We start from the raw sequence: 46,121 nt of genomic DNA, 5'->3' as shown, positions 1-46,121 counted from the left end.
TGACAGGATCATCGGTACGTTCATTGAGCGTGAGCATTACCTGGTGTGAGGCTAATAACCCCATTGAATACAAGACCGATTTCCCCACAGATTGAAAGGCTTCAGCACTTCCAGTGAATAAATATGCGATAATAATAAATATATTTATCTTTCTCATTGGTATCCTCTATCCTGTTAATTTTTATAAATTTTGAGTTTATGTCGCATTAATACGTCGTTAGATAACATGCTATTTGTAAGTTTAGCCAGGTGAAGTGTAATGATGGATTGAATAAATCAAAAGTGACAAAAAGATAATATTAATGATATTTCACATTAATAAAAAATAATAAAATGTCACTAACTGGATTTAAAAAGTAAGCCCCACGGGGCATGGCTAATAATCTATGGTCATTTCCATTTTTGCAACCATGATATTGGGGTCTGTTACAATAATAGAAAGACTCGTAGCTCAGGCAGAAATAACCTGAGCCAACATTGACTTATTAGCCGCTGTTTTACCCACCTCGGTTTAGAGGGAAATAGCCAGTAGAAAGGCCATCACAATAATCAGCGCGACGAACGCCAGTGACGGTTTTTGTAACAAGGATTGCAATGATTGCGGCAATGCGGCAATCAGCGGGTTAATCAATGGCTGAAGGGGTTTTTGATCTTCGGCTGAACGCTGAACCGCGTTAGCCCGGTCTAATCTGGCGGTAAACAGGACATTGATAATGTCATTCAACTGCGCCTGTGTCAGTGGCGTAGTGGGACTGGCCTGAAAGCGATTATGACTGTAATCAATTAATAACTGTTGTTCCTGCGCATCGGCGGGCTGCTTCAGTGCGGTTTGCAGGTTAACTAAGGTCGGCGCAGTTTGCTGGCTGAGGGCCACTTTGGTCTGTAAAAACTGGCTGAGGATCTGGAAATGACGTGCTGGTAGCGGGTCATTACTTCTCACCCCCACCATATCAAACAGCGCTTGCCAGATTTTGGCTGGATGCTCGCCGGTTGTTGCACTCAGTTTCGCTACCAATGATTGAATATTCTGATGCTCCGCAGGCAGTAATGGCCGGTCAGTTATCGTTGTGAGTTGTGGTTGTGGAATATTCAGGGTGCCGGATTGCAATAACACCAACACTTGTTGTAACTCCGAATGGCTCAACTGGCTTAATACCGTATGACCAAATTGCTGGCGGATAAAATCACTGACCGCCTGTCGGTTATTGCCCAAGGGCAACAGCTCAGTCAGTTGTTGGCGCAACTGATGATTGGCGTGATTCTCTTGTACCTGCGACAGGCGGGTTTGCAGCAATTGCTCTGCTGGCTGGAAATGGCGGGCCAGTAAATCACCGGTGCTGCTAAGGGATAAATCATGACGCAGGGCGGCCCATATCTCGGCTGATTTAATCGGGCTGAGGGCCATGATCCGCACAATCAGCTTTTCCAGCGCCGTGCGTTGCACCGGAGTGAGTGCTTTATCGTCCACTTGGCCCTGATGGGGCATCTTGGTCGGCGCAACATTGCGATCACTGGCAATGGGGACACCTGGGCCGTTCAAAGGTTGCATATAACCCGTCCTTCGCTGTGGGGCGATACTGTGGAAGATCCATAGGTAGCCCGGAGGTAGACGCAGGCTACGGCTATAATACCTGTAAATGTGGATGACCCATACCGTCAGATTATATTTTTTTGGTTAAATGTCTTTGTAATTAAATGTCACTTTGACTGATTGTTTAGGTTCAAAGATTGATAATCTTGATTATGCCGCTAAGATGGGCGCTCAACCTTGAATGGGATTGATTTAACCATTCCAGAGATAACTAACACGGGTCATGGTTAAGCACTGCTAATGATTAAATACGGATAATGTTGAAACGACAACGCGCTGCCAAGTGGTTCCTCTGTCTGGCTTGCCTGGTCATACTGGTTTGTATGACACAACGCATCGCCAGCTTGCACGCGTTAGAAAAAAATCTTCTCCTGACATCATCACTGGTTGCTGTCGATTCAAATGAAGCCCCGACACCTTGTGAGCTAAGTGCTAAATCCCTGTTGGCGTCACCGCCCGTTCTGTTCGAATTGGCTATTTTCTCTCTGGGCCTATTACTTCTGCTGTTGGTACCAGTTATACCTGCCCGCATGAGATTCCCACCGCCCAGAGTCATATCACCCAGTGGTTTGAGGGTGCATCTACGATTATGTATTTTCCGGGAATAAAACCAGCAACCTTTTATGTTGCTGTGATTAATCTATTTTTGGAGAAAGATAATGTTCAATTTAAGCAAGGCAGCCTGGTTCTGTCTGCTGCTATGGATGCCGGCCCTTTGGGCGGCAGATAGCGGCTGGCTGGTCAGTCCGCAAAATGACCATGCCAAGGTTCGGATCCGTGCCGAACCTGCTGCTGGTGAAACTCGCATGTTACTTAGCGTTCAGCTTGAAAAAGGCTGGAAAACCTATTGGCGCTCGCCGGGGGAAGGGGGCATTGCGCCCACTATCGCGTGGAACTCGCCCCTTGACGCGGTGAAATGGTACTGGCCGGTGCCGCAACGCTTTGATGTATCGGGGATTTCTACTCAGGGGTATCATGAGCAAGTGGTGCTGCCGATAGTGATTTCCGCTAAGACATCCAAGACACTGAGTGGGACACTCACCCTGTCTACCTGTAGCAATGTCTGTATTTTGACTGACTACCCCTTTAGCGTTGATCTTTCCGCCCCCGTAAGTGCCGAAAACCAGCAGCAATTCGAACACGATTTTGCGCAGGCGATGGGGCAGATACCGATTGCCAATGCGCTGACCCAACAGATCCAGGCCGGTTTTAGTCAAGGTGAAGTGCAAATCCTCGCCCAGCGTGATGAAGGTTGGCAACAGCCAGAGCTGTTCTTCGATACGCTGGAAGATGTGGATCTCGGTAAGCCGATAGTGACAGTGCAGGGCAATCAGCTATTGGTACAGGTTCCGGCGACCGATGGCTGGGGCGAGGGGACGGGGGATCTGCGTGGTAAGCCGCTGACCATGGTGATTACCGATGCCGGTTTAGCGCAACAGGTTACTGTGACTATCGGGCCAGCACTCAGTTTACCGACGTCACCCACCCCCTTCTGGTCATGGATACTGATGGCGTTGGCAGGGGGGCTTATCCTTAACCTGATGCCTTGTGTGTTGCCGGTATTGGCGATGAAACTGGGGTCAATTCTTCAAACGGAACATCAAACCCGCCGTCAGGTTCGTTGGCAGTTTCTGGCCTCTTCTGCCGGGATAATTACCTCATTTTGGTTGCTGGCATTGCTGATGACCGCCTTGCGTTTAGGTAACCATGCCCTTGGTTGGGGGATTCAGTTCCAAAACCCATGGTTTATTGGGTTTATGGTGCTGGTCACCGCGCTCTTTACCGCCAACTTGTTCGGCCTGTTCGAGATTCGACTCTCTTCGTCGTTAAATACCCGCATTGCTGCGCCTCGCCTTGAGACGTCCGGTAGGCGGGGTATGGCTGGCCATTTTGGGCAGGGCGCACTAGCCACCTTACTGGCAACCCCTTGCTCCGCTCCTTTTCTGGGGACCGCAGTGGCTTTTGCCTTGGCCGCTCCCCTACCTGCGTTATGGGGCATATTTACCGCCCTCGGGGTCGGTATGAGCCTGCCGTGGTTGGCGGTTGCCACATGGCCCAAATTGGCACTGTGTCTGCCGCGCCCCGGTCGCTGGATGAATCATCTGCGAATAGGTATGGGCGTGCTGATGCTGGCGTCCAGTATGTGGTTACTGAGCTTGATGGTCAGTCATATTGGTCTGCAAATGGTCGTGATGATGGCCGGAGTTCTGTTGCTGGCGCTGTTACTGGCCATTGGCTGGCGTTATGGTGTGTGCGTTGCGGCAATTGTCAGTCTACTTTGCGTATTGGTTGTTGGTGGCTTGTTGGCAGGTAAATCGCTGCTGGCAGGTTCGCTGACCGCTGATGTGTGGCGTAAACCCCTGCATGACAATATCCAGTGGCAGCCATTAACGGAATCCGCCATTAAGAAAGCCTTGGTCGAGCATAAAAGGGTGTTTGTTGATGTTACTGCTGATTGGTGTGTGACCTGCAAAGTCAACAAGATACACGTGTTAATGCGTGATGATGTACAGCAGGCCCTGCAAGCACCCGATGTGGTGGCGTTGCGCGGTGACTGGACGCGTCCTTCCGCTGAAATTACCGAATTCTTACGTGAGCGCGGCAGTGTCGCAATCCCGTTCAATCAGATTTATGGGCCACAGCAGCCACAGGGCGTTGTACTTTCTCCCTTGCTGGATCGTGATGTTTTATTAAAAGTGTTGGCCGATGCTAAAGGAAATAAAGAATGAAAATTTTAATGGTTTTGTTATTCGCGCTGATCTCCACGCCACTGTGGGCGGCGGCGGCTCCCTTCACCCCAGAGCAGGAAGTCCGTATTAAAGAGCTGATCGGTGAAACCCTGATAGCTAACCCAGATATTTTAGAACAATCGGTTAATGCCTGGCAGCAGCAAGCCAATGATGCGCAGGGGCAGCAACTGGGTCAGTTTATCGCAGCCAATAAGCAAGCTCTGTATCAGGACCCCGGTAGCCCACGGTTCGGTGCGGTAACCCCTGTTCTGACCTTGGTTTCATTCACCGATTACAACTGCCCGTTCTGCAAAACATTTGATCCGTTGCTGGAAAAGATAGTGAAGGAATACCCGCAGGTTGCGGTGGTAATAAAACCGTTGCCGTTTAAAGGTGAAAGCTCGGTGACCAGCGCCCGACTGGCATTGACTTTGTGGCAACAACATCCGGATCAGTTCCTGGCATTTCATCAGCGTTTGATGACGAAAAAGGGGAGCCACGATGCCGACAGTATTGCTGCGGCCCAGAAAAAAACCGGCGTCACGCCAGTGGAACCGAGCGATCAAAGCCTGAATGTGTTGCGTACTAATCTGAAACTGGCCGATCAGTTGGGTATTCAGGGCACGCCTGCCACCTTGATTGGTGATCAAATGATACCGGGCGCGATTTCCTACCAGCAACTGGAGGAGATAGTGAAACAGCAACTGGCGCAGGCGGGTAAATGAGCCGCATAAAGCGTTGGGGCAAAGAACTGGTTGTTTTATTGCTGCTGGTGGCGGTGGTCTCACTGGGAATGGATTGGTTGCGTAGCCCACAGGCACCGGTTGATTGGCCGGATACCCCATTGCAAACTTTGGCGGGGAAGACGGTTTCCTTGCAGGAAATGAGCCAGGGCAAGCCGTTGCTTGTCTATTTCTGGGCGACATGGTGTGGGGTGTGCAAATTTACCAGCCCCAGCGTCAATCAGTTGGTAGAAGAGGGCGAGAATGTGCTGACAGTGGCGCTGCGTTCAGGGGATGCTCCGCAGGTTGAGCGTTGGCTGAACAAAAAAGGCTACCAACTGCCAGTGATTAACGACCCGCAAGGCCAGTTATCCGCCCAGTGGCAAATTAATGTCACGCCGACGGTGGTGATCCTCTATCAAGGAAAAATGGTGCAACACACCAGCGGATGGACCAGCTATTGGGGCATGAAACTGCGCCTGTGGCTGGCATCATTCTGATATAACACGGTTTATAGTAAAGTCCATGGTGCATTTTTTATGTGTCAGCGCGGAATAAAAGAGGAGTCCTGCGGTAGCGGCGTAGGTAGAATGTATGCCGCTACCTTATTTTTACTGTGCCGTCGCTTTTCGTAACGGTATGCGTAGCCGTTGAGCCAAGACCACTCCAGCCAGCGTAATGCCACCACCAATCAGATGATAACTATGTAACTGTTCATGGAGGAATGTCACAGCAATAATCGCAGTAAACACCGGCGTCAGGTTCATAAATATCGATGCCGTGTTAGCACCCAACTTCATTACGCCGTGGATCCACAAGTATGGCGCAATAATAGAAGCCGGAATACCGGCAAATAATACCAATGGGATATTCTGCGCGGTTAACTGGACATCCTGAGCTAACAGAAAATTAGGCAGTAATAACACCACACCAAAGGCGATTTGCATATAAAGGGATTGCCAGTTAGGTAACTGAATCGCCCAGCGTTTGGTCAATACACCATATAAGGCATAGGACGCCGATGCGCCGAACATCATCAGTTCACCTTTACCGATACCTTGTTGCAATAGTTGTACCGGGTTACCCGCACTGACCAGCCACACTAACCCGCCTAATGACAGCACGCTGCCCAGTGCAATCCCGACCGTGGGTGCTACCCGTAGCACGACAATACTGATAAGAACGGTTAGCAATGGAATTAACGAGCTAAGAATCCCCATAAACAAGGCGCTGACACTGTGGGCGGCGTAATAAGCCAGGCTTTGGTACAGCACCATGCCAAGCAGACCCAATATCATCAACTTCCACCAATAGACGCGTATCGCCTGCCAGTTACGGATAACACCCAGCAGTAAAAATGGCGTTAATGTCAGTAATGCCAGCAACCAGCGATAAAAAGAAATAGCGGCCGGATCAATAGCGGTGGCGGATATCTTGCTGACAACGGCATTGATCGACCAAATAATCACCGCAAATAAAGGAAATAACACATTCATGCTAATAATTCTCATCTAAATACTTATGTGATGTAGTCTACAGTTGTCTGATTTATTCTATATACTGATAATCAGACAATAATTGCTGTGATTAGGACAATCTCGGCGGAAAGCCTCATTTTCATCGGAGATGACTCGCTATGGCAGAACCCTCTTTTCCCGTGGTTGTCACTACTGTGCCGCAGAGTTTGTCTTTTCGCTGTGAGGCATTCAATGCCAATACTGAATTCCTGCCACATAGCCACCCTTACGGGCAGTTGATCTGTGTAACGTCAGGGGTGGTGGCAATGAGTATCGTTGGGCAACGCTTTCTGGCACCGCCTGAGTTCAGTGTCTGGATACCCGCCGGAATTGAGCATTCCAGTCATAACCGCAAGCCGATGCAATTTCGTGCCATTGATATCGCCCTGGAGCTTTGTGATGAGTTACCTGACACTGCTTGTCTGATGAATGTCAGCCCTATTTTTAATGCCATTGTGGAAGATTGTTTTGCCCGTGGTTTATTGATACCGGAAAGCGATCAAGATATGCGATTAGCCCTGGTACTGATTGATCAACTCAAGGTGTCACCGGTACAGCGCACTTATCTACCCACCTCGCAGGATAAACTGCTCTCGCCTATTCTGGCAGCGTTAGAACGCTGCCCATCGGATAATACATCGCTGTCACTGTGGGCCAAACGGGTCTATACCACCGAACGGACTTTATCGCGCCGTTGCCAGCAGGAGTTGGGGATGTCATTTAGCGAATGGCGGCAGCGGTTGCGTTTTTTACATGCTATCTCATTGTTAGAACAGGGTAAAACGGTACAAAATGTGGCGTTGGATGTGGGGTACAGTTCAGCATCAGCCTTTATTGCCATGTTCCAACACATTTCAGGGACGACACCGGAGCGTTTCCGGCGCAACAATCCCCGTCATCCTTGAAGCCGCAGGGGTGTTGGCTACGCTCACGCACCCGAATCACTGACTTGAGTCAGCTCATCGGGATTTATTCGCTTGCCGCCTACCTGCAGCTCCAATGATTTTGGGGACACCTGTCATCCTTCATCCTTGAAGCCGCAGGGGTGTTTCCCGGCTCTTTGGGTATATACTAAGTCCCCTGTTTTTCATCCATAGGCAGCAAGCTGTCGGAGAACAAAGTGAAAATTCTGGTTGATGAGAATATGCCCTATGCGGAAGCATTATTCCGGCGTTTAGGCAATGTACAGGCCGTGCCGGGGCGGCCAATCCCCCATAATGCACTGGCTGACGCAGACGCGCTGATGGTGCGCTCGGTAACCAAAGTAAATGAAGCATTGCTGCAAGGTACCTCGATTAGCTTTGTTGGTACGGCAACTGCCGGTACCGACCATGTTGACGACCACTGGTTGAAGCAGCAAGGTATTGGTTTCTCCGCTGCCCCCGGTTGTAATGCGATCGCCGTGGTTGAGTATGTCTTTTCTGCTTTGATGCTGCTGGCCGAGCGTGACGGCTTCCAGTTAGGTGATAAAACCGTTGGCATCGTCGGGGTCGGTAATGTGGGTGCGCGGCTGAATGCCCGTCTGCAAGCACTGGGCATTCGCACATTATTATGCGATCCACCGCGTGCCGATCGTGGTGATAACGACACTTTCTGGCCACTGGAGAAACTGGTGCGCGAGGCGGATGTCCTGACCTTCCATACTCCGCTGAATAAAACCGGAGCCTACCAAAGCCTGCACATGGCTAATGATGAATTACTGGCGGCGCTGCCCGAGGGGCGTATTCTGATTAATGCTTGCCGTGGCGCGGTAGTGGATAACGCGGCATTGCTTCGTGCGCTGGAGAAAGGTAAAAAGCTCAGTGTGGTTTTGGATGTATGGGAACCTGAACCGGAGCTGTCTTTACCTCTGTTGAGCCGAGTCGATATCGGGACTCCGCATATCGCCGGATATACGCTCGAAGGTAAAGCACGTGGTACCACTCAAGTCTTTGAAGCCTTCACTCAGCACTTGGGCCAGCCGCAGTCGGTAGAATTAGCCTCTTTACTGCCAGTACCGGAATTCAGCCACTTGCGGCTGAATGGCGAACTGGATGAAGGCAAATTAAAACGATTGATGCACTTAGTGTATGATGTGCGCCGCGATGATGCGCCGCTGCGCCGTGTTGCGGGCCTGCCGGGTGAGTTTGACCGCCTGCGTAAGCACTATCAGGAACGGCGTGAATGGTCGTCACTTTGTGTGCAATGTGACGATGCAGCAAGTGCCGAGTTGTTGCAGAAATTAGGGTTTGGCACTCAATTGCTATAACTCCATGATATTAATCATCAGGCGGTGTTTTATCGCCTTTTTATCTTTGTATGAATCATAGTGGAGAAAACCAACATGTCTGACGGCTGGAATATTGCTCTGTTAGGAGCAACGGGCGCAGTAGGTGACGCTTTACTGGAACTGTTAAATGAGCGCCAGTTCCCGGTTGGTGAATTGTATCCGCTGGCCAGCGAACGCGGTGCCGGTGCGACGGTACGTTTTAACGGTAAAAGTTTGCTGGTTGAAAATGCCGCTGAATTTGACTGGTCCCAAGTGCAATTAGCTTTCTTCGTCGCCGGCCGTGAAGCCTCGGAGCAATACGCAGAAGAAGCGGCTAACTCGGGGTGTATAGTGATTGATAGCAGTGGCTTTTTCGCAATGGAAATGGATGTGCCGCTGGTGGTGCCAAGTGTGAATCCTCAAGTGCTGGCAGAGTATCGCAATCGCAATATTGTCGCGGTCGCCGATAGCCTGACCAGCCAGTTGTTAACCGCGATTAAACCGCTGACTGAACAGGCCGGTTTATCCCGTCTGCATGTCACCGCGCTGATTTCCGCCTCTGCCCACGGCAAAGCGGCTGTGGATGATCTCGCTGGTCAAAGTGCCAAACTACTGAATGGTATTCCGGCCGAACCGAGCATTTTCGCCAAGCAACTGGCATTTAACGTCTTGCCACTGCTGGCTGATGAAGAGGGCAGTGTGCGTGAAGAACGTCGCCTGGTTGATCAGGTGCGCAAAGTATTACAAGACGAAGGTCTGCCTATCTCAGTGACTTGCATTCAGTCGCCGGTATTTTATGGTCAGGCACAAATCGTTCATCTGGAAGCCTTGCGTCCAATCTCCGCTGAAGAAGCGCGTGGTGAACTGGAAAATTGTGAAGATATTCAATTGTCTGAAGAAGATGATTATCCGACTCAGGTCAGTGATGCCTCTGGCAGTGAAGTTCTGAGCATTGGTTGTATCCGCAACGACTATGGTATTCCCGAAGTGTTGCAGTTCTGGTCTGTAGCCGACAATATTCGCTTTGGCGGCGCATTAATGGCCATTGAAACGGCGGAGCGCCTGTTGCAGGAGCAACTTTACTGATGTCCGAATTTGAGTTGGCTCAGCAAGATAAACCGGCAGTAGTGACAACTGCCGGGAGCAAAATTGCGCTGGGTATTGAATATAACGGCAGCCATTATTTTGGCTGGCAACGACAGTCGGACGTCATCAGCGTGCAGACTTGCCTGGAGGCAGCGCTGTCGAACGTTGCCAATGAGCCTATCAGCGTACTCTGTGCCGGGCGGACTGACGCGGGCGTGCACGCCACAGGGCAGGTGGTGCATTTTGTCACCACGGCGGAGCGCAAAGCTGCCGCCTGGACGATGGGTGTCAACAGCCATTTGCCTTCAGATATTGCCGTGCGCTGGATAAAAACGGTTGATGATGATTTTCACGCCCGTTTCAGCGCTACGGCCCGCCGCTATCGCTATATTATTTTTAACCATCGCTATCGTCCTGCGGTATTGGCGCAAGGGGTGACCCATTGTTATCTACCGCTGGATGCCGAAAAAATGGAACAGGCCGCGCAATGTTTACTCGGCGAGCACGATTTTACCTCGTTCCGTGCAGTACAATGCCAATCCCGTAGCCCGTGGCGAAATGTAAAACATGTCAAAGTGACCCGACATGGTGCGTATATTGTGGTAGATATCAAGGCTAACGCTTTTGTTCATCATATGGTGCGTAATATTGTCGGTAGCCTGATAGAGATTGGCTGTGGCAATCAAGATGTCACTTGGATGGCAAAGTTGCTGGCACTGAAAGACCGAGCACGTGCAGCGGCAACCGCAAAAGCAGAAGGGTTATATTTAGTCTCCGTCGACTATCCTGAACACTTTGATTTACCCAAAGTGCCGATGGGGCCACTTTTTTTGGCGGATGACTGATTGCTCTAAATTGATGGGGGATGGGTCGCCTTGGGTTAAGGGATCGCTAAGGGAGTTCAGCTAATCTCACTCAATTAAAGATTAGGCATGTTTAACACTCGAGAGTATTTATGGAATTTATACGTTTCGTTATTGATTTTATTTTGCATATTGATGTTCATCTGGCTGAGTTGGTGGCGCAATATGGAATTTGGGTTTATGGCATTTTATTCCTGATTTTATTCTGCGAAACAGGTTTGGTGGTAACACCGTTCCTGCCAGGGGATTCTTTGCTGTTCGTGGCCGGCGCACTGGCATCATTGCCATCGAATGATCTTAATGTGCACATCATGGTTGCCCTGATGATTAGCGCCGCCATTCTGGGGGATGCCATTAACTACACTATTGGTCGAGTGTTCGGTGAAAAGCTATTCAGTAATCCGGATTCTAAAATTTTCCGCCGCAGTTATTTGGACAAAACGCATCAGTTCTACGAAAAACATGGCGGTAAAGCGATTGTTTTGGCACGATTTGTGCCAATAATCCGTACTTTTGCGCCATTCGTCGCCGGAATGGGTAAAATGTCTTACCGGCACTTTGCGGCTTATAACGTGATTGGGGCATTGGTATGGGTATTGTTATTCACCTATGCTGGTTACTTGTTTGGTAACGTGCCAATTGTGCAGAACAATCTGAAATTGCTGATTGTCGCCATTATTGTGCTGTCAATCTTACCGGGTGTATTCGAAATTTGGCGGCATCGGCGCGCGCAATCACGGCAGAAAAATCAGTAAAAATGTTACCTAAGCCGAGGGTTCGACCAGTTTTTTATCTACACTGTCGAGCCAATATGGTTTAATGAGTGACATTTATGGTCTGTTCCTGCAGGCAACCCAGGCTCCAGTGCCTTAGTCACGCTGTACTGGCGTGTATCTCAGGCATTTTTTGTTGGGTCGTTTTCAGGAAGATGGTTAAAGCATGAATAGCGGACTGGCAACGGCCAGGTTCAAACAGAAAGGTCATCGATGAGCTGGATTGAACGAATTCTTAACAAAAGCAATATCACACAAACCCGTAAAGCGAGTATTCCTGAAGGGGTGTGGACGAAATGCGACAGTTGCGGTCAGGTACTTTATCGTGCCGAGTTAGAGCGCAATCTGGAAGTTTGTCCTAAGTGTGATCACCATATGCGTATGTCAGCCCGTGCACGGTTACATATGCTACTGGATGCAGGCAGTGAAGTTGAATTGGGTAGCGAACTGGAACCGAAGGATATTCTGAAGTTCAGGGATTCCAAAAAGTATAAAGATCGTATTTCTGCCGCACAAAAAGATACTGGCGAAAAAGATGCTTTGGTTGCCATGAAAGGAACCTTGCAGGGCATGCCTATTACTGCTGTTGCATTTGAATTTGCCTTTATGGGCGGTTCTATGGCGTCAGTGGTTGGTGCTCGCTTTGTTCGTGCAGTTGAACAGGCGCTGGAAGACAATTGCCCGTTGGTGTGTTTCTCCTCCAGTGGCGGTGCCCGTATGCAGGAAGCATTGATGTCGCTGATGCAGATGGCTAAAACCAGTGCTGCTTTGGCTAAAATGCAAGAGCGCGGTTTACCGTATATTTCTGTGCTGACGGACCCTACCATGGGGGGCGTTTCCGCCAGTTTGGCCATGTTGGGTGATATTAATATTGCTGAGCCAAAAGCCTTGATCGGTTTTGCCGGCCCACGGGTTATTGAACAAACCGTTCGAGAAAAGTTGCCGCCGGGTTTCCAGCGCAGTGAGTTCTTGATTGAAAAAGGCGCGATCGACATGATCGTCCGCCGCCCGATCCTGCGTCAGACCATTGCCAGCATCTTGTCTAAATTAACTCATCAACCGCAACCCATTGTGGTTGATGGTAAAGTCGATGCTGCTGCGACGGATAGTCAGGCAGAAGCCTGATTATCCCAACGGGCACTACCCTGATAAGGTGGTGCCCGGTTATTCCTGCGGTTTCTAGTACAAAGGATATAAAGGCCAGTGGTGGGACTCATGGACAATCATCAAATTCCCCAAGCCACGTCGCCTTTGGCTGCGTGGCTTGACTATCTAGAGCGTTTGCATTCTCAGCCAATCGAGTTGGGTCTGGAACGTGTTAAACAGGTTGCTGAACGACTGGATCTGCTTAAACCTGCCCCAAAAGTGTTTACCGTTGCCGGAACCAATGGCAAAGGAACCACCTGTTGCACCCTGGAATCAATTTTACTTGCGGCGGGTCTGCGGGTCGGGGTTTACAGCTCACCTCACCTTTTGCGTTACACCGAGCGAGTCCGTATTCAGGGGCAAGAACTGCCTGAGGCGGAACATAGCCACTCTTTCGCCCAAATTGAAGCCGGGCGCGGTGGTATCTCACTGACTTACTTCGAGTTCGGGACTTTATCGGCGCTGCAATTATTTAAGCAGGCTAAGCTTGATGTGGTGATCCTGGAGGTTGGGTTGGGCGGGCGATTGGATGCGACCAATATTGTTGATTCTGACGTCGCAGCCATTACCAGTATTGCGATAGATCACACTGACTGGCTGGGGTTTGACCGTGAAAGCATTGGGCGCGAAAAAGCCGGCGTATTCCGTAAGGCTAAACCTGCGGTAGTGGGTGAACCGGATATGCCGCAGTCCATTGCCGAGGTGGCAGCAAAACTTGATGCGCAACTGTATCAGCGCGATATTGCGTGGTATTTCAGTCAGCAGGAACCATTTGATCAACAAAAAAGCAGCTGGGACTGGCAATGTGGTGACCATCAGTGGGCTAATCTGCCATTACCGAATGTGCCACTGGCTAATGCTGCTACCGCATTGGCGGTATTGCATTATTCCGGTTTGCCAGTGAGCGAAGAGGCTATTCGCCAGGGCTTGCAGGCAGCCAGTTTGCCGGGGCGTTTTCAAATAGTCAGTGAACAACCATTGCTGATTTTGGATGTCGCCCACAACCCGCACGCGGCTCGTTATCTTACCGACAGGCTGGCCCGATTGCCGAAACAGGGTAAAGTCCGGGCGGTGGTCGGGATGTTATCAGATAAAGATATTGGTGGTACGTTGGCGTGTTTATCCGAACAGGTTGATGAATGGTACTGCGCGCCGCTGGAAGGGCCGCGTGGAGCCACTGCGGCGCAATTAGCTGAACATCTGACGCTATCTCGCCAGTTTAGCGATGTAGAAGCTGCCTGGCGTCAGGCTATGCGGGATGCCGAACCACAGGATGTGGTCATTGTCTGTGGCTCTTTCCATACTGTTGCTCATGTGATGGCAGCATTGAATCTGTGACAGCGTCGAATTTATCAAGGCTTTGAATTGGGGAGTGCGAGTGGCAAGTAAGTTCCAGAACCGTTTAGTCGGGACCATAATTCTGGTGGCATTGGGCGTGATTGTGCTGCCGGGGCTACTGGATGGTAAAAAGAAGCATTATGAGGATGAATTTGCAGCTATCCCACTGGTGCCAAAACCAGGCGATAGTCAGGAGATTGATGCAGTTCCTCCAATCGGTCAGCCTCTGCCTATAGCACCACCGGAAGGCGCGGCACAAGCCGTGGAAATCCCCAAAGACGATTCTGTCTCTCAGGCTGCTAATGATGCCGGTAACCTTCGGTCGGAACCGACTATCGTGGCACCGCCACCAATACAAAATAAGCCGGTTGAAGCGAAACCGGTTGAGAAAAAACCGGTCGAAGCTAAACCGATCCCGGTAGAGAAAAAACCGCAGGAAGTGAAAGCCAAACCTGAGGTTAAACCTGAGGTTCAGCCACAGAAACCGGCAATAATAGAAGAAAAAGCCCCGGTGGGGCAGGCTTATGTTGTCCAACTGGGGGCGCTAAAAAATACCGCTAAAGTGAATGAAATAGTTGCGATGCTGCGCCTGTCAGGTCATCGGGCATTTACGGTGCCTGCAACGCCGGTTCAGGGCCAGTTAACCAGGGTGTTTGTCGGGCCGGATGCGTCAAAGCAAAAACTACAAGCCGTGTTGCCGGAGCTTAATTCATTAAGCGGCCTAGAAGGGCGGATTATACCCTATAATACGGCGCGTTAAAGTTTAAGACCAAAAGTTAAGAGGTCAGGGCGTACGGGGTTTTTGAGCTAAGTTTGTGCGGCGATTGTTGTTTTTAAAATTGCCGCACTTTAATTTGTTACGGGTAAGAATTCCCCTACGCAAACGTTTTCTTTTTCTGTTAGAATTCGCCGCGAACAAGATGCAGCGGCGATTTCGTTATTGGAACCGTCATGGTCTGGATTGATTACGTCATTATAGGGATTATCGGATTTTCTGCATTGGTCAGCTTAATCCGAGGTTTTGTCCGTGAAGCATTGTCACTTGTAACATGGGGATGTGCGTTTTTTGTTGCCAGTCATTTTTACACTTACCTTGCGGTCTATTTCACCCGTTTTGAGGATGAAGTGGTTCGCAACGGGATTGCTATCGGCATTTTGTTCATCGCGACATTGATCGTCGGGGCTATTGTGAACTATGTGATTGGTTCGCTGGTTGAACGTACGGGGTTATCAGGAACTGACAGGGTGCTGGGGGTCTGTTTTGGCGCGCTGCGAGGTGTTCTGATTGTCTCTGCCATGTTGTTCTTTCTGGATACGTTTACCGGTTTCTCACAGAGTGCTGACTGGAAACAGTCACAATTAATCCCGCAGTTCAGTTATATCATCAGGTGGTTCTTTGACTACCTACAGAGCACGTCGAGTTTCTTACCGAATCAATTACCGGTTCGGAGCGGCTTATGAGGAAAAGACAACATGTGCGGTATTGTCGGTATCGCCGGTTTTTCACCGGTAAACCAGTCGATTTATGATGCGCTGATGGTGCTTCAGCACCGAGGCCAGGATGCCGCGGGCATCGTTACCATTGATGCCCACAATGGGTTCCGGCTGCGTAAAGCAAACGGCTTGGTGAAGGATGTATTTGAAACCCGGCATATGCTGCGCTTGCAGGGGAATATGGGAATTGGCCATGTTCGTTACCCGACAGCAGGCAGTTCCAGTGCTTCCGAGGCCCAGCCTTTCTACGTTAACTCACCGTTTGGCATCACCCTGGCCCATAATGGTAATCTGACTAACGCTCACGAACTGAGAAAGAAATTATTCGAAGTTTCTCGCCGTCATGTGAACACCACTTCTGACTCGGAAATTCTGCTGAATATTTTTGCCAGTGAATTGGATCGTTTCCAGCATTATCCGTTGGAATCTGACAACGTTTTTGCCGCTGTTGCCGCCACGCATAAGTTGATCCGTGGCGCATATGCTTGTGTTGCAATGATTATTGGCCATGGTATGGTCGCTTTCCGTGATCCTAACGGCATCCGCCCGCTGGTGATTGGTAAACGCACCTTGGCTGATGGTCGTAATGAGTACATGGTCGCTTCTGAAAGTGTGGCATTGGATACCCTTGGCTTCGAATTCCTGCGCGATGTTGCGCCGGGCGAAGCGGTGTATATCACCGAAAAAGGTCAGTTGTTCACCCGGCAGTGTGCTGAAAATCCGAAATATAACCCGTGCTTGTTTGAGTATGTTTATTTTGCCCGCCCGGACTCCTTTATGGATAAAATTTCTGTTTACAGTGCACGTGTGCGCATGGGGCAGAAGTTGGGGGCAAAAATTGCCAAACAGTGGGAAGATCTGGATATTGATGTGGTCATTCCTATCCCGGAAACCTCCTGCGATATCGCATTGGAAATTGCTCGTATTCTGGATAAACCGTACCGTCAGGGTTTTGTGAAAAACCGCTATGTGGGCCGTACCTTTATCATGCCGGGTCAGCAGGAACGCCGTAAGTCAGTACGCCGTAAACTGAATGCCAATCGTGCAGAGTTCCGCGATAAGAATGTTTTATTAGTAGATGATTCTATCGTTCGTGGCACCACGTCGGAACAGATCGTCGAGATGGCGCGTGAGGCTGGGGCGAAGAAAGTATATTTCGCCTCTGCAGCCCCTGAAATCCGTTTCCCGAATGTGTATGGTATCGATATGCCAAGTGTCAATGAGTTGATTGCCCATGGCCGTGAAGTGGATGAGATCCGCCAGTTGATTGGTGCTGATGCGCTCATTTTCCAGGATCTTACTGATCTTATCGAGGCTGTACGCGAAGATAACCCGGATATCACGCAGTTTGAGTGTTCGGTCTTTAACGGCGTTTACGTCACTAAAGATGTGGATCAGGGCTATCTGGAATATCTTGAGTTGTTACGTAACGATGATGCGCAGGCATTACGTAGCCATAACGAAGCGGAGAATCTGGAGATGCATAACGAAGGGTAATACCCGTCATCTTTCAAGTTACAGATGTGTTGGCCGCACTCAATAACCCGAATCACTTACTTATGTAAGCTCATCGGGATTATTTCGTTTGCCGTCTACCCTGCATTTTGAAATTTATGGGGTATATTGAGTGATCGACAGAATGTGAATCAAAAAGGTGCAACCAGCGTTCCGGCGCGTTGCACCTTTTTTGTTATCTATCCGTCATCTTGAAATCTATCGGGTATAAGATATGGGAGCATAATTTGCTAATCAGTGCCCGATGCGGCAAAGTCTCGCCATATTCCTTTATGTTATGCTGACTCCAACAAGCATAACTTTAGTGTGAGGCAGTGTTCCATGAAACGACTTATTATCGGCATCAGTGGTGCCAGCGGAGCCATTTATGGTGTACGGCTGTTACAGGTGCTGCAACATGTCGAGGGGGTGGAAACCCATCTGATTATCAGCAACGCTGCCCGCCAGACGTTATCGCTAGAAACTGAGTTCAATGTTAAAGCTGTGCAGGTGCTGGCTGATGTTGTGCATGATTCTCGTGACATTGCCGCTGGCATCTCATCGGGGTCATTCAAAACTAACGGTATGGTTATTTTACCCTGTTCAATCAAGACGTTATCTGGAATTGTCCATAGCTACACCGATGGTTTGCTGACCCGTGCTGCTGATGTGATATTAAAAGAACGCCGTCCATTGGTGCTGTGTGTCCGCGAAACCCCACTACATTTAGGCCATTTACGGCTAATGGTACAAGCTGCTGAGTTGGGGGCGGTTATTATGCCGCCGCTACCTGCGTTTTATCATCGCCCGCAAACTATCCAGGATATTATTGATCAGACCGTGAATCGGGTTATCGATCAGTTTGATATCGAGCTACCTGAAGATCTGTTCAGTCGTTGGCAAGGTGATAATTAACATTTCTCTCTTAATTGATGCATTTGTGCAACATCGCACTGAAATGGGGCGGGTTATGCACCACAATGATCCTGTTTCAGAGCCTATGCTGTGGCATGAATTTCGTATCTAGTTTCTATTTATGACTTGATGCCTCACGTTTATCGGTTTTATTGGTTATCGTGCAAAGGAATAGTCTGGGGGAGTTACCTTGCCCACCAAATAATTACTGGCACGATTACTGCAAATTGATTTATGAACGCTCAAGGAAGTACAGAAATCTAACGCGCTTTGTGGCATCGAAAATCAATTTGGGGGTTATGTATGAATAAGCTGGTTAAAGTTCTTCCTCTGGTATTAGCATTGGCTGCTGTCAGCAGTGCTTTCGCCGCTATCCCGAAAGAGGTCAAGATTGGTACTGATCCAACTTATGAGCCTTTTGAATCTAAAAATGCGAGTGGGGAACTGGTCGGTTTTGATATAGATATAGCAAAAGAGTTATGCAACCGTATTGATACCAAATGTACTTTTGTTGAAAGTGACTTTGATGCATTGATTCCGTCGCTGAAAGCCAAAAAAATCGACGCCATTATCTCCTCACTCTCTATCACTGAAAAACGCCAGAAAGAGATTGCCTTCACCGATAAACTTTACGCGGCCAATGCCCGTTTAATCGCCACCAAAGGCAGCACAATTGAGCCGACATTAGTGGCTTTGAAAGGTAAACGCGTTGGGGTGTTACAGGGATCGACTCAGGAAGCATACGCCAATGCTGAGTGGCAGCCAAAAGGCATCGATGTTGTCGCCTATCAAAATCAGGATTTGATCTACTCTGACCTGGCCTCTGGTCGTATCGACGCGGCTTTCCAGGATGAAGTGGCTGGCAGTGAAGGTTTCCTGAAACAAGAAGTCGGTAAAGGTTATGCATTTGCCGGGCCGTCAGTAAAAAATGATCAATTCTTTGGTGTAGGTACCGGTATGGGCTTACGTAAAGATGACGTAGAACTGAAAGCGGCGCTGGATATTGCCTTTGCAGAAATGCGCAAAGATGGCACCTACGACAAACTCGCGAAAAAATACTTCGATTTTGATGTCTACGGCGGTTAATCACCTTGCCGTGATGGCCTCTGCCAAGGGGGCAGGGGCCACGATAGGGTCATTAAGCAAAAGCAATTAACCAGACTCCTTACTCAGTAAAACAGGATAACCCAGATGCTGGATGGATATTCGAAACTGATATTTGAAGGTGCGCTGGTGACACTGGAATTAGCACTGTGCTCGGTGCTGCTATCGGTGATTATCGGCTTGGTGGGTGCCGGTGGAAAGTTATCATCAAACAGGTTGTTATCGGGCTTGTTTGAGTGCTATACCACGTTGATCCGCGGAGTGCCTGATTTAGTTTTAATGCTGCTTATCTTCTACGGTTTGCAGATAATCCTTAATAGCATTACTGAATCGCTCGGTTTTGCACAAATCAATATTGACCCTCTCTCCGCCGGGATTATTACCCTTGGTTTTATCTATGGTGCTTATTTCACTGAAACCTTCCGTGGTGCTTATATGGCGGTTCCGGCGGGCCAGATTGAAGCGGCTACTGCATTTGGTTTCACCCCTGGTCAGATTTTCCGCCGGATCCTGTTTCCGGCGATGATGCGCTACGCGCTGCCGGGTATTGGTAATAACTGGCAAGTGATTCTAAAGGCGACAGCATTGGTCTCTATCTTGGGATTAAATGATGTGGTTAAGGCAACACAATTGGCTGGAAAGGGCACTTATCAACCGTTCTTCTTTGCTTTAGTCGCTGGCGCGGTTTATCTGATTTTCACTACGTTATCGAATGGTATATTGCTGTGGTTGGAGCGGCGCTATTCCCATGGAGTAAAGAGGGCTGAGCTATGATTGATATCCTGCATCAATACTGGCAAGCCCTGCTCTGGAGTGATGGCTATCGCTTCACTGGGATGGCGGTTACCTTATGGTTATTAATCTCCTCGGTAGTTATTGGGGGGCTGCTGGCCATTCCTTTAGCTGTAGCGCGGGTGGCTGAGCGGCGCTGGATCCGCTTGCCGGTATGGATTTTCACTTATATTTTCCGTGGCACGCCGCTGTACGTGCAATTACTGATATTTTATTCTGGAATGTACAGTTTGGAGATTGTCCGAGGCAATGACCTGCTTAATGCCTTTTTCCGCAGTGGATTGAATTGCACTATTTTAGCGCTAACGCTGAATACCTGCGCTTATACCACAGAGATTTTTGCCGGAGCCATTCGTTCGGTGCCGCATGGTGAAATCGAAGCCGCCAGAGCTTATGGTTTTTCACGTTTTAAATTGTATCGCTGCATTATTTTACCTTCTGCACTGCGTATTGCCTTACCGGCATACAGTAATGAGGTCATCTTAATGCTGCATTCCACCGCATTGGCGTTTACTGCCACCGTGCCAGATATACTGAAAATAGCGCGTGATATTAACGCGGCAACTTACCAGCCATTTTATGCTTTTGGTATTGCTGCGGTGCTTTATCTGATTATCTCCTTTACGCTAATTAGCCTGTTTCGCCAGGCAGAGAACCGTTGGCTGGCTCATATAAAACCTCAGGCATCGCATTAAGTATGGAGAACCTTATGACTGACACATTAAAAACCATGACTGACACATTAGAAACTAAAAGAGCTGAAACCAAACTGTCTGTGACGGAATTGCATAAGCATTATGGTGAGCATGAGGTATTAAAAGGTGTTTCACTTTCAGCCAAAGCAGGGGATGTTATCTCTATTATTGGTTCTTCTGGCTCGGGGAAAAGCACCTTTTTACGTTGTATCAATTTTCTGGAAAAACCGAGTGAAGGTTCGATTAGCGTCAATAATCAAGATATCCGGTTGGTACGGGATAAAGACGGGCAACTAAAAGTCTTCGATAAAAAACAGCTGCAATTACTGCGAACTCGGCTGACGATGGTTTTCCAACATTTCAATTTGTGGAGCCATATGACGGTGCTGGAAAACGTGATGGAAGCCCCGGTGCAAGTTTTGGGGCTGAGCAAGTCGGTAGCCAAAGAGCGTGCCATTCGCTATCTGGATAAAGTCGGGATTGATGAGCGCGCACGGGCTAAATATCCGGTCCATCTATCCGGTGGTCAGCAGCAGCGTGTTTCTATTGCACGGGCGCTGGCGATGGAACCTGATGTCTTGCTGTTTGATGAGCCTACCTCTGCACTGGACCCGGAACTGGTCGGTGAAGTATTGCGTATTATGCAAAAACTGGCAGAAGAGGGGAAAACCATGGTGGTGGTGACTCACGAAATGGAGTTCGCACGCCATGTTTCCAGCCATGTTATTTTCCTGCACAAAGGCGTTATCGAAGAGGAAGGCCCGCCAGCTGAGCTTTTTGGTAATCCTAAGAGCACCCGCTTACAGCAGTTCCTTTCTGGTGCATTGAAGTAATAGCGCTGCGGGAGAATCGAAATAACTCTCTCGCAGCGATTCTGTTATGCCACGGACTTGTTCAACACATTACGCAGTGCTTCTTCCAGTTCGAAATAACGAAAGCCAAAGCCTGCCTCTTCCAATCGTTGAGGTACTGCTCGTTGCCCGCCTAATACCAATGCGGCCGACTCGCCCAGTAATAACCGAATGGCTGCCGCAGGGGTCCTAATTACCGCTGGGCGATCCAACACGTCGGCCAGCGTGGCAATAAACTGCTCGTTATGCACCGGATAAGGGGAGACCATATTGAATGGGCCGCTCAAGCCATCGGTGGTCAGTAAATAATAGATACCATGTACCATATCATCGAGATGTATCCACGGCAGATATTGACGGCCATCACTGATAGGGCCGCCCAACCCAAGGCGCAATAGCGGCACCATTTTGGCTAACGCACCGCCGTGGGGCGCTAATACGATGCCGGTACGTAACAGGCAAACTCGGGTATGACTACTTTCAGCGGCGCGAGCCAGGCTTTCCCAACGCTCACATAACTGATGAGTAAATTCATCGTGTGGAGCCTCTTCTTCGGTCACCAATGCCTGCCCTTGGTCGCCATAAAAGCCTACCGCAGATCCTGAAATAAACACCGCCGGTGGTTCACTACTGGCTTTTATCAAGGTGGCCAGTTTTTCGGTTATCTGCCAGCGACTTTGGCACAGAATTTCTTTTTGTTGTGAAGTCCAGCGTTTTTCAGCAATGGGTTCGCCAGCCAGGTTGATCACCGCATCAAAATCATTAAGATCATGTTTATCATCCAGCGTCGACCAACAGGTGACTTGCGCGCCGAGCACGTTATTTGCCCGTTTTAGGTCGCGGGTGAGAGCCGTGACTTGATGGGCTTGCGATAAAAGGAAGGCAGTTAGACTGCGGCCGATCAGTCCGGTAGCTCCGGTTATTAAGATGCGCATCGCCAATCTCCGTTTATCCCCTTCTTTTTGAGGCCACAGGGGTTAGCTGCGTTCACTTACCCAAATCACTTACTTAAGTAAGCTCATCGGGATGCGTTTATTTGATGCCTACCTGCAATTCCAAGTACTTTGGGGATAGCGGCAGTCTGGTTTCCCTTTCAGCATAGGTGATTCTGCGTTTTTCTCCCACGACATTGAGCACATCTTTAGATTAATTTTTTAATCTGAAGGGGGAATTCTGCTCGCAATCTGGTTTCAGAAAATAAAAAAAATAATAACTAAATAAATTCACTGATCTGTCCGATTAATATTGCATTGAACGCTCAAGCAATACCATTTTGGTGGCGGCTGGCAAGCCGTCTATAGATTTACTGTTTCTGAGCGGCAATAACGGCTATAAGCTAATCCTACTTATTGTTAAAACATTGTTCGCTTTTAAGACACTGATTTAGTGAAACTCTGCTAGAGTAAGCAGACTCATCTGTATGGAAGAGAGGTCCATCAGATTCTTACACCTTGTAAAGTTGGATGTTTTATAAATAAATGTTGGGTGTTTTATAAAAACTAGCGGTGGCTTATAAATCCTCCGGCTGAGGTTGGGTTGTGACCTCATCGTTGTCCATACACTTTTTCAGGTGCGCATGAAGCTAAATATCGAAGTTAATTGTTCTTATGTATGTGAACCCATATATAAGCAAGACGGTAGCTTACTGGCAGTAGAGTTGCTAAGCCGATTTTCAGCTAAGTCGGTCGATTTGCCTATTGATGTCGAACAGTTTATTAAAAGAATGGATGTCGACGGAAAGACTGATTTATTTCATGATCAATTACGTGCTGCAAAAGCCTATAGCGATTGGTTTATCACTAACAATGTTCTGCTTTCGATTAATATTGATTTTGATTTGGCAAACATAATTGTTACTAATGATTTAACCCGTCTGATGTTGGATGATATGTCCTTTGTCCGGTTGGAAATTATGGAGACCTTTTCCAATTTATCCGATGGGATGAATAACCCATTGCTACGTGAGTTGGCTGAACGCTATCCGTTGTGGTTGGATGATTTAGGCAGCGGCGGTTCTACTTTAAATGCGGTTACCGCCAATATTTTTGAATATGTGAAAATCGATAAGCATTTCTTCTGGCAACACAATAAGCATACCTTTCCGATATTGATCAATAATATTAAGAAATATTGCCTTGGTGTCATTGTGGTTGGTGTCGAAAATCAGGATGAGTCAGAGCAACTTAAGGGCAGTAATATTGATGCAATGCAGGGGTATTTATTCAATCCTCTGACATTGGATGAACTGGTATCTCAACCCTCGTTATAATACTTCGCTTCCATCTTAGCTTGCATCGCGCTGACATTATTTTGCAATGTCGGCGCTGCCTGTTGCGATAAATTTTTCTCATGGTAGATAGGTATTTTTATCAGATTAATCCGACGGAGTGGATGATAGAATGGGGTTTCTTTTAGCCCTGCAATGGCACTTTTCGCCTGATTTATTGAGATTATGGCCCGATAGCAGCAGATTTTTATGCCAAAAACGCGTTTATTTTTGACGCATGGTCACCTTTATCATCCTGCTGCACTTCCTCCGTTGCGTAATGGGGATATCTTGGTTTTGTGATACCATACACACATGAGAATAACTCTCATTTAGTTGATTTTACATGAGGGCAGTCGAATGGTGAATAAATTAGTAAAACCACACATATATCTCAGAGTTTCAAATTCTAAACAACAATACGGCAGTGGTCTCGATGAACAGAGGGATAGGATTGAACAATACATAAAATCTAATCATCATTTGTTCACCGCTGATTATCATGAGTGGGTGGATATCGGATTTTCGGCATACAAAAACAAGAATATTGTTGACGGGAAGTTAGGTGAGCTTGTTGAATTAGTCAACGTTGGTAAGTTGGGGGCTGGTGATCACCTGATTGTGTATTCAATCGACCGGTTATCACGGCGTGCCAGTTGGGACGAAAAAACAATCCAATTGATAGTTAGTGCCGGTATTCGTATCCATGATATTACAACGCCGGTGGTGTTAGACCGTGATGACCCATTTTCAAAAATCATCTTTGAGTTGATCCTCAGTCGTGGTCATAACGAATCAGTGGTAAAAAGCGAGAGGTCAAGGTCTGGTTGGGATGCCAAACACAAGCATATGGTTGAATCTGGTATAACAATGACCAAGCGATTACCCCGTTGGCTTGATTGGGATGCCACAAAAGGGTTGGTTATTAAGCCGAGGGAAGTATCAATAATCAAACGTATATTCAACTCTTATGTCGAGGGTATGAGTGGGCCGTATCTGGCGAAAACACTCAATGCTGAGAAATTGTTAATTAATGATGCTTTATGGCGTCCAAATGCTATTACAAAATTAATCAAAGATGAGCGATTGGTGGGATCTTTTCGTGGGATAAAAACTCAGGTTGTTGTTCCAAACATATTCCCTGTCATAATCGAGAAGGATTTATTCGAGCTTGCGAATAAGAGGTTAAGTGTAAATTCTGCTGGGATAAAAGGGCGTGTGCGAGTCTCGAAAGATGATCGGGAAGTTAGAAATATCATAACTGGGATATGTAGGTGTGGATTATGTGGTGGGCCAGTTTCAACATCTACCAATAGTATTGGTGTGACATACATTAGATGTCGAAACAGAATAAATTTTGAAACTTGTTCAAATGGCGGTATCCGTTTAGATTTCACAGAAAGAGCCTTATTGGGACACATTAAACAAATTGATTTTCAAAAACTAATAAACAATAAACACGATGATATAAGTGAGTTGGATTTATTGAACTCAGAAATGGAATTATTGTTAAGTGATCAAGCCCAATGTATGACTCAGATTGAAGAACGGAAGAAGAATAAGAAAAGTGTGAGTTTACCGTTCGCTGTTGCACTGACCGACCTCAATGATCGGATTGGAGATGTTCAAGGCAAGATTAATCATATCTCAGTTTCCGAACCAATCGAACGTTTTGAAGATTATGATATTGATATGTTGTGTGATGTTACAAATATTCCATTAAGAATGAATATCAGAAAGATGTTAACGCAGGTTATCGAGACTGTTTCATTCGTGAATACGGGCGGGATGGGGATGATTAAAATTAACTATGTATCAAGTGATCTTTATGCTCATTTAATCACATTTGCCAAGAAAACAGGTGAAGTATTATCAGTATTTGCGGGTAATGATAAAATGATTGAATTCAGTGATGGGGCTGATGTTGTTGTCTATGACAAAGAAAAAAAAACGTATACATTGAATGGTGATGTTGTATAACCTAAGCTAAAACAATACCAACTAATTTCACAATAAACGCCTCATATGGGGCGTTTTTTCGTTGTATCTGATAAATAATTATAGAATTGAAAGAGGAGAGGAGAATTTCAATGATTTATTTTTTAGCAATGTTAATAGGTATTGGGGCAGCAATGTTACATATACCTTTGTTGTTCGTATTATATGTTTTCATATTGGTTTGGGTTATCAGTAAATTATCCAAGAAGAAAAATGAAACAGATTTAGATTAGGTGCTATAATTTACGATTGGTTTGCGTATTTCTGAGTTTTGTTATTAGAAAAACAATTCAATTATTTTAGTGTTTCGTGAAACGAAATCAAATAGTGCGGTATAATGATAGTATCTGGAGCATTTCTGCTTCAATTTGATAAATAAAGTAGTAAGAACAAGTGCCACAATAATTGTGGTGTTTTTTGGTATTTTGGAAAAGGATAAAAGTTAACATGGAAAAGAAAAGCAATTTAGTAGGGGCAAAGATTACCGATTCACAATTGAAATATTTGGATGATTTAATTACCGAGAAAGGGTTAAAGACAAGGAGTGCTGCGTTACAGCATTTGTTAACGCAAGCAATCATTCTAAACTTAAAATAATAAAAGCCACATATTAGGTGGCTTTCATAAATATACAAAACACAATACAGAAAATAGGATTTTTTCTGTAATACAAACATAAAGGGATTACTATGAACTACAATACTATTTATAAAAATCTAAAGGTAACATTTTTTGAAAACAGATTTGCGTCAGATAATGCAGAATTAATAATAAAAGCTAAAGAACAAGGCCGCACGGTCGCTCGTACTATCCACACTGAGACAACATGGTGCGATTATGTTTCAATGGTTATGGATAAGAGCAAGTGGATAACATTCACTGCTACAACGCCAGAGCAATATTCAAAAGAAAAAGAACAATTTGATGGTGTTGTATTTGCCGAAATGATCCCCAATACCGCAAGAAGTGCCAAGAATGTGATTGCTCATCACGCCATTGTGTTGGATATCGATGCTGGGATTACGTTGGAAGAAGTAAAATTAGATTTGGAAGATTTCGAATATGTCCTCTATAGTTCTGGTGGCACTGGCATCAAATGCGGAGAACGTTTCCGCGTAGTACTTCCATTACAAAATCCAATTAGTGCTGAAGAGTACAATAATTACGCATTGGGTTTAAAACAACGTTTTCCATACTCTGATGAATCATTCTCAAAGTCATTACAGATTCAATACAGTCCAATGCTTAATACCGTAATTCCAGAGCTATTTATTGCCTATCATGGTCAAGGTAAGTTCTTCAATATTGATGATGATGTAGAATTGATAAGTCAAGAAGATGCCTATATTTCAAATGTTCAATTTACGAATCCAGAATTTACGGATGAATTCACGTCTAAATTGTTGAATGCCTTGGTTGAACATAATGCGGGGCAGTTGGCATATGAAGAACGCCGCATTCTGGCTAACAGAATGGTTTCTGCGGGTATTTCTCACTTTGACATGGTTCAGGTATTGGATCGTACTGGCAGGGCAGGAGCAAGCCATAGCGGAGCAGATATAGCAAACATGGCTAATGCTCAATATGGTCATGTTCTGGGTTTGCGTAAGAATCTACCACAAGATTTTCAATTTGAATTCAAGGTTCAGCCTACAGTCATTCAACATTCACCTAAAGTTGATGTAGTAAACAATTATGATGCTGAATTCTGGTTAGCTGCAGATCAATATTTGGATAGTATAAGTAATCAGATTGATTGGGATCATAAATTAATATTACTTCATGCTGATGTGGGTGTAGGTAAGAATCATTTCTTCAAAGGTATGGACAACCACAAGGTAGTTGCACCGTTAACTTCTATTGTAGTTAACAATACAACACAAGTCGGGTCTAATATTAACAATATTCATGTTGATAGTATCGCAACATGGAATCAAGTATTAGCACTGATGAATCAACCAGCAGTGTGTAAAGACTTAGTATTAGTTATTGATGAATGCCATGGATTAATTTTTGATTACTCCTATAAGAGCAAAACAATAAAACAATTGTATAGAGCTATTGGTATGTTCAAGTCAGTTGTTATGATGAGCGGGACGATTGAACCAAACTACTTCTCAAAATTGAAGTTCGATAAGGTTTATCGTGTTCATAAAAAGCAATTGGCTGTTAAAAGTATCCAGACAATTATATGTGAAGATAAAACTGAGGCATTGCTTCAAGACTTATTGTTAGAACAACATAAATCTATTGTTCTTATCAACAATAAGGAATTGAGCAAGGTAATTATTAGTAGATTAGAATCCATTGGTAAGAAGTGTCTTGAAGTGAATGCTGATGTTAAAAATAGTGCGGCAGTTGTCAATTTCTTTACCACAAAGCAAATGGGTAGTTATGATTTTATCATTGGAACAAATTCAATTATTGAAGGATTATCCATTGAGGGTGAGTTAGAGCAGGCTGTTGTTTACATTTGGGATAGTCTTGATCCAGATCGTATAGAGCAATTTACTAACCGATTCCGCAATGTGACTAGAAGTAAGTCTGTAAAGCTGTACAAGCCTCGTAGTGAGGTTTTACCGGTTCAGATAGAGAATGTTCAGTCTAAAATTGAAGCCGCTCAAAAGGTCGCAGATGGGTTAAATGAGTATGTTAGTTTATTGTCGTTGAATCAGAAATCAAGTTTCCGCAATTCATTCAAAAATGAAATATTTGGTGATTTGGTTATCTGGAATTCTGATTTGGATATTTTTGATGTTAATTACCCATACTTAGATTTTGAATCAGCACAAATTAGAAGCCACAATTCTAATCATTCTTTTGAGGATTTTTCAAATCGTATGATGTGTTATGACTTCACAGTATATTACCCACAATGGCGATTGTCAGATGCTGATGTTCGTCAATCTATCAAGGTTGAAGCAAAAGCAAATAAGGCAAATACAAAACAATCTCATGATGTACTCATGGCTAAATTGGCAGATGATTTCAGTACTGGCAACTTCACAGATGAGCATGACAACCAAGAACAACATGACGAGTATTGGGGCGTTCATGATTCTGTGGCTTCATTGTTGGATGTTGGATTAGCAAAATCAGATGCACCAATTGTCGTCATGAATTACATGAATGATAAAAATTATATTGCTGATGCTTGGACTGATTACAACAATCAAGTGCGATGTAATTCTGTACTGGATCTTATTCGTCAAGAATTGAGCAATTGTGTTGTCAATAATAAGGGCAAGATTTTATTGTTGTCACAAGATGCAGATCGAATTGCTCACTTGGTAGCTCAGAAAGTGTTGTCCGTTTATTATATGGGTGATATTGACCGCATGATTGGAAGTGATCAGTGGGGTTCTGATTTGGTCAAAGTGGTCAAAAAAGATACAAATGAAGTTGAAGTGTCTCACTTGGGTAGTTGTTTCTTATATAAAATGGAAGACCAAGTGAGTCATTTTGAGATAAAACAAAACAGATCAAGAACAATTTTGAGCCGATATATTACTTTGAGTAGTTCAACTCAGATTAGGTTAGATAGCACTCGTCAACGAGCGTTCCAAGTTATCCATGAGAATTTAACAGGATTGGAATTCACACCAATTGATAACGAACAACAACAGAGAGACAAGTTAGCGGCAATCATTGCTTCTAAACGTGATGGTCAATCTATCGTAGTTCGTGATGAGACAATTGTTGTTGATGTCAGTGCTATTAATAACGATTCAATTGTTGAATCAGTCAGTGATAGTAAGCCAACTAACAAGGCAAGAGCATTTATGAAATTGTTATAATAAATTAAGGGCACTCATATTATGGGTGGCCTTTTTCTTTGGTTAAAAATACAAAACCAAACCCTCATAATCCCCAACCCCCGTTTTTACCGAAAATACCAAAAATCCAATATTTTGAGGGTAAATACCCACCTATTTTTTCAGTTTTGAGAATATCCTTTTAAAACAATAGGTTATGAAGATGGGATATGTAGATAAGTTATTGATTTTAAAACAAATTAATTTGAAATACTAAATTGAAACAATAAAATAATCACCAATAACCCCCAATAATTTGCCTGTTCTGATAAAATCCACAATAATAATTTATAATACTTGAAAACCAATCATGCCACCACTTGACCAGCACTACACACCCCCAGCCCTTGCTCGTGCATTGGTGAACAAGATAATAACAATACTCCAACCAACAATTGATTCACAATTCATCGAACCAGCAGAAGGCCATGGAGCATTCACTCAACCGTTACGTGATTTAGGTTATCAACATGTGATCGGTTTTGACATCGATCCCAAAATCCCCCGAACACAAAAACAGGACTTTCTTAAACTTGATAATCCACCACACGGAATTTATATTGGTAATCCACCATATGGTTATAAAGGTGGTAAAGCGGTTCTGTTTTTTAACAAATCTGCTGAAGCAGCGAGTGCAATTTGTTTCATATTGCCTCGTAGTTTTACCAAGCAATCTAATCAACAACAATTAAACCCCTATTTTCACCTCGTGTATTCTCAACCTATTGATCCGGTTTTTTCAGCAACATCCACTCGCACACTGTTTCAGATATGGGTGAAGCGTGATTATCGACGAATCACAATTACGGCAGTCCAACAATCAAAACCAGCGATTTCACGTTGTAGTGCTGAAAAAGCTACCCATTTTTTAATTAGAACGGGCACCAATATTAACTTTGTTCTTGAAAATCCCCACACGCCAAGATCACAGCCAGTCATTATTAATGATTTGCGAGTTCTTGAAAATATTGGTAGATTGAATTCATATAGTAGAAATACAAGTTCTATTATTAAATCAATCACATGCGATGATATAAACAACTTAATGAGATCTCAACCAATGAACAACAAACTACTCAAGATGTTAAACGCTCCTGATTATAATTTTGGATTGTTTATTTCAGATGAAGAATCACGCAAAATTATTTCTACATTAGATGTGAACGATATTAAAGTTCTTGAAAATACCTTACATACTTTTGCTATTGATGTGCAAGATTATCAAGTCAAAAACGCCGAATCATTACGACAAGAAAAATTGGATAAGATAGAATCACTTAAAAAATTGTTGGCTGCCAACAAAGACTTGGGTTTGGAGTTCTCAGATTTAGCGGCACTTATTGGCACTACTTCAGAACCAACGACCAAAACCAAGAAACCAGCGAAACCAGCAGCAGGAAACAACTTCACGGTTGAGTGGTTAGAGACAGATAAGAAGACAAATGAAACAACAACCAAAAAGTTTTCAATTGTTAACTTTAATGTGAAGAACAATAAAATAGCTAACGATCAATTCTTCATTTCTGCTATGAAAAAAATGGACAACAACCTATTCGAATTCATGGCTACTTACTCAACTGATTATCAGCAGTATTGTAACGCAAGCTATAATGGTTCAAGTTTTTATATATCCAATTCACGTTGGAATGCTGAGGCCAATCGCCAGTTTGACAAATGGGTAAGTGAACAACAACCATTACCAGAAGATATTAAAGAACAACGTAGTATGTTTAAAGCAGCAGTGCTAATAAAATAAAACTAATCCACTCTCAATACTGTACACACTGAGAGTGGATTATTTCACAAAATCATATTCTTACTGGTCAACAATCGATATACTAATAACCACAATTTTCAATCACAGTGTTGAAATTGGATATAACACATGGAAATTACAATAAGGAGCAGTTAACGATGGCTAATTCAATTTACGTAACAGTCATAGGGGAAACGCAGGGGATGATTTCTGCGGGATGTTCAACTTTTGATTCTATAGGAAACAAATACCAAGTAGGGCATGAAGATCAGATAGTTGTGTATTCTCTTGAACATGCTATATCAAGAGAGCAGCATGTAAATCATGGGCCAATATCATTCATTAAACCGATAGATAAATCATCGCCTCTTTGGGGGGTTGCTATATCTAATAACGAGTGTATGGATGTAAATTTTGTTTTCTACAGAAACTCACCTTCTGGTGCTAATGAGTTGTTCTACTCAATTAAGTTAACTAAGGCTTACATAAGCAGGGTTAATATTATATATCCACATGCTATTGATCATGCGAGTAATCAACCAGAAGAGATGATTACTTTAAAATATCAAAGTATAACATGGGAGCATCATATAGCAGGAACAACCGGCTATAGCCTATGGGATGAAAGGATCTTTTAATCTAACAAGTGTGACTCACATTAGATTATGTGAGTCACACTTGGTATTACTAAAACCAAGGACAATCTCTAAATTTAACAACAAATAGAAATATCCATGATAGGGCAAATGCCGCGATACTAATGTTTATAATTATCCCTTTAAATTTTGTCATTATACAGTAAATTACAACAGGGATTATTGCTAATAATATCGCTATAGCCATTACACTTCTGTAATCATCTACGACAAAAACTTTAATTACATCACAAATGTTTTTAATTTCATCCCCATCAATGAAAGACTCTGCGTTGAAAGAGCTGGAAATGAGAGATGAAAATATTAAAAACCAAACATATATAACCACGATAATTGAAAGCGGTGTTATTTCTCTCATGTTTATATACCTAATATCTTTTTTATAATATCTCTTCTTTTTATTATTACTCGTCCGTAAGAAGAGTAACTCCTAATTGGATTTCCTTTCTCAGCATTTATTGATGAGATGAAATCTTTTTTATCTCTATCTATCCCTCTATTATATCTTGATGCGGCTATTATTATTTGTTCATCTGTAATATTTAAAGTATCTATTATTCCTGGGTTGTCATGTATTATAAGCTCTTTCAGGTGTTTGGCTACTACACTTATATTGAAATCATCATCTAAAAGACAATTGGCTAACTGTAATTGTTGTGTTGAATTTAATTGATCCGGGTCAATGCCGAGTGTCTCAGCAGCAGCTCTAAGTTGAATTGCCAAACTCCCAACAGATGTGGCATTTGATCTTTTATTTCCACTTCTTTTAAAAAAATCCATAAGTTGAAATGCTTGTAAAACACCATACGCCTTGAATCTCTCAGGAACTCCGGCCACTTCAGCTATAGTAACCCCAGCTAAAAGTAATACTGGGATTCTTTCTTTTTGTGAATATCTTATTATTTTATCTCTATTGTATTGAAGGTATGCTGCCTTATATGCCCATAATCTAGGCTCACCGGTTCCAAATCTTCCATTATTGGGTAGTAGTTTCCATAGGGAAAAATCAACACCATTCCATTTAGGAAAGCTAGATGTTGAGTTTATATCACAAAACTGATTATTCATTATGGTTGGCTCCTTGCCTCTATATCAACATAACTACACAACTTTAATATACATCGAACAAAAAATACAGTGCTGAAAAGAATTATCAAACTGATATGCGAAGATATGCGATATTAGACTACGTTTGACGAAGATATTAGACTTCCTCTAACATCTGCGAACTTCCTCTAACATCTGCGAACGTGCGTGAACTTCCTCGATATTGTCAATGTGAACAAAAATCAACCAATTAAAACGAAAAGCGATAGGTTCTCCTGATAAATCAATAGCTTGCGTAGTTTCAAGCCACCATTGCTTAATGCGTATGAGTCTCATTTAGACATCCCCGAACCGCATCCAAAAAAATCCATAAATAATTGAGAAAACTTATTAGGAAAAACAAAATGATATCTCTTTTACAACTATCGAGAAATTATGGATACGATGAATCCACGGTAAGAAAATGGAAGCAACAGGGAATGCCTCACGGTAAAGACATAGCCGATGAAATCACAATACAGTGGATTGTTGAAAACCAAATTAAACCACTAAGAAATACCGACGTTAAAGAACAAATCGAAATCCAACGTTTATTAAAACTTACTGCCGAAGCACGTCAAGCCGAGATTGATTTAGAAATTAAAATGGGATCACTTATTGAAACTCAGTACTTGGAAAATGAATTAAGTACTTTCTTCAAACGTATTCGCGATCATATACGCACAGTACCAAACAAATCATATCTTGAACTATTCGAACAAGAAAATGCGGCAGGTCTAAAGCGAACGTTACAGCAAACAATAGACAGTTGTTTAAATGAAATAGGAGATTTTAAATTAGGGGGCAAGGATGCCGAACAAGAACAATCAGAAGTTAAAGAAAATACTACAAAGGTCAATAAAGAAAATATTACCACCCAAAAAACTACTACCAAGTGAGTTTGCCGAAAAGTATTTAATATTACCTGATGGTGCAAGTACTGGACAAAAGATAAGGTTATACGCATATCAACGTGAAATGTTAGATATAATAGATAATCCCCAATATCGTAAAATTGTTTATAAGACGAGTTCACAGGTATCAAAAACAACATTATTAAATTCAGCAATATTCTATTGGATGTTTACAGATCCTTCTAATATTGGAGTGGCACAAAGTACTGGTAACGAATTGAAACAATGGAAAGCCGGTAAGATTGATACAACGATTGAAGCAGTACCAGAACTTAAGAATTTAATTACTGATAAGAACGACAAACGTTACGCAAACAACCAAAATCAAATTCAAATGAAAGACGGTACGTTTCTGTATTTCATGTCATTAGGTAGTCCTAATCATTTAAGAGGTAAAACACTTAAACGTGTAGTACTTGATGAAGTATCAGCAATAGACAACTCAGACGAGGGAAATCCTATACGACTTGCCGAGAACCGTATAACAGACTTTGGTAGCGAAGGAAAAATCCTTATAAGTTCAACACCGACATATTCTGGTGATGCCATTGATATTGAATATCAAAACTCTGATCAACGTGAATGGTTTGTTAAATGCCCCCATTGCCAACATGAACATACGCTTCAATGGGGCAATGTTATATTTGATTGGGAACAAGTAGGAAACCGAAAATTACCAAATCCTAAAACGGCAAAATTAACTTGTCCAGAATGTAAAGAACACATAACTGAATCACAACGTATTAAGATTGTCAGTCGTGGAAGATGGATAGCCCAAAGGCCAGAAGTAACAGATACGGCGGGTTTTCATATTAATAGATTATATTCACCAAATAGTACAATCGAAAGTATTACCTATGAGTTCCGCATGGCTTGGCTCGAATACTCGAACCAATCATTTTATAACACTGTATTAGGTTTACATTACTCAGAACTACAAACAGATCTAGATATTATTAAACTTGAAAATCTACGAGATAATTCATTTGACCTTGAAAATATCCCCGATGAAGTGTTAGGAATTGTCATGGGAGTTGACCAGCAATTAGATAGATTAGAATGTCAGGTATTAGGATTCTCAGATAAACAATTATGGGTATTAGGATATCGCATATTCTACAGCCCTAACTGTGAAGTTCGTGGAGCAAAAGCATATACAGAGCTAACACAATTCATAACACAACAATTCAAAACGGTATCAGGTCGTCGTGTAAAAGTACTTAAGGCTTTCGTAGATAGTGGTAATGGGAGGGCCACACAGACAGTGCTGTCATATTGTAATACTTCCCAAATATTAATGGCAATAAAAGGTTCTTCATCTAAAACTGGGGCAATGTTCAAAGAATCAACCAGTGGCGGTAATAAGTGGTGTAACTTAAACGTACACGAAGGGAAGATGTGGGTTCGTAACCTAATTAATAATTCCCTCTCTGATAATCCAGATGACGCCCCATTAAAAATATTATTCAGTCATGATCTACCAGATGATTACTTTGCACAACTGACATCCGAAGCGTTAAAACGTAAGGGTGATGTTTTTGCCTGGGTACTTAAACAAGGGCAAAAACGTAATGAAAGCCTTGATACATTAAATTATGCGTTGATAGCCATGAAGTATTGTTTACAGAAATTGGGTGCTCAACCATTCAAAGAATTACGCACATACGCAGCGAAACAACGAGAAGAAAAGCAAATCCCAATCCCAATATTTGAAGAACAAAATGATAAATACGAGAAGAAATCTAAATCTAAACCAAGACCTAAACCCCGAAGTGGTGGTAACAATTGGTTTGGATAAAATGGAGAACATATATGAAAGAACAAGTTTATATTGGTGAATTATTGTTAGAAGTAATGCCACCTAATTCAATACTGACTATCGCTAATAGTACAAAAACATTAGTAATTATTAAGAATGAAACTAATGAAAGTTCAACAGTCCCAATTGATACGTCAGATTGGATTGCGGGATTATATACATATGTACTTAATAGTGGAGCTATGACAATAACAACAATAAATGTTATTAATCCAATGGCACAAACGGATCGCTTAGTAGAATTACAGAAGCAATTAGATGATATTAATAATCTAATAACTGCCAGAATTAGTGGTGATGTATCTCAATTAACAATAAATAATAAAACGCTGGTGCATGAAGATCTGAATACTTTACTCACATTGAAATCTTCAATTACACAACAAGTTAATAACCTAAAGAAAAAGATAATGAAAAATAGTAATCAAGGTTTTTTTAAATCAATTATTCATTGTCGCACTCGATAAAAAGGAGACACAAGGATGTGGCCTTTTAATAAACAACAACCACAAGCACTACCAACACTACCATCAACACGTCACCACAAAACAAGTAGAAAATATAATAACAATAATAATACGAGTGTTAAGAGAGATTTAGATAATATCCGAAACTTACCGAGCCAGATCTTAGGGCAGTATGGGAATGGTGTTAATAACGTCTCTATCAATGCCGTCCTGCGTCAGAGTTTAACGAGTGTAAGGGATGCTTGCCGTTCATTAGTGATTCAAAATCCATATGCCCGACGCTATGTACAGCTCAGTAGTCAACAGACCGTAGGTGCAGATGGGATCACAGTTCGCCCACAACCTTTGTCACATGATGGAACCGTGAATCAAGTACTGGCAGATCAACTTGATAATTTATTCTACCAGTGGGCCGAGCAGGCTTCCGAATTTTCTTTTGATGGAAGTATGTCGATAGATATCTTCCAGCAAGTAGTCGAACGTACAAGAGCTACTGATGGAGAGTGCTTCATACGCATTCACAAGAATCATAATAAAGTACAGGTAGAATTGATTGATAGTGCTCGTATACCAAGTACAAAGAATGAGCTACTTACTGATGGTTCATATATTAGTAATGGAATCGAGTTTAACGAACACGACCAAGTACTGGCATACCATGTAGCTAAGATTCATCCCTTGAATTACACGATAAGTACAAATGATTGTCAGCGAATTGAAGCAGAAGAAATTATTCATTACTTCATTCCAGAATTTCCAAAGCAACAACGTGGTATTCCCGATCTAATCGCCAGTATAAAAACACTTAATGATTTTAATGCTTATCATGAAGCAGCAATTATCCAGAAGCGACTTGCTTCTTCTGCTATGGCATTTATAACAAGTACTGACAATAATCAGGATGAACTGTTAAATGATTCAAATGAAGATAGAGAGTCGATCGAATATTTTCAAGCTGGCACAATATACGAATTACAATCCGGCCAGCAGATACAAACTGTAAACCCACAGGCGGGTACTGACAAGATTACAGAATTTTCAGATTCAGTTTTAACTACTATCAGTACAGGGTTAGGTATACCAAAAAGTATGCTAACGGGTGATACACAAAATGCGTCATTCAGTGCCGCTAAAATGGCAGATCGTATAAATCGCGATGGTATGAAAACTAAATCTAATCTGATGATCAGTAAAGTACTGAAACCTATTTTTAAACTTTGGCTATCAAACATAATGATAAATAAATTAAAGAATCTTTCTTTTAAAGATTTCGACGAATTATCCAATTGTTCTTTTATTTTACCAAAACAAATCTCGTTAGATCCGAATAAAGATGCTCAATACGAACAAACATTATTGTCGATGGGCGTGAAGAGTAAATCAATGATCATGCGTGATTTGGGATATGAACCGCAACGTGTATTTGAAGAGTTAGAACAGGAACGCGAACAGGAACAATTGATAAATAAAGATATGGAAATTAATAATAATAATGTTCAAGGAAACGAACTAAATGAAAAAATTGAAGATGAAGAAACAAACGAGGGAGATCAACCTATCAATTGATGATATTGATACCTCACAGAATACCGTAATGTTAGCTTTCAGCTCAGAACAACCAGTAACCCGTAATATCAATGGAACTGACTATAACGAAATCCTTTTACATGGGATTGAGAATGTAGATCTAAGCCGCCTAAATAATAAAGCAGCAATGCTATTCAATCACGATTTTGATCAACATATTGGTGTTATTGAAAGTGCTTCAATCGATAACGACAAGATAGGCCGTGCCATTGTTCGCTTCTCATCCGTTGGGTTGGGGTCTGAAAAATATCAAATGGTTCAAGAGAAAACATTAACTAAAGTATCGGTAGGTTATGAAGTTATAGATTATACAATCGATGGTGAGAATCTTTTAGTTAATAAATGGTTCCCGTATGAGATTTCGATGGTTTCAGTTCCGGCCGATGATTATGTAGGTATTGGTCGCGGTCGTTCAGAAGATGAAGATCAATTCAATTTAATGGTCGCGAAATATCGTGAAGAAGTTGAAGAACTAATTCGTGAGCAAGAAGATGAAACAATTGAAGAAGTTGTAGTTGATGAAGAAGAACGAAATGAAGATTCAGAATTTGATTTAATGGTTGCGAAATACCGTGATCAAATTGATGAATTAATTCGCGAACAAGAAGAAACAGAATCAGAAGTTCAGGATGAAGTTCTGGATTCAGAAGAAACAGAAACAGAAGAACAAGAAGAAGAAAGAGTTGAAGAAATTGAAGCTATTTCACGCACTCTTAAAATTTCTAATGTAATTCGCGATAAAGCAATAAAAGAAGGTATGAGCGTTTCAACGTTCAAAAAACGTATTTCAAATAATAATAATAATATTATCAAGGATGATAAAAAAATGACAAATAAGTTCTCTCTAAACGATGCGATTCGTTCAATCATGGATGGTACAAGTAACAATCTAACTCAAGGTAAGAATGGTACGGAAATTCCATTTGAAGCGTTCGAGCGTGCTTTACGTGCTGGTGTTTCAACCACTAACGCAAAAGGTGTAATTTCAAATGAAATTTTGTATGGTTCATTTGTTGACGTACTACGTGCTAATAGTATCTTAGCTAATTTCCCAATTCAAATGTATACCGGTTTAACTTCTGAAATTAGTATTCCGAAATTAACCGCAGATTTTACTAATTCATTTGGGTTTATTTCTGAGGATGGAGCAAGTCCAGAGGTTGATGCTAATTTTGAGTCTATTAAACTCGTTCCAAAAACATTTACTGGGTCAGTCCCGTTAACCAGAACCGTTTTAAAAAGTTGTCCTCAGATTGAGCAAATCGTTGCACAATCAATCGTGGCTGGGTCAGCAGAACGCCTTGAAACATTGATCATGGGAGCTGTAGTAGCCGCGGCTGTAGCGTCTGGAAACGTAACTAACGTGACTGCATATGATTACGCTTCTATTGTTGAAGCACAGGGGAAATTGGGTAATGTAGGCGTCAATTTTGGTACTATCTCAGCAGTGATGAGTCCGTCAACAAAATCTACGTTGCGTAATACTTTGCGTGGTGAAAACACCGCAGCAGTATATCTTTTAGACGATGGCGATCTATGTGGTGTTCCGGCTTTTGATTCAAAAATTCTGGCCGGACAAGGTGACTTTGTAATTCTTGGTGACTTCTCAAATATAGCAATTGGTGAATGGGGTTCATTAGAACTGGACATGGACGATACAACAAATCGTAATAAAGGTTCTGTAATCGCTCGCGTATGGGCTGATATTGATTTCAAACTTACTCGCCCAGAAGCATTCCAAGTTATCCGCATTCAAGCAGCAGGTAAGTAATAATGAGAGCATTCAGCAATAAAGATAAAAAAATCATGCTGTCTGCTTTCGGAGAAGCTCTATTATTAAGTACTGGAGTATCAATTATGGTACTCCACGAACAATTGGAAGTAGTATTTGAAGAAATGGTAAGTACTGAAAGATATTTCACATGTGCTTTGGAAGATATATCCCTGAAATCACAATTTACAATAAACGGCAAGAACTATGTAGTCCGTAGGATAGTTGATGACTTTTCAGGGGTAGTTAATGTTTATTATGAGGCCATACAATGAAACGATTTGATATTAAAAATACAATAGTTCAATTGTTGAAATTGAATGGCCTAATAGTAAGATATCCAACAGCCAGTAGTATACAGGAAGATATTTATACCTTATTCGCTGGTGATATGAGTGAATCATATAATCCAGTAGGTATGGACAACACAAAACGATACGCAGAATTAGATATTGATTTTGTGGTGCTGGCATATGATGAGCAATTGTGTAATACAATACTATCTCAAGTAATTGAGGTTATCATTCAAGATAGTACTTATGTTGTACTTTCCGAATTAGGTATTAAGGTAACTTCCATAACAACCTCTCAAGGTTTTTCAAATTCTGATAGAGATTCAAACGATATAGCATACGCATATGGACAAACAATAAAAATAAATTATATCGAAGGGTAACATATGGATATTTTCACGGGGAGTAATACATATTTGATGTATTGTGATGATCTTACAAACACATCACCAAAGAATACAAACTTCACACAATTAAACAACCTTGCTACCTTTCCATCATTCCAACAAACATCAGAAGTGAAGAGAATAGAAACATATGACTCTGAATATTCAAATGTTCAATTAGGTTCTATGAATCTGGAGCCAATAACAATAACACTAAATTATGTACTCGATAATGTAGTATTAGATCAGTACTACAATAATAATACAGAATTTCAATTGATGCTTTGTATGGAAAATTCGAATGATGTTTTGAATTACATAATTCTAAATGGACAAATAACATCAACACAGATTGATGGTGATAAGGATTCAACAGTGACTAAGACATACACATTTGAACCAACGGACATACAAGCAAGAGGATCAGTGGCAAATACGGAATTATATCGTTCTGATTATGGAGTAGGAAGTAATGGTGTCGAATATCCTCATAATACTACCAGTACTGGAAATGGATTTTTCCTATTAGATAAAAACGCATCTAACAATAGTCTTGGTGTAGATCTAATCGGTACACAAACAATTAATAATGGTAAAACCTCTCAGATGTTAATTACTGATACTGGTACAAATCCAATATTTCGACTTCGTTCAAATAATGGTGATTTAGTTAAAGTTTATACAACAATTGAAAAACCATCCTTATTAGAATTAGGGGCTATTTCAGCACAAGAATTAAATACTGCGATTGATGATACTAAAACATATGTCAGCACTAATTATTATAATAAAACACAAGCTGATATTATAACAAATGAGTTGAAATTGTATTCAGATACTAATTTTAGTACTAAGACAAGCGTAGCTATTGATATAGCAGAATTGAAATTATATTCAGATACAACATTCCCAACAAAGGTAAATGTAGGTGCTGATATAGCAGAATTGAAATTGTATTCAGATAGTACATTCAGTACTAAAGTTGATACTACAACAGATATTGAAACTTTGAAAACTTATACAGATAGTACATTCTCAACCAAGGTAAATGTAAGTACTGATATAGCAGAATTGAAATTGTATTCAGATAGTACATTCTCAACCAAGGTAAATGTAAGTACTGACATAGCAGAATTGAAATTGTATTCAGATAATAGTTTTAGCACCAAAACAGAATTATCAACAAAATTAAATTTATCGGGCGGGACATTAACAGGGCCATTAGTCTCTAAACAATCTGGTGCTATAACCTTCACACCAATGGATAATACTGCGTACAACTGGATTCACTGGACTCAATTTGATGGCACTGCTGGCTGGCGTATGGGTCGATTAGAAAACAACGGGCCATTTTATCTCAGAGATTATAGTCCCAACGGAGTAACAGCACTTAGACTTGAACAGGGGCAATTTATATTAACTTCGAATACAGCGGCTGATACACCGTGGATTAATGCCACGCTACAAAATGGATGGACAGTAACCGCAAATCGAAGATGTGTATATAGAAAGATATTAGGAATGATTTATATTGAAGTCGGTATAGAATCTGGAACCGTGGGAGCTGGAAATGTTTCAACTCCCGCATTTACGTTACCTGTAGGTTATCGACCACAAACTCAGGTAATTGTTCCTATAAGCGGTAACTTACCCGCAATAACGGTTGGCACTGTTCTTCCTAGAGCTTACGTTGCCCTTGATGGGTCAGTCTCAATATTAAATGTTCCGGCGAATTCAGCAATCACATTCTGTCTTTTCATGTCAGTTCAATAAGGTGTATATAATGAAAATAAACATATTAGATAAGAATGGTTTTTACGTAGAAGATCATGTTGAGGGGGAGTTACCAACATACTGGACAAAAGATTTAGTTGGTAACGGTTATTATAAAGCTCAATATCAAGAAGCAAATATAGATGTAGATACAGGCGAATGGACAGGTGGTACATGGGTAGAAACGAGTGGCCCCTCATTAGATGATCTTAACCGAGCAAAACAACAATTTAATGATGATTCAATAATTAAAAAGAACCAAATGATAAATGATGCCAGTACTCGAATATCGATTCTAAATGATAGAATTGAGATTGGCGAAGAAAGACAAGATGAACTATTAGAATGGAAATTGTATCGTATTGCCCTTGATGATATTGATATAAGTATTATCCCCATAGTATGGCCTGTCATTCCAAGTAGATAAATAATAATAATGTGGAGACACGAAGTTTCCAATATAACAAAAAGGATTTTAAATATGTTTGATATTTTTAGTGGTTCTAATATAACCGTAGAATTGGGCGAGGCTGGGTCAGAAGTTAGTACTTCATTCGTGATTGTTCCCGAGGTCGCCGCGTTCCCAAGTACTGGTTCCGAATCAGCAGTAATCAGCGTTAAGACATTCGGCTCCGTATATGATCGTAAATTAGTAGGTACACGTAATCAACCAGATATTACCCTAACAGTTAACTGGCTACCCGATAATGTACAACATTTAGCATTACTTAAAGCAGCCGAAGATCAAAGCCGTGTACAGGTTCGTATTAGTTATTATGAGAATGCGACTAAAACAACTGGATACTTTACAGTACTAAATGGATTTATTTCTAAAGACACAATTACTGGTGATAAAGACAGCGTAGTAACTCGCGAATTTACCCTAAGTGTTGATGGTGCTCCTGTGAAATCTGGATTACTTCCGGTGGTTGAATAATGAATATTCAAAACCTAATGTTAGTTATTGGTACTAAGTTACATCCAATAACATTAACCCCCGAATTCACAGTATATGTAAAACTTCCAACACTTGATACTTTCGCAAAATGTGACAATTCAACTAATACAATATTCAATTGTATTGTAGATGCTAACGGTGAACAATTGTTTGAAAGTACTTCTCAAGTTGAAAAAGTAGATTTGAAATATTTGACCATTATGAACACAGAGATCAACAAAGTTTTTCAGGAATCTATGAATTCAGATGTCCCTAAAACTGAAAAAAAAAATAAGATGTGATCCACAGGTTCAGTACTACCTTTCAGTACTGGCAAGGCGAGGGCATAGTTTCCAAGAAATGGGGGCTATGCCCTTACCTTTATTCAATGCCTTGTATATCTATGAGAATCACATTGCACCATCTGGCCCACGTATTGATCAAATCCGACATGCACAAGTACTGGAAACGCTCTATAAATCATCTGGCAACATGTCTAAAGAGGGTATGCGTTCGATCAGTATTCAGGACTTTGATATGTGTGGTCTAATTTCGGGAAAATCACAACAAGAATTATTAGAAGAACAGAATAAGAAAAAACATGACAACATGATGCGATTGTTCACGGAGGATAAAGATAATGGCAGCAAATAATCAATCGTTGGTATTCTCAATATTCGGCGATACGACACAACTAACTCAGGGCTTGAATAATGCGAACAAATCACTACAAACTTTTGGACAACAAACTGGTGGCGTGGTTGGCGACCTAACCAGTAGGTTTGGTGGATTAGCCGCAAACGCAGGATCCCTAAGTACTGGGTTGATGGGTGTAGCGAGTGTTGGAGCTATGGCGATAACGGCTCTTGGTGGTTTGGCTTTGGCGAGTAATGCTTACGTTCGTGAGTTAAACCAGATTAGTACAACATCAGGTGTTTCTATTGAGATGCTTCAACAATTAGAAAAAGCATTTTACGGTACTGGCCTCAGTATGGAGAAATTCGGGAATATCAACACGCAAGTCATTGATAAACTTGGAGAAGCGTATAGTACTGGCGGCGGTGTGGCAGCAAACTTACAATCGTATGGAATTGAACTTCAACAATATAACAAGTATTTGAACCAGACCGATGGCGGCCTAAAAGCTGTTGTACATACGTACTATGAAATGGCCAGGGCTGGAAAAAACGCATCAGAAATAAAAAACGTCATGGAATCATTGGCTGGTGATAGTTCTATTTTGGTTTCAACGTTGAAACAACACAGTTCAGAACAAGATGCCCTGAATTATATTCAAAGTCAGAATATTACTTTAACGAATGAAAGTGCCGAGAAATATAAAGAATTTGATGCTCAACTTAATACTCTAACTGGTACTACAAAATTATTAATGGCAGAAGGATTAACACCATTGATTGGTGGTATTAACGCACTTGTAGCATCAGTGACAGAACGACCAAAGGAAATGGGTTTCTTTAATGAATTGAATGATCGTATTCGAGAATCAACAGGTTCATTACAAGACATGATTGATATTTGGCAGCAATTACGAAATGCTGGCAACCTTAATTACATGGGTGGTGGTTTTCAAACTGGAGCTATGGATAATGGTACTAAAGATCCAGTTCAAGAATCGATTAATAGTGTTCGTCAAAAAGCGATAGACTTAAAAACTGATTTGGCAAACGCAATCGCAGAAGCTACAGCACCCAAAGGTGGATGGGTAGATCCGAACAAAATTGAATCTGATATGAAAGCCGCAGCAGCCAAGGCAGAAGCAATAGCAAAAGCGATGGCAGCGAAACGTTTACAAGCCGAGAATACTTTAACTCAAACAATGGCACAGATATCAAATAGTGCAGCATCCTTGAAAATAAAACAATTCAATTATCAACAAGATCAAATTGAGAAGAAACTTCGCGAAAGTGCAGCAACATTACAATTATCAGAGCAACAAACTTCCGAATATTTACAACAACAATATCAATCCAGATCATCATCATTCAAATCTATGATTGATTCTATGATCCAAGAAAGTGATCCCAAGAAGTTACAGGAGAATTTGGCGGCTATTGGTGACAAGTTAAATCCAGAACAATTGGGATTAGTTAAAAAAGCACAGGATGAACGTATTGGTCTTAATCAACCGAATGCTGATAATCCTTTTGATAGTCGTAATAATGAAGTTGCCCTAAATCAGTTACAAGCTCAACAGAATGAAGAACTGATAATTAATAACCAATTGTATGCCGCAAAATTACAATCATTAGATGAGTATGAGAAACGTAAGTCTGAAATCCAATTATTTTATGCTCAAAAGACGGTAGCACTTGAAGCAAATAGTCATTCAGCACAGTTAACCATGATATCAACCGCCGCAGGGGATATGGGTATTATCATGGAGGGGGCTTTTGGTAAGTCGTCAGGTATCGCACAGGCGGCCTTCGCGGTTCAGAAGGGTATAGCTGTTGCTAACGCAATTATTAATATTCAAGCTGGAATAAGTAAGGCTATTGCGTTGGGATTTCCTCAGAATTTGCCCGTAATTGCTTCTACAATCGCTCAAGGTGCTTCAATTGTCAGTACTATACAAGGTACTCAGATTGAGGGACAGGCACATAGTGGTATTGATTCAATCCCAACTGATAACAGTACTTGGGTATTAAAAGCTGGGGAACGTGTTGTTCAGCCAGAAGCTAACCGTGACCTCACTTCATTTTTGTCGACTACACAGAATGGTGAAAGCACTGGCGAGATCACAATACAGGCTCCCCTTATTTTACAAGGTGGTGGAGATATCAGTTCACAACGATTCACCGAAATGTGTAAACAACACGCAGATGTTATATTACAAGCAGTTCGTCAATCTCAACAAAGAAACTCATAATACTAAGCCACCTAAGACGTGGCTTTTTTGTTAATAAATAATGGAGAACAATACAACATTAGGAGTCCTCAAAATGTTCTCTAAAAACATTCTTATCAGTGATTTCGTATTATCTGATAATCAACCATTGTACCAAAATCAATCATGGACTGGTCAAACAATATCAAGATCAACAGGTTGCCAGTACTATACGCTTACTTTCAAAATTCAGGCAACCAAACAATTCCGTCAAGAAATTCAAGCATTCCAAGCCCAATATGGCCTAAGTCGTCCCTTTGAACATTCCCTTGGCTGGTATAGCCAATATAACGGGGGGCAACAATCGTTAGTACAGGCATTGGCTATTTCAAAT

At 42.5% G+C, this 46,121-nt stretch carries 44 protein-coding genes and 1 pseudogene (1 of these 45 only partly in view); 40 read left to right on the top strand and 5 right to left on the bottom strand.

The genetic code is table 11. From position 1 onward, the window contains the following. Positions 1-511 precede the first annotated feature (511 nt). Positions 512-1,549, bottom strand: a complete 1,038-nt coding sequence (flk, locus tag AEP37_RS10725) for a flagella biosynthesis regulator Flk (protein ID WP_049613161.1) — start codon at positions 1,547-1,549, stop codon at positions 512-514. Between the two features lie 299 nt (positions 1,550-1,848). Here flk and AEP37_RS24275 point away from each other — a divergent pair, with 299 nt between their 5' ends. From AEP37_RS24275 to AEP37_RS10710, 4 genes are read left to right on the top strand one after another with little or no spacing between them, the layout of a single operon-like run. Further along, positions 1,849-2,199 carry a hypothetical protein gene (locus AEP37_RS24275; protein ID WP_053101955.1) on the top strand — a complete coding sequence of 117 codons (351 nt, stop codon included), beginning with the start codon at positions 1,849-1,851 and terminating at the stop codon, positions 2,197-2,199. 51 nt (positions 2,200-2,250) lie between these two features. Beyond that, on the top strand, positions 2,251-4,320 hold the full coding sequence (locus tag AEP37_RS10720; protein WP_049613159.1) for a protein-disulfide reductase DsbD family protein: 2,070 nt from the start codon (positions 2,251-2,253) through the stop codon (positions 4,318-4,320). Beyond that, positions 4,317-5,045 carry a DsbA family protein gene (locus tag AEP37_RS10715; RefSeq protein WP_049613158.1) on the top strand — a complete coding sequence of 243 codons (729 nt, stop codon included), beginning with the start codon at positions 4,317-4,319 and terminating at the stop codon, positions 5,043-5,045. Before AEP37_RS10720 ends, AEP37_RS10715 begins: the two co-directional genes overlap by 4 nt. Further along, the gene (locus AEP37_RS10710) at positions 5,042-5,542 is read left to right on the top strand and encodes a protein disulfide oxidoreductase (RefSeq protein ID WP_049613156.1); all 501 of its coding nucleotides are present in this window, start codon (positions 5,042-5,044) and stop codon (positions 5,540-5,542) included. Before AEP37_RS10715 ends, AEP37_RS10710 begins: the two co-directional genes overlap by 4 nt. Positions 5,543-5,653: 111 nt before the next feature. Here AEP37_RS10710 and AEP37_RS10705 read toward each other — a convergent pair whose 3' ends face one another. Next, positions 5,654-6,538, bottom strand: a complete 885-nt coding sequence (locus AEP37_RS10705) for a DMT family transporter (RefSeq protein ID WP_049613155.1) — start codon at positions 6,536-6,538, stop codon at positions 5,654-5,656. 140 nt (positions 6,539-6,678) lie between these two features. Here AEP37_RS10705 and AEP37_RS10700 point away from each other — a divergent pair, with 140 nt between their 5' ends. From AEP37_RS10700 to hisP, 15 genes are all read left to right on the top strand, one after another. After that, positions 6,679-7,464 carry an AraC family transcriptional regulator gene (locus AEP37_RS10700; RefSeq protein WP_049613153.1) on the top strand — a complete coding sequence of 262 codons (786 nt, stop codon included), beginning with the start codon at positions 6,679-6,681 and terminating at the stop codon, positions 7,462-7,464. Between the two features lie 215 nt (positions 7,465-7,679). After that, the gene (gene pdxB, locus AEP37_RS10695; RefSeq protein WP_049613150.1) at positions 7,680-8,807 is read left to right on the top strand and encodes a 4-phosphoerythronate dehydrogenase PdxB; all 1,128 of its coding nucleotides are present in this window, start codon (positions 7,680-7,682) and stop codon (positions 8,805-8,807) included. A 75-nt stretch (positions 8,808-8,882) separates the two neighbouring features. Then, the gene (locus AEP37_RS10690; RefSeq protein ID WP_049613147.1) at positions 8,883-9,893 is read left to right on the top strand and encodes an aspartate-semialdehyde dehydrogenase; all 1,011 of its coding nucleotides are present in this window, start codon (positions 8,883-8,885) and stop codon (positions 9,891-9,893) included. Beyond that, positions 9,893-10,738 carry a tRNA pseudouridine(38-40) synthase TruA gene (gene truA / locus AEP37_RS10685; protein ID WP_049613145.1) on the top strand — a complete coding sequence of 282 codons (846 nt, stop codon included), beginning with the start codon at positions 9,893-9,895 and terminating at the stop codon, positions 10,736-10,738. Before AEP37_RS10690 ends, truA begins: the two co-directional genes overlap by 1 nt. A 110-nt stretch (positions 10,739-10,848) precedes the next feature. Continuing rightward, positions 10,849-11,511, top strand: coding sequence for a DedA family protein (locus AEP37_RS10680; RefSeq protein ID WP_049613143.1), 663 nt, complete (start codon positions 10,849-10,851; stop codon positions 11,509-11,511). A gap of 231 nt (positions 11,512-11,742) precedes the next feature. Next, positions 11,743-12,654, top strand: coding sequence for an acetyl-CoA carboxylase, carboxyltransferase subunit beta (gene accD, locus AEP37_RS10675; protein WP_049613142.1), 912 nt, complete (start codon positions 11,743-11,745; stop codon positions 12,652-12,654). 90 nt (positions 12,655-12,744) lie between these two features. Further along, the gene (folC, locus tag AEP37_RS10670; protein WP_049613140.1) at positions 12,745-14,013 is read left to right on the top strand and encodes a bifunctional tetrahydrofolate synthase/dihydrofolate synthase; all 1,269 of its coding nucleotides are present in this window, start codon (positions 12,745-12,747) and stop codon (positions 14,011-14,013) included. A 40-nt stretch (positions 14,014-14,053) separates the two neighbouring features. Then, complete coding sequence (gene dedD / locus AEP37_RS10665) at positions 14,054-14,773, top strand: cell division protein DedD (RefSeq protein ID WP_049613138.1); 720 nt, start codon at positions 14,054-14,056, stop codon at positions 14,771-14,773. A gap of 191 nt (positions 14,774-14,964) precedes the next feature. Next, positions 14,965-15,474, top strand: coding sequence for a colicin V production protein (gene cvpA, locus AEP37_RS10660; RefSeq protein ID WP_049613136.1), 510 nt, complete (start codon positions 14,965-14,967; stop codon positions 15,472-15,474). 12 nt (positions 15,475-15,486) lie between these two features. Next, positions 15,487-17,004, top strand: coding sequence for an amidophosphoribosyltransferase (gene purF / locus AEP37_RS10655; RefSeq protein WP_049613135.1), 1,518 nt, complete (start codon positions 15,487-15,489; stop codon positions 17,002-17,004). A 339-nt stretch (positions 17,005-17,343) separates the two neighbouring features. Continuing rightward, the gene (locus tag AEP37_RS10650) at positions 17,344-17,916 is read left to right on the top strand and encodes a UbiX family flavin prenyltransferase (RefSeq protein WP_049613133.1); all 573 of its coding nucleotides are present in this window, start codon (positions 17,344-17,346) and stop codon (positions 17,914-17,916) included. 303 nt (positions 17,917-18,219) lie between these two features. Continuing rightward, positions 18,220-19,002: a lysine/arginine/ornithine ABC transporter substrate-binding protein ArgT gene (gene argT, locus AEP37_RS10645; RefSeq protein WP_049613131.1), complete on the top strand. Its 783-nt coding sequence runs from the start codon at positions 18,220-18,222 to the stop codon at positions 19,000-19,002. 105 nt (positions 19,003-19,107) lie between these two features. Then, positions 19,108-19,794, top strand: coding sequence for a histidine ABC transporter permease HisQ (locus tag AEP37_RS10640; protein WP_049613129.1), 687 nt, complete (start codon positions 19,108-19,110; stop codon positions 19,792-19,794). Then, on the top strand, positions 19,791-20,507 hold the full coding sequence (locus AEP37_RS10635; protein ID WP_049613128.1) for an ABC transporter permease: 717 nt from the start codon (positions 19,791-19,793) through the stop codon (positions 20,505-20,507). Before AEP37_RS10640 ends, AEP37_RS10635 begins: the two co-directional genes overlap by 4 nt. 35 nt (positions 20,508-20,542) lie before the next feature. Then, a complete protein-coding gene (gene hisP / locus AEP37_RS10630; RefSeq protein ID WP_049613172.1) occupies positions 20,543-21,340 on the top strand; it encodes a histidine ABC transporter ATP-binding protein HisP in 798 nt (265 codons plus the stop codon). 44 nt (positions 21,341-21,384) lie between these two features. On the opposite strand, the gene AEP37_RS10625 is transcribed toward hisP, so the two are convergent. Beyond that, entirely contained in the window at positions 21,385-22,293 is a 909-nt protein-coding gene (locus AEP37_RS10625; protein WP_049613126.1) for a TIGR01777 family oxidoreductase, read from the bottom strand. A 641-nt stretch (positions 22,294-22,934) separates the two neighbouring features. Here AEP37_RS10625 and AEP37_RS10620 point away from each other — a divergent pair. The 7 genes and pseudogenes from AEP37_RS10620 (at position 22,935) to AEP37_RS10600 (ending at position 31,831) form a co-directional block, all read left to right on the top strand. Then, positions 22,935-23,627 carry an EAL domain-containing protein gene (locus tag AEP37_RS10620; protein ID WP_049613124.1) on the top strand — a complete coding sequence of 231 codons (693 nt, stop codon included), beginning with the start codon at positions 22,935-22,937 and terminating at the stop codon, positions 23,625-23,627. A 195-nt stretch (positions 23,628-23,822) separates the two neighbouring features. Then, positions 23,823-23,921: pseudogene (locus AEP37_RS24850) on the top strand (phosphodiesterase); the annotation flags it as partial. Positions 23,922-23,984: 63 nt separating this feature from the next. Continuing rightward, a complete protein-coding gene (locus AEP37_RS10615; RefSeq protein ID WP_049613123.1) occupies positions 23,985-25,604 on the top strand; it encodes a recombinase family protein in 1,620 nt (539 codons plus the stop codon). A 465-nt stretch (positions 25,605-26,069) separates the two neighbouring features. Next, a complete protein-coding gene (locus AEP37_RS26100) occupies positions 26,070-26,219 on the top strand; it encodes a hypothetical protein (RefSeq protein WP_156168572.1) in 150 nt (49 codons plus the stop codon). A gap of 92 nt (positions 26,220-26,311) precedes the next feature. Continuing rightward, positions 26,312-29,419: a hypothetical protein gene (locus tag AEP37_RS10610; protein ID WP_049613121.1), complete on the top strand. Its 3,108-nt coding sequence runs from the start codon at positions 26,312-26,314 to the stop codon at positions 29,417-29,419. Positions 29,420-29,747: 328 nt separating this feature from the next. After that, the gene (locus AEP37_RS10605) at positions 29,748-31,193 is read left to right on the top strand and encodes a class I SAM-dependent methyltransferase (protein ID WP_049613119.1); all 1,446 of its coding nucleotides are present in this window, start codon (positions 29,748-29,750) and stop codon (positions 31,191-31,193) included. 158 nt (positions 31,194-31,351) lie between these two features. Continuing rightward, a complete protein-coding gene (locus AEP37_RS10600; protein WP_049613117.1) occupies positions 31,352-31,831 on the top strand; it encodes an Hcp family type VI secretion system effector in 480 nt (159 codons plus the stop codon). A gap of 49 nt (positions 31,832-31,880) precedes the next feature. Here the strand turns inward: AEP37_RS10600 and AEP37_RS10595 are convergent, their stop codons facing one another. Both AEP37_RS10595 and AEP37_RS10590 read right to left on the bottom strand, forming a co-directional pair. After that, positions 31,881-32,207, bottom strand: a complete 327-nt coding sequence (locus AEP37_RS10595; protein ID WP_049613115.1) for a DUF2645 family protein — start codon at positions 32,205-32,207, stop codon at positions 31,881-31,883. Positions 32,208-32,209: 2 nt separating this feature from the next. Then, a complete protein-coding gene (locus tag AEP37_RS10590; protein WP_049613114.1) occupies positions 32,210-32,917 on the bottom strand; it encodes a hypothetical protein in 708 nt (235 codons plus the stop codon). Between the two features lie 383 nt (positions 32,918-33,300). On the opposite strand from AEP37_RS10590, the gene AEP37_RS10585 reads away from it, so the two are divergent. The 14 genes from AEP37_RS10585 to AEP37_RS10520 all read left to right on the top strand — a co-directional run. Further along, positions 33,301-33,834 carry a hypothetical protein gene (locus AEP37_RS10585; RefSeq protein WP_049613112.1) on the top strand — a complete coding sequence of 178 codons (534 nt, stop codon included), beginning with the start codon at positions 33,301-33,303 and terminating at the stop codon, positions 33,832-33,834. Next, entirely contained in the window at positions 33,746-35,647 is a 1,902-nt protein-coding gene (locus AEP37_RS10580; RefSeq protein ID WP_072086282.1) for a terminase gpA endonuclease subunit, read from the top strand. The genes AEP37_RS10585 and AEP37_RS10580 overlap by 89 nt, the downstream gene beginning before the upstream one ends. Before the next feature lie 14 nt (positions 35,648-35,661). After that, a complete protein-coding gene (locus AEP37_RS10575; protein WP_049613108.1) occupies positions 35,662-36,135 on the top strand; it encodes a hypothetical protein in 474 nt (157 codons plus the stop codon). A gap of 15 nt (positions 36,136-36,150) precedes the next feature. Then, a complete protein-coding gene (locus tag AEP37_RS10570) occupies positions 36,151-37,701 on the top strand; it encodes a phage portal protein (protein WP_049613106.1) in 1,551 nt (516 codons plus the stop codon). After that, positions 37,649-39,493 carry a phage major capsid family protein gene (locus AEP37_RS10565; protein ID WP_049613105.1) on the top strand — a complete coding sequence of 615 codons (1,845 nt, stop codon included), beginning with the start codon at positions 37,649-37,651 and terminating at the stop codon, positions 39,491-39,493. Before AEP37_RS10570 ends, AEP37_RS10565 begins: the two co-directional genes overlap by 53 nt. A 2-nt stretch (positions 39,494-39,495) precedes the next feature. Continuing rightward, entirely contained in the window at positions 39,496-39,768 is a 273-nt protein-coding gene (locus AEP37_RS10560) for a hypothetical protein (RefSeq protein WP_049613103.1), read from the top strand. Beyond that, positions 39,765-40,169: a hypothetical protein gene (locus AEP37_RS10555; protein WP_049613101.1), complete on the top strand. Its 405-nt coding sequence runs from the start codon at positions 39,765-39,767 to the stop codon at positions 40,167-40,169. The genes AEP37_RS10560 and AEP37_RS10555 overlap by 4 nt, the downstream gene beginning before the upstream one ends. A gap of 3 nt (positions 40,170-40,172) precedes the next feature. Beyond that, the gene (locus AEP37_RS10550; protein WP_049613099.1) at positions 40,173-41,945 is read left to right on the top strand and encodes a hypothetical protein; all 1,773 of its coding nucleotides are present in this window, start codon (positions 40,173-40,175) and stop codon (positions 41,943-41,945) included. A 10-nt stretch (positions 41,946-41,955) separates the two neighbouring features. Further along, complete coding sequence (locus tag AEP37_RS10545; protein WP_082170765.1) at positions 41,956-42,372, top strand: tail fiber assembly protein; 417 nt, start codon at positions 41,956-41,958, stop codon at positions 42,370-42,372. A gap of 54 nt (positions 42,373-42,426) precedes the next feature. Then, positions 42,427-42,882, top strand: coding sequence for a hypothetical protein (locus tag AEP37_RS10540; RefSeq protein ID WP_049613097.1), 456 nt, complete (start codon positions 42,427-42,429; stop codon positions 42,880-42,882). Beyond that, positions 42,882-43,184, top strand: a complete 303-nt coding sequence (locus tag AEP37_RS10535; protein WP_049613095.1) for a hypothetical protein — start codon at positions 42,882-42,884, stop codon at positions 43,182-43,184. Before AEP37_RS10540 ends, AEP37_RS10535 begins: the two co-directional genes overlap by 1 nt. Next, positions 43,150-43,536 carry a hypothetical protein gene (locus tag AEP37_RS10530; RefSeq protein ID WP_156168571.1) on the top strand — a complete coding sequence of 129 codons (387 nt, stop codon included), beginning with the start codon at positions 43,150-43,152 and terminating at the stop codon, positions 43,534-43,536. Before AEP37_RS10535 ends, AEP37_RS10530 begins: the two co-directional genes overlap by 35 nt. Next, a complete protein-coding gene (locus tag AEP37_RS10525) occupies positions 43,523-45,769 on the top strand; it encodes a hypothetical protein (protein ID WP_049613091.1) in 2,247 nt (748 codons plus the stop codon). The genes AEP37_RS10530 and AEP37_RS10525 overlap by 14 nt, the downstream gene beginning before the upstream one ends. Positions 45,770-45,842: 73 nt before the next feature. Continuing rightward, positions 45,843-46,121, top strand: partial view of a hypothetical protein gene (locus tag AEP37_RS10520; protein WP_049613089.1) — the 5' end (the start) only. Its footprint extends 285 nt past the window's final position; the window shows 279 of its 564 coding nt (coding positions 1-279); the start codon lies at positions 45,843-45,845; its stop codon lies off the right edge, out of view.

This window comes from Yersinia pekkanenii, assembly GCF_001152565.1.
GTDB classification, from domain to species: Bacteria; Pseudomonadota; Gammaproteobacteria; order Enterobacterales; family Enterobacteriaceae; genus Yersinia; species Yersinia pekkanenii.
The sequence above is the reverse complement of the archived record's forward strand: the minus strand, read 5'-3'. Positions and strand labels throughout refer to the sequence as shown.

What these genes read in the sequence shown, in the direction of transcription:
- AEP37_RS10600 (WP_049613117.1), top strand. Translation starts at nt 31,352, where the DNA reads ATGGCTAATTCAATTTACGTAACAGTCATAGGGGAAACGCAGGGGATG.
- flk (WP_049613161.1), bottom strand. Translation starts at nt 1,549, where the DNA reads ATGCAACCTTTGAACGGCCCAGGTGTCCCCATTGCCAGTGATCGCAAT.
- AEP37_RS10545 (WP_082170765.1), top strand. Translation starts at nt 41,956, where the DNA reads ATGAAAATAAACATATTAGATAAGAATGGTTTTTACGTAGAAGATCAT.
- AEP37_RS10700 (WP_049613153.1), top strand. Translation starts at nt 6,679, where the DNA reads ATGGCAGAACCCTCTTTTCCCGTGGTTGTCACTACTGTGCCGCAGAGT.
- AEP37_RS10650 (WP_049613133.1), top strand. Translation starts at nt 17,344, where the DNA reads ATGAAACGACTTATTATCGGCATCAGTGGTGCCAGCGGAGCCATTTAT.
- AEP37_RS10605 (WP_049613119.1), top strand. Translation starts at nt 29,748, where the DNA reads ATGCCACCACTTGACCAGCACTACACACCCCCAGCCCTTGCTCGTGCA.
- AEP37_RS10585 (WP_049613112.1), top strand. Translation starts at nt 33,301, where the DNA reads ATGATATCTCTTTTACAACTATCGAGAAATTATGGATACGATGAATCC.
- AEP37_RS10580 (WP_072086282.1), top strand. Translation starts at nt 33,746, where the DNA reads ATGCCGAACAAGAACAATCAGAAGTTAAAGAAAATACTACAAAGGTCA.
- AEP37_RS10570 (WP_049613106.1), top strand. Translation starts at nt 36,151, where the DNA reads ATGTGGCCTTTTAATAAACAACAACCACAAGCACTACCAACACTACCA.
- AEP37_RS10550 (WP_049613099.1), top strand. Translation starts at nt 40,173, where the DNA reads ATGGATATTTTCACGGGGAGTAATACATATTTGATGTATTGTGATGAT.
- AEP37_RS10715 (WP_049613158.1), top strand. Translation starts at nt 4,317, where the DNA reads ATGAAAATTTTAATGGTTTTGTTATTCGCGCTGATCTCCACGCCACTG.
- AEP37_RS10690 (WP_049613147.1), top strand. Translation starts at nt 8,883, where the DNA reads ATGTCTGACGGCTGGAATATTGCTCTGTTAGGAGCAACGGGCGCAGTA.
- AEP37_RS10680 (WP_049613143.1), top strand. Translation starts at nt 10,849, where the DNA reads ATGGAATTTATACGTTTCGTTATTGATTTTATTTTGCATATTGATGTT.
- AEP37_RS10705 (WP_049613155.1), bottom strand. Translation starts at nt 6,538, where the DNA reads ATGAATGTGTTATTTCCTTTATTTGCGGTGATTATTTGGTCGATCAAT.
- AEP37_RS10610 (WP_049613121.1), top strand. Translation starts at nt 26,312, where the DNA reads ATGAACTACAATACTATTTATAAAAATCTAAAGGTAACATTTTTTGAA.
- AEP37_RS10560 (WP_049613103.1), top strand. Translation starts at nt 39,496, where the DNA reads ATGAGAGCATTCAGCAATAAAGATAAAAAAATCATGCTGTCTGCTTTC.
- AEP37_RS10595 (WP_049613115.1), bottom strand. Translation starts at nt 32,207, where the DNA reads ATGAGAGAAATAACACCGCTTTCAATTATCGTGGTTATATATGTTTGG.
- AEP37_RS10535 (WP_049613095.1), top strand. Translation starts at nt 42,882, where the DNA reads ATGAATATTCAAAACCTAATGTTAGTTATTGGTACTAAGTTACATCCA.
- AEP37_RS10620 (WP_049613124.1), top strand. Translation starts at nt 22,935, where the DNA reads ATGAAGCTAAATATCGAAGTTAATTGTTCTTATGTATGTGAACCCATA.
- AEP37_RS10565 (WP_049613105.1), top strand. Translation starts at nt 37,649, where the DNA reads ATGAAAAAATTGAAGATGAAGAAACAAACGAGGGAGATCAACCTATCA.
- AEP37_RS10615 (WP_049613123.1), top strand. Translation starts at nt 23,985, where the DNA reads ATGGTGAATAAATTAGTAAAACCACACATATATCTCAGAGTTTCAAAT.
- hisP (WP_049613172.1), top strand. Translation starts at nt 20,543, where the DNA reads ATGACTGACACATTAGAAACTAAAAGAGCTGAAACCAAACTGTCTGTG.
- purF (WP_049613135.1), top strand. Translation starts at nt 15,487, where the DNA reads ATGTGCGGTATTGTCGGTATCGCCGGTTTTTCACCGGTAAACCAGTCG.
- AEP37_RS10555 (WP_049613101.1), top strand. Translation starts at nt 39,765, where the DNA reads ATGAAACGATTTGATATTAAAAATACAATAGTTCAATTGTTGAAATTG.
- accD (WP_049613142.1), top strand. Translation starts at nt 11,743, where the DNA reads ATGAGCTGGATTGAACGAATTCTTAACAAAAGCAATATCACACAAACC.
- AEP37_RS10525 (WP_049613091.1), top strand. Translation starts at nt 43,523, where the DNA reads ATGGCAGCAAATAATCAATCGTTGGTATTCTCAATATTCGGCGATACG.
- AEP37_RS10625 (WP_049613126.1), bottom strand. Translation starts at nt 22,293, where the DNA reads ATGCGCATCTTAATAACCGGAGCTACCGGACTGATCGGCCGCAGTCTA.
- AEP37_RS10720 (WP_049613159.1), top strand. Translation starts at nt 2,251, where the DNA reads ATGTTCAATTTAAGCAAGGCAGCCTGGTTCTGTCTGCTGCTATGGATG.
- cvpA (WP_049613136.1), top strand. Translation starts at nt 14,965, where the DNA reads ATGGTCTGGATTGATTACGTCATTATAGGGATTATCGGATTTTCTGCA.
- AEP37_RS10590 (WP_049613114.1), bottom strand. Translation starts at nt 32,917, where the DNA reads ATGAATAATCAGTTTTGTGATATAAACTCAACATCTAGCTTTCCTAAA.
- AEP37_RS10635 (WP_049613128.1), top strand. Translation starts at nt 19,791, where the DNA reads ATGATTGATATCCTGCATCAATACTGGCAAGCCCTGCTCTGGAGTGAT.
- AEP37_RS10640 (WP_049613129.1), top strand. Translation starts at nt 19,108, where the DNA reads ATGCTGGATGGATATTCGAAACTGATATTTGAAGGTGCGCTGGTGACA.
- AEP37_RS26100 (WP_156168572.1), top strand. Translation starts at nt 26,070, where the DNA reads ATGGAAAAGAAAAGCAATTTAGTAGGGGCAAAGATTACCGATTCACAA.
- truA (WP_049613145.1), top strand. Translation starts at nt 9,893, where the DNA reads ATGTCCGAATTTGAGTTGGCTCAGCAAGATAAACCGGCAGTAGTGACA.
- argT (WP_049613131.1), top strand. Translation starts at nt 18,220, where the DNA reads ATGAATAAGCTGGTTAAAGTTCTTCCTCTGGTATTAGCATTGGCTGCT.
- AEP37_RS10710 (WP_049613156.1), top strand. Translation starts at nt 5,042, where the DNA reads ATGAGCCGCATAAAGCGTTGGGGCAAAGAACTGGTTGTTTTATTGCTG.
- AEP37_RS10540 (WP_049613097.1), top strand. Translation starts at nt 42,427, where the DNA reads ATGTTTGATATTTTTAGTGGTTCTAATATAACCGTAGAATTGGGCGAG.
- folC (WP_049613140.1), top strand. Translation starts at nt 12,745, where the DNA reads ATGGACAATCATCAAATTCCCCAAGCCACGTCGCCTTTGGCTGCGTGG.
- AEP37_RS10575 (WP_049613108.1), top strand. Translation starts at nt 35,662, where the DNA reads ATGAAAGAACAAGTTTATATTGGTGAATTATTGTTAGAAGTAATGCCA.
- AEP37_RS10530 (WP_156168571.1), top strand. Translation starts at nt 43,150, where the DNA reads ATGTCCCTAAAACTGAAAAAAAAAATAAGATGTGATCCACAGGTTCAG.
- AEP37_RS24275 (WP_053101955.1), top strand. Translation starts at nt 1,849, where the DNA reads ATGTTGAAACGACAACGCGCTGCCAAGTGGTTCCTCTGTCTGGCTTGC.